At 41.7% G+C, this 57671-nt stretch carries 46 protein-coding genes (1 of these 46 running past the window's edge); 24 read left to right on the top strand and 22 right to left on the bottom strand.

Features of this window, described 5'->3' with window-relative positions; genetic code table 11:
* The 4 genes from speB to ACM5QX_RS10355 all read left to right on the top strand — a co-directional run.
* Positions 1 to 1021: the 3' portion of an agmatinase SpeB gene (speB, locus tag ACM5QX_RS10370; protein ID WP_414753438.1), read on the top strand. 17 nt of this gene lie to the left of the window's left edge; 1021 of the gene's 1038 nt are visible here — the last part of the coding sequence; its start codon lies off the left edge, out of view; the stop codon is at positions 1019 to 1021.
* Positions 1022 to 1546: 525 nt separating this feature from the next.
* Complete coding sequence (locus tag ACM5QX_RS10365; RefSeq protein ID WP_011317024.1) at positions 1547 to 1858, top strand: RNA recognition motif domain-containing protein; 312 nt, start codon at positions 1547 to 1549, stop codon at positions 1856 to 1858.
* Positions 1859 to 2177: 319 nt separating this feature from the next.
* Positions 2178 to 3818, top strand: a complete 1641-nt coding sequence (locus ACM5QX_RS10360; protein ID WP_414753437.1) for a M48 family metalloprotease — start codon at positions 2178 to 2180, stop codon at positions 3816 to 3818.
* 232 nt (positions 3819 to 4050) lie between these two features.
* The gene (locus ACM5QX_RS10355) at positions 4051 to 4830 is read left to right on the top strand and encodes a COP23 domain-containing protein (RefSeq protein WP_414753436.1); all 780 of its coding nucleotides are present in this window, start codon (positions 4051 to 4053) and stop codon (positions 4828 to 4830) included.
* Between the two features lie 331 nt (positions 4831 to 5161).
* Here the strand turns inward: ACM5QX_RS10355 and ACM5QX_RS10350 are convergent, their stop codons facing one another.
* The 7 genes from ACM5QX_RS10350 to ACM5QX_RS10320 form a co-directional block, all read right to left on the bottom strand.
* The gene (locus ACM5QX_RS10350; RefSeq protein WP_414753435.1) at positions 5162 to 5965 is read right to left on the bottom strand and encodes an EndoU domain-containing protein; all 804 of its coding nucleotides are present in this window, start codon (positions 5963 to 5965) and stop codon (positions 5162 to 5164) included.
* Between the two features lie 103 nt (positions 5966 to 6068).
* Positions 6069 to 7064: a ketol-acid reductoisomerase gene (gene ilvC, locus ACM5QX_RS10345; protein ID WP_011317028.1), complete on the bottom strand. Its 996-nt coding sequence runs from the start codon at positions 7062 to 7064 to the stop codon at positions 6069 to 6071.
* Positions 7065 to 7324: 260 nt separating this feature from the next.
* Entirely contained in the window at positions 7325 to 8179 is an 855-nt protein-coding gene (locus ACM5QX_RS10340) for an aldo/keto reductase (RefSeq protein ID WP_414753434.1), read from the bottom strand.
* A 255-nt stretch (positions 8180 to 8434) separates the two neighbouring features.
* On the bottom strand, positions 8435 to 8863 hold the full coding sequence (locus tag ACM5QX_RS10335; protein WP_414753433.1) for a thermonuclease family protein: 429 nt from the start codon (positions 8861 to 8863) through the stop codon (positions 8435 to 8437).
* Positions 8864 to 8927: 64 nt separating this feature from the next.
* Entirely contained in the window at positions 8928 to 9722 is a 795-nt protein-coding gene (locus tag ACM5QX_RS10330) for a Tab2/Atab2 family RNA-binding protein (RefSeq protein WP_414753432.1), read from the bottom strand.
* Between the two features lie 171 nt (positions 9723 to 9893).
* On the bottom strand, positions 9894 to 10232 hold the full coding sequence (locus ACM5QX_RS10325; protein ID WP_010996475.1) for a P-II family nitrogen regulator: 339 nt from the start codon (positions 10230 to 10232) through the stop codon (positions 9894 to 9896).
* A gap of 391 nt (positions 10233 to 10623) precedes the next feature.
* Positions 10624 to 11217, bottom strand: a complete 594-nt coding sequence (locus tag ACM5QX_RS10320; RefSeq protein WP_011317032.1) for a hypothetical protein — start codon at positions 11215 to 11217, stop codon at positions 10624 to 10626.
* 281 nt (positions 11218 to 11498) lie between these two features.
* Between ACM5QX_RS10320 and gloA the strand changes: the two genes are divergently transcribed.
* From gloA to ACM5QX_RS10285, 7 genes are all read left to right on the top strand, one after another.
* Positions 11499 to 11936, top strand: a complete 438-nt coding sequence (gene gloA / locus ACM5QX_RS10315; protein WP_011317033.1) for a lactoylglutathione lyase — start codon at positions 11499 to 11501, stop codon at positions 11934 to 11936.
* A 585-nt stretch (positions 11937 to 12521) separates the two neighbouring features.
* Entirely contained in the window at positions 12522 to 15152 is a 2631-nt protein-coding gene (clpB, locus tag ACM5QX_RS10310) for an ATP-dependent chaperone ClpB (protein ID WP_414753431.1), read from the top strand.
* Between the two features lie 250 nt (positions 15153 to 15402).
* Complete coding sequence (gene htpG, locus ACM5QX_RS10305) at positions 15403 to 17379, top strand: molecular chaperone HtpG (protein WP_414753430.1); 1977 nt, start codon at positions 15403 to 15405, stop codon at positions 17377 to 17379.
* 278 nt (positions 17380 to 17657) lie between these two features.
* Positions 17658 to 17894, top strand: a complete 237-nt coding sequence (rpmB, locus tag ACM5QX_RS10300; protein WP_011317036.1) for a 50S ribosomal protein L28 — start codon at positions 17658 to 17660, stop codon at positions 17892 to 17894.
* Positions 17895 to 19120: 1226 nt separating this feature from the next.
* Positions 19121 to 20314: a pilus assembly protein PilB gene (locus ACM5QX_RS10295; protein ID WP_414753429.1), complete on the top strand. Its 1194-nt coding sequence runs from the start codon at positions 19121 to 19123 to the stop codon at positions 20312 to 20314.
* A 466-nt stretch (positions 20315 to 20780) separates the two neighbouring features.
* Positions 20781 to 21464: a Crp/Fnr family transcriptional regulator gene (locus tag ACM5QX_RS10290; protein ID WP_011317038.1), complete on the top strand. Its 684-nt coding sequence runs from the start codon at positions 20781 to 20783 to the stop codon at positions 21462 to 21464.
* Positions 21465 to 22032: 568 nt separating this feature from the next.
* A complete protein-coding gene (locus tag ACM5QX_RS10285) occupies positions 22033 to 23817 on the top strand; it encodes a M61 family metallopeptidase (protein WP_414753428.1) in 1785 nt (594 codons plus the stop codon).
* 494 nt (positions 23818 to 24311) lie between these two features.
* Here ACM5QX_RS10285 and apcB read toward each other — a convergent pair whose 3' ends face one another.
* On the bottom strand, positions 24312 to 24821 hold the full coding sequence (gene apcB, locus ACM5QX_RS10280; protein ID WP_011317040.1) for an allophycocyanin subunit beta: 510 nt from the start codon (positions 24819 to 24821) through the stop codon (positions 24312 to 24314).
* 359 nt (positions 24822 to 25180) lie between these two features.
* Between apcB and glnA the strand changes: the two genes are divergently transcribed.
* Positions 25181 to 26605, top strand: a complete 1425-nt coding sequence (gene glnA, locus ACM5QX_RS10275; RefSeq protein ID WP_011317041.1) for a type I glutamate--ammonia ligase — start codon at positions 25181 to 25183, stop codon at positions 26603 to 26605.
* A gap of 162 nt (positions 26606 to 26767) precedes the next feature.
* On the opposite strand, the gene ACM5QX_RS10270 is transcribed toward glnA, so the two are convergent.
* Positions 26768 to 26971 carry a hypothetical protein gene (locus ACM5QX_RS10270; RefSeq protein ID WP_010996485.1) on the bottom strand — a complete coding sequence of 68 codons (204 nt, stop codon included), beginning with the start codon at positions 26969 to 26971 and terminating at the stop codon, positions 26768 to 26770.
* Positions 26972 to 27226: 255 nt separating this feature from the next.
* Between ACM5QX_RS10270 and ACM5QX_RS10265 the strand changes: the two genes are divergently transcribed.
* Complete coding sequence (locus ACM5QX_RS10265; RefSeq protein WP_414753427.1) at positions 27227 to 28282, top strand: class I SAM-dependent methyltransferase; 1056 nt, start codon at positions 27227 to 27229, stop codon at positions 28280 to 28282.
* A 426-nt stretch (positions 28283 to 28708) separates the two neighbouring features.
* On the opposite strand, the gene patX is transcribed toward ACM5QX_RS10265, so the two are convergent.
* Both patX and ACM5QX_RS10255 read right to left on the bottom strand, forming a co-directional pair.
* Entirely contained in the window at positions 28709 to 28942 is a 234-nt protein-coding gene (gene patX, locus ACM5QX_RS10260; protein WP_011317043.1) for a heterocyst-inhibiting protein PatX, read from the bottom strand.
* Between the two features lie 85 nt (positions 28943 to 29027).
* A complete protein-coding gene (locus ACM5QX_RS10255) occupies positions 29028 to 30815 on the bottom strand; it encodes an FAD-dependent oxidoreductase (RefSeq protein ID WP_414753426.1) in 1788 nt (595 codons plus the stop codon).
* 205 nt (positions 30816 to 31020) lie between these two features.
* Between ACM5QX_RS10255 and ACM5QX_RS10250 the strand changes: the two genes are divergently transcribed.
* On the top strand, positions 31021 to 32058 hold the full coding sequence (locus ACM5QX_RS10250) for a site-2 protease family protein (protein WP_414753425.1): 1038 nt from the start codon (positions 31021 to 31023) through the stop codon (positions 32056 to 32058).
* A 9-nt stretch (positions 32059 to 32067) separates the two neighbouring features.
* On the opposite strand, the gene ACM5QX_RS10245 is transcribed toward ACM5QX_RS10250, so the two are convergent.
* Positions 32068 to 33522, bottom strand: a complete 1455-nt coding sequence (locus ACM5QX_RS10245) for a protein kinase domain-containing protein (protein WP_414753508.1) — start codon at positions 33520 to 33522, stop codon at positions 32068 to 32070.
* Between the two features lie 227 nt (positions 33523 to 33749).
* Here ACM5QX_RS10245 and ACM5QX_RS10240 point away from each other — a divergent pair, with 227 nt between their 5' ends.
* The 4 genes from ACM5QX_RS10240 to hetR all read left to right on the top strand — a co-directional run bounded on the left by ACM5QX_RS10240 (position 33750) and on the right by hetR (position 41012).
* On the top strand, positions 33750 to 34808 hold the full coding sequence (locus ACM5QX_RS10240; RefSeq protein WP_414753507.1) for a zinc-dependent dehydrogenase: 1059 nt from the start codon (positions 33750 to 33752) through the stop codon (positions 34806 to 34808).
* 77 nt (positions 34809 to 34885) lie between these two features.
* Positions 34886 to 36184: an inorganic phosphate transporter gene (locus ACM5QX_RS10235; protein WP_414753424.1), complete on the top strand. Its 1299-nt coding sequence runs from the start codon at positions 34886 to 34888 to the stop codon at positions 36182 to 36184.
* A gap of 723 nt (positions 36185 to 36907) precedes the next feature.
* Positions 36908 to 39163 (top strand): septal junction formation protein SepJ, encoded by a 2256-nt coding sequence (gene sepJ / locus ACM5QX_RS10230; RefSeq protein WP_414753423.1) that lies wholly within the window; start codon positions 36908 to 36910, stop codon positions 39161 to 39163.
* Between the two features lie 949 nt (positions 39164 to 40112).
* Entirely contained in the window at positions 40113 to 41012 is a 900-nt protein-coding gene (gene hetR, locus ACM5QX_RS10225; RefSeq protein WP_010996495.1) for a heterocyst differentiation master regulator HetR, read from the top strand.
* A gap of 280 nt (positions 41013 to 41292) precedes the next feature.
* Here hetR and ACM5QX_RS10220 read toward each other — a convergent pair whose 3' ends face one another.
* The 5 genes from ACM5QX_RS10220 to ACM5QX_RS10200 form a co-directional block, all read right to left on the bottom strand.
* A complete protein-coding gene (locus tag ACM5QX_RS10220; RefSeq protein WP_414753422.1) occupies positions 41293 to 42516 on the bottom strand; it encodes an LL-diaminopimelate aminotransferase in 1224 nt (407 codons plus the stop codon).
* A 73-nt stretch (positions 42517 to 42589) separates the two neighbouring features.
* Positions 42590 to 42925, bottom strand: coding sequence for a thioredoxin family protein (locus ACM5QX_RS10215; RefSeq protein WP_011317052.1), 336 nt, complete (start codon positions 42923 to 42925; stop codon positions 42590 to 42592).
* A 209-nt stretch (positions 42926 to 43134) separates the two neighbouring features.
* Positions 43135 to 43911 carry a PspA/IM30 family protein gene (locus ACM5QX_RS10210; RefSeq protein ID WP_011317053.1) on the bottom strand — a complete coding sequence of 259 codons (777 nt, stop codon included), beginning with the start codon at positions 43909 to 43911 and terminating at the stop codon, positions 43135 to 43137.
* Between the two features lie 162 nt (positions 43912 to 44073).
* Positions 44074 to 44781 (bottom strand): PspA/IM30 family protein, encoded by a 708-nt coding sequence (locus ACM5QX_RS10205; RefSeq protein WP_414753506.1) that lies wholly within the window; start codon positions 44779 to 44781, stop codon positions 44074 to 44076.
* 237 nt (positions 44782 to 45018) lie between these two features.
* Entirely contained in the window at positions 45019 to 46338 is a 1320-nt protein-coding gene (locus ACM5QX_RS10200; RefSeq protein WP_414753421.1) for a hypothetical protein, read from the bottom strand.
* A 346-nt stretch (positions 46339 to 46684) separates the two neighbouring features.
* Here ACM5QX_RS10200 and ACM5QX_RS10195 point away from each other — a divergent pair, with 346 nt between their 5' ends.
* Positions 46685 to 47242: a DUF721 domain-containing protein gene (locus ACM5QX_RS10195; RefSeq protein WP_414753420.1), complete on the top strand. Its 558-nt coding sequence runs from the start codon at positions 46685 to 46687 to the stop codon at positions 47240 to 47242.
* Positions 47243 to 47613: 371 nt separating this feature from the next.
* Positions 47614 to 47928: a hypothetical protein gene (locus ACM5QX_RS10190; RefSeq protein ID WP_414753419.1), complete on the top strand. Its 315-nt coding sequence runs from the start codon at positions 47614 to 47616 to the stop codon at positions 47926 to 47928.
* 149 nt (positions 47929 to 48077) lie between these two features.
* On the opposite strand, the gene menB is transcribed toward ACM5QX_RS10190, so the two are convergent.
* Positions 48078 to 48911 carry a 1,4-dihydroxy-2-naphthoyl-CoA synthase gene (menB, locus tag ACM5QX_RS10185; protein ID WP_414753418.1) on the bottom strand — a complete coding sequence of 278 codons (834 nt, stop codon included), beginning with the start codon at positions 48909 to 48911 and terminating at the stop codon, positions 48078 to 48080.
* Between the two features lie 118 nt (positions 48912 to 49029).
* On the opposite strand from menB, the gene ACM5QX_RS10180 reads away from it, so the two are divergent.
* Positions 49030 to 49890: an Rpn family recombination-promoting nuclease/putative transposase gene (locus ACM5QX_RS10180; RefSeq protein ID WP_414753417.1), complete on the top strand. Its 861-nt coding sequence runs from the start codon at positions 49030 to 49032 to the stop codon at positions 49888 to 49890.
* Positions 49891 to 49904: 14 nt separating this feature from the next.
* Here ACM5QX_RS10180 and ACM5QX_RS10175 read toward each other — a convergent pair whose 3' ends face one another.
* A complete protein-coding gene (locus ACM5QX_RS10175; RefSeq protein WP_414753416.1) occupies positions 49905 to 51506 on the bottom strand; it encodes a peptide ligase PGM1-related protein in 1602 nt (533 codons plus the stop codon).
* Between the two features lie 574 nt (positions 51507 to 52080).
* On the opposite strand from ACM5QX_RS10175, the gene ACM5QX_RS10170 reads away from it, so the two are divergent.
* Entirely contained in the window at positions 52081 to 53019 is a 939-nt protein-coding gene (locus ACM5QX_RS10170) for a phosphoribulokinase (RefSeq protein WP_414753505.1), read from the top strand.
* 171 nt (positions 53020 to 53190) lie between these two features.
* Positions 53191 to 53922 carry a RadC family protein gene (gene radC / locus ACM5QX_RS10165; RefSeq protein ID WP_414753415.1) on the top strand — a complete coding sequence of 244 codons (732 nt, stop codon included), beginning with the start codon at positions 53191 to 53193 and terminating at the stop codon, positions 53920 to 53922.
* Between the two features lie 49 nt (positions 53923 to 53971).
* On the opposite strand, the gene ACM5QX_RS10160 is transcribed toward radC, so the two are convergent.
* The 3 genes from ACM5QX_RS10160 to ACM5QX_RS10150 all read right to left on the bottom strand — a co-directional run bounded on the left by ACM5QX_RS10160 (position 53972) and on the right by ACM5QX_RS10150 (position 56159).
* Positions 53972 to 55012, bottom strand: coding sequence for a WD40 repeat domain-containing protein (locus ACM5QX_RS10160; protein WP_414753414.1), 1041 nt, complete (start codon positions 55010 to 55012; stop codon positions 53972 to 53974).
* 113 nt (positions 55013 to 55125) lie between these two features.
* Positions 55126 to 55422: a hypothetical protein gene (locus tag ACM5QX_RS10155; protein WP_010996509.1), complete on the bottom strand. Its 297-nt coding sequence runs from the start codon at positions 55420 to 55422 to the stop codon at positions 55126 to 55128.
* 566 nt (positions 55423 to 55988) lie between these two features.
* Positions 55989 to 56159: a chlorophyll a/b-binding protein gene (locus tag ACM5QX_RS10150; RefSeq protein WP_010996510.1), complete on the bottom strand. Its 171-nt coding sequence runs from the start codon at positions 56157 to 56159 to the stop codon at positions 55989 to 55991.
* A 308-nt stretch (positions 56160 to 56467) separates the two neighbouring features.
* On the opposite strand from ACM5QX_RS10150, the gene ald reads away from it, so the two are divergent.
* A complete protein-coding gene (gene ald / locus ACM5QX_RS10145) occupies positions 56468 to 57559 on the top strand; it encodes an alanine dehydrogenase (RefSeq protein ID WP_414753413.1) in 1092 nt (363 codons plus the stop codon).
* The last annotated feature ends 112 nt before the right edge of the window (positions 57560 to 57671 follow it).

Below are 57671 nucleotides of genomic sequence, written 5' to 3'. Positions count from 1 at the left end.
AGACTATAATCCTAGCGGCGTAGGCGAAATCAATGGCAATCTCTTAGGCTTGCCGTGCGATTACGATTCTGCAAATTTAATTGTTTTTGCAGTCCCTTGGGAAGTTACGGTTTCCTATGGTGCAGGTACAGCCAATGGGCCGCAAAGAATTCTGGATGCTTCAGTGCAACTAGATTTATTTGACTTTGATCATCCTGATGGCTGGAAACAAGGAATTTTCTTAGTGGAAATTCCCCAAGAAATTATCGAGAAAAATAATTATTATCGAGATTTAGCAGCACAAATTATTGAACGGCTAGCCCAAGGTAAATTACTCACAGACACACCAGATTTAACACCTGTACTCACAGAAATTAATCAAGCTTCCCAGCAGGTAAATCAATGGCTGTTTACACAATGTCAAGTAGCCATGAATCAAGGTAAGCAAGTAGCAGTTATTGGTGGCGACCACAGTTCACCCTTAGGTTACTTTCAAGCATTAGCAGCGAAATACCCCAATTTTGGCATTCTCCACATTGATGCACACGCAGATTTACGTGACGCTTACGAAGGGTTTGAATTTTCCCATGCGTCAATTATGTTTAATGGGTTGAAACTACCGCAAATTTCTAAACTAGTGCAGGTAGGTTTACGCGACATCAGTCATGATGAAGTGCAAATGATTGATGAATCCCACGGACGCATCGTGGCGTATTACGACCCCATGATTAAACAAAAACTCTATGGTGGAACAAACTGGATCGAATTAAGCCGCGAAATTGTCAATCATTTACCGGAATACGTCCACATTAGTTTTGATGTGGATGGTTTAGATCCGAAACTTTGTCCAAATACAGGTACACCTGTTCCTGGTGGTTTGGAACTGGAACAAGTTTTTTGTCTATTTCGGGAATTGGTCAATAGCGGGAGAAAAATTATTGGCTTCGATGTCTGCGAAGTTGGTGATGCTGAGTGGGATGGTAATGTAGGGGCGAGAGTGGTTTACAAATTAGCAAATTTAATGGATTTATCTCACAAATAATAAGCTGTTATTTTTCCGCAGGCAATGATCAACGCCTGGTCATTGCCTAGACATCAACTTTCAATTCGTATCATCTATCCTGAGTGTAATTTTGAAGATAAAAATTAGGAATACTATCACTAATATTTATTAAATTAAGTGGGAATTTATGACTGTAATATTTGTAAATATAGCTGGGGACTGGGGACTAGGGACTGGGTACTGGGTGAAAAGTCTTGTTGTGTCTAGTTTGTATCATCTATTGATTTCCTAACACTACTGGCAACAGCTATATTAAAAAAATAAAACCTTGAAAGCCTTGTAAGGCAATAGTTTTGGTCTTTAATCTCAATATTATTGTTGCATAGCTTCTCTGATAAACCCATTTCCTCATGCAGGAAATTAACTTCTATGCCATCATAGACAGTGAGAATTAAATCGGTGATAGTCTTTGTTTTTAGTATTAACAGGCTTTTCCTTGTGGTATTTACAGACCTCTCTCCGAAATTTAAATCTCTACACAGCCATGATTTTGGAGAGAAAAGAATGTCAATTTATGTAGGGAACCTCTCTTACGAAGTTACGCAAGAGGATATCAGCAACGTTTTTGCAGAATATGGTTCTGTAAAACGAGTTGTGCTACCTACTGACCGCGAAACAGGTCGCCTGCGTGGTTTTGCTTTTGTGGAAATGGGTTCAGATGCAGAAGAAACAGCCGCCATTGAGGGTCTTGATGGTGCTGAGTGGATGGGTCGTGACCTGAAAGTTAATAAAGCCAAGCCAAAGGAAGACAGAGGTTCCTTTGGTGGTGGAAACCGGGGAGGATACGGCGGTGGCGGTGGTCGTTCCCGTTATTAAGAATTAAAACTAAAAATTTAGCTAAATTCTTGAGGTCAGGCAAGTTGTCTGCCTTTTTTTTCATTTAATCCTGATGGAACACCAAAAAGAAATTATGCCAAATTGACAGTTAGTAGGGTGCGTCAGTGCAGGAAAACCCAGCTATACCAAGAAATTATTTATTCTGACGCACCCCACAGTTTGGGTATTTTTTGATCTGGAAGTCCCTAATAACATCTTTTTAGTAGTTAGTGTAAAGCAATGGCGATCGCTCTAGTCGGATGAGCCAAATTGCTCCTACCCTAAATAAAAGAGCCTTTTGTATTAGGTGGAACTCAGCATGAAGCGCATCAGTAAGTCTCTGCTGCTAACCTTGAATTGGATATTGTTGTCAGTTGGGACAACACTATTAATTCTTCTCACTCAACCGATAGCACCAGTACCAGCCCAGGAACCTCCCGCCCCCACTGAGCAAACAAACACACCCCCGCCGGAAAACCCCAATGATCAAAAGCTCAGAGATGCACTAAAACGCTCATCTCCCTCAGAAACACCACCCCAGCCCACGCCAGAAGCGACAACCAAAGCACCGGAATCGGCGGAACCTCCACTCAGTCCAGAAGAGATTGCCCGTCAACAAAAACTCATAGAAGCCGATAAACTTTATGTAGCGGGACAAATTGCCGAGGCCGAAAAAATTTACCGCGAAGTCAAAACACCCTTTACTCAAACATCTGCATCCAAAGAACGAAAGCCAGCCATCCTGAACCCAACAGAACTTTCACCAGCAGGTAAAGTCTATTGGCGAGAAGCAGAGGCGGGAATAGCCAAGAAATTGCAAACCCGAACTCTAGTACCTCTGCAATTATTAGTGGAACAATACCCCGAATTTATCCCTGGCCATATTCGCTACGCTGAAGTTCTCACCCAATACGATCGCCAAACAGAAGCATTAGACATTTTAGAACGGGCATCATCTCTTTATCCCAATCAACCAGAACTAACTCAAGCCAGGGTTAGCGCCTTGGCTAAATCCAAGAAATGGATGGAAGCATCTTTAGCTGCAAGGCAATTTGCTATCCTCAATCCTAACAATCCCCAAGCACCAGAATTTACTCAATTAGCCGAGAAAAATCTTCAACGCTATCAATCCTACGTTCGAGAGGAAATTAGGGGTAATTTAATTAGTAACGTCATTACAGGCGCTTTGGGTTATGCGGTTACGGGTAGCTTACTGGGGCCGTTTTCTGCCCTTGACTCCACCATTTTGCTACTACAGGGCGAAAAATCTATCGGTGAATCGGTAGCAAAACAGGCGAAAAAACAGCTGCCTTTAATCATAGACGATGATATCTTAGCCTACATCAATGATATTGGGCAGAAACTAGCGAAAGTTGCTGGTAGAAATGAATTTAAATACGAATTTTTTGTGATTCCTGAAGAAGAACTTAATGCCTTTGCCTTACCTGGAGGAAAAATTTTTATTAATGCTGGTGCGATCGCCAAAACCACTTCCGAAGCAGAATTAGCAGGATTAGTTGCACATGAATTATCTCATGTCGTCTTATCCCACGGCTTTCAATTAGTTACCCAAGGCAATCTCATCTCCAACGTTACTCAATATCTACCCTTTGGTGGCACGATTGGGCAACTTTTCGCCATGAATTACAGCCGGGATATGGAAAGACAGGCAGATATTTTGGGTACACGCTTAATTGTTGCTAGCGGCTATGCTGCTGATGGCTTGCGGAATTTAATGGTGACACTAGACAAACAAAAAAAATATGACATTCCCACTTGGTTATCTTCCCACCCAGGCGGTAATGAGCGAGTTAGTTATCTAGAAAACTTAATTTCTCGCAATAGTTATAACCGCTACGCTTATGAAGGTGTACAACGCCATGCAGAAATTAAAGTTAAAGTGAACAAACTCCTCAAACAGAGAAAAGAGGAAGAAGAAAAAAAGCGCACTACGGAATGAACTAAAAGTCAAATTCTTCGTCAACTAAATCAGGAATAAAGTTGCGAGTCATAAATTTCTCGTTGGGGTAGTTTATAGTCCCTAATCTTTTACTAATACCAATTCTCTATGAAGTTGCGCTAAATAAATGATGTAGAGACGTTGCATAGTCTCTACAGTACAGAATAAAGTGCATCTTCATCAAGAAACGGTATAACGACTAATATACTGTGTTGTCACTGGAGGAGCATTCATGTTATCTAAAAGCCGGAAAATCGCTTTATTGGGTAGTTTAGGTTTATCTTTTTTCCTGGGTAATTCCGTCGCATTGGCGCAATTTGATGATGGCGTTGTTGTGCCAACTGTACCATCAGGCTCATCAACACCGACAAATGTACCCTATCCTTATCCAACAGATACATCAACAAATATACCTCCTATCACCAATGGGGATGGCACAGTCAGATTCAGATGCGTGCCGATAAACGGACAGCAAACCGTAGTTTATCAGCCCCAAAGTCAACCAGGGCAATACTTTCCTTGGGCAGCACCCAGAAATTTAGGCGGTGGTTGGGATGCAGCTAGTAGATGTCAGGCGATCGCCAATCGCCTAGAATCCTATCGCCCAGATGGCTTACAAGAACTTCAGGTTTCTGTAGAAAACAACGAAAATATCATTTGTGTGACAACCGACGCAAACCAACGCTGTCGGATTGTCCTCACAGTACCTCGTAACCAAGACCCCTACACAGTACGTAATAACGTTTTCCAAAACCTAGTGACTGCTGATAACGGACAACAAACCACAGCCGTCAATACTTACCGAGGCAATAACGATCTTTACAATTTGGGTAGCACCCTTTTAGGTAATGGCAATAATCGGGTGAGTTCATCCAGACGCGGAATCAACTTGAAGCCCTACCTCGACACCAGAGATGGAGGAACAGCTAGAGGACTGAGAAATGGGGTAGCTATTCGTCGCCAATCTCCCAACCAAGCCCCCGCACGCCTGAATCCTGATCGATTCCGCTAATTTTAGGATTTTCCTACATGGATATCTTGCACCTTCTCAATAAGCAAGTGGTGGGCAATGCCTACCCTACGAAATAATCAGCTTTTTAGCCTGTAATTTTGGCAATAAGAGAGTGGTGCAAAATATTAAATATATGTACATTTGTCATAGAGTGGGCTTTTGGCTCACTCTATTTATTTTTGAACTTTGTAGCTTACTTCCCGTAGGGTATTTTGAATTTTGAATTGTTATACCAATTCTCTATGAAGTTGCACCCAATAAATGATGTAGAGACGTTGCATGCAACGTCTCTACAGTCCAAAATAAAGCACATCTTCATTACAAAACGGCATTACTGTCTACACCTTGCCCCTTGAGGAGTAGCATCAGGATAATAAGTAATAATTGCCTTGTCTTTCCTCACAAAAACTGTAGGAAAAGTTTTACCTGTTTCTTGATCACGGACATTATAAATACAAGCGCCTTCTTTATTTCCCTGTTTTTTAAACGCTTGGGTTGCATCTACAAGCATTTCCTCGGCGTTGCTGAGATAGCCATAACCTTTAATTACATCTGTAACTGTCCGATTTCCTTGTTTAATTACCACACCTAATGTGTAAATCACGCCGGGAACCACTTCTTCCCGCCTTTGATTACTTGGTAAACGTCCGCCAATACCCTGGTTTTGTAACTGTAAATATCTTCCATGAAAATGTAAGCCACCAATATCATTGGCGTTATATATTTCTCCGCAAAAGATATGTTCAAAACCTTTACGTTGAAACCAAATATTAGTTAAGTCTTCTAGGAATTGGGCTTTTTTCTTGCGACCTTGACGCAACTCACCACCGCTAACTTTTTGCAGCTTTTGTAAGACATTGGGATAAGCAGATAGTAATTCTTTAAATTTATTAGGACTGACTTTTGTCCCAATAGCACCACAGGTTTGTAGTAAAGCTTGGTCAAAAGAATTTAATTGCGGTGGTGGTGGTGTGATATCGACTTGTTGTCCTCTGGGGAAATTTACCGGAACAGGGTTATTTTCGTTATCAAAAAAAGGTAAAAGTCCTGGCTGTGCTTGTGCTTGAGTAAGTGGATAAGTTAATAGGAAAACAGCAAATATACTCAGCAGTTGTTGTAACTTATGGTTCGCCATAAATTTAAATTTAGTGTTTCGCTGACAATTTAACACCAAAAAATAAAGACGCAAAGCAGTTCTGATTGCTGTTGCGTCTTTTTTAATGATTTAAAAGAATGTTTTAAACTTTCTTCAACCAGCTAAACATTGCCCGTAAATCTTTACCAACTTCTTCAATTGGGTGTTCAGCTTCTTGACGGCGCATTGCAGTAAATCCGGGTTTACCCGATTGGTTTTCTAGCACAAATTCCCGTGCAAATTGTCCCGATTGAATTTCGCTGAGAACCTTCCGCATTTCGGCTTTGGTTTGTTCGTTGACAATCCGAGGCCCACGGGTGTAATCACCATATTCAGCAGTGTTAGAAATGCTGTCGCGCATTTTGGCTAAACCGCCTTCTACTACCAAGTCAACAATTAATTTAACTTCGTGTAGACATTCAAAATAAGCTAGTTCTGGTTGATAACCTGCTTCTACCAAGGTTTCAAAACCGGCTTTAATTAAAGCACTCAAACCACCGCATAATACAGCTTGTTCACCGAACAAATCGGTTTCAGTTTCTTCGCGGAAAGTTGTTTCCAAAACACCGCCACGAGTGCCACCGATACCTTTAGCATAGGATAGGGCGCGATCGCGTGCTTTTCCACTAGCATCTTGATAAACAGCAAACAGCGCTGGTACACCTTGACCTTGTTCGTAAGTGCGTCGTACCAAATGCCCAGGGCCTTTGGGTGCTACCATAACTACGTCTACGTTCGCAGGTGGTACTACTTGCCCAAAGTGAATATTAAACCCGTGAGCAAAAGCTAAAGTGTTTCCTTCTTGCAGATTTGGTTCGATTTCGTTTTTGTAAACTGTTTTCTGCACTTCATCGGGTAACAAAATCATGATGAAGTCAGCAACGTTAGCAGCATCCGCCACATTTTTTACTGTTAACCCAGCTGCTTGGGCTTTTTCTGCTGACTTACTACCCGGATATAGCCCCACAATCACATTCAAACCACTATCTTTTAAATTTAAAGCGTGGGCATGACCTTGAGAACCATAGCCGATAATTGCAATGGTTTTTCCAGCCAAAAGGTCTAAATTGGCATCTTCGTCATAGTACATCCGGGCCATACAAGCATCTCCTGTCAGCAAGCATCATTTATTGGCAAGTCTTTGATTTTACCCCAAATTGTGTTACCACGGGTACAAGTAGTTTAGTCATTAGTCATTAGCTAAAGATAAAAGGTTTTACCAATTCCCTAAAAGAAAGCAACAGATAGCCTCTTAGGGGCACAAGGCCTTGTAACCTCACAGATGATTGATGTTGTTTCAATGATTTTGAGAATTGGTTTTAAACTATTGACTATGGACTATTGACTATTGACTATTAACTAAATTTTCTGGACTTCTTCGTTAGTTAGTTTGACATTTACAGCGCTGACTGAATCTTCGATGCTGGAAATTTTGCTTGCGCCGGGGATGGGCAAAATTGTGGGAGATTTGGCGCGTAACCATGCCAATACTATCGAGTATACAGATACGCCTTTGGCTTTGGCTAATTGGGCGATCGCCGAAATATCCTGTAAATCTTGATGGCGACGACGACCACCAAAGGGACTCCAAGGTAAAAAGGTCAGTTTTTCTTGTTCACAATATTGTAAAACACCGTCTTTTTCTGGCTGTCTTTCCCAAGGACTATATTGATTCTGCACTGAGACAATATCCACCACATCCCGTGCTTGCTTGATTTGTTCCACAGAAAAATTAGAAACTCCCACAAATCGAATCAAACCTGCTTCCACAGCTTCTTTCACAGGTGCAAGGGATTCTGCGATCGTATATTCTGGGTCTGGAAAATGGTATTGCCAAACATCAATCGGTTTTTCACCACCCAACGCCTCAAAACTGACGCGGATAGTTTGACGCAGATGTTCTGGATTTCCGTTGCGTGTCCAACTTTCGTTGGGACGCATTAAGCCGCCTTTCGTCGCCACAACCACCTGGCTGGTGTCACCTGGATAACTGCTAAGTGCTTTGTGAATTAGTCTTTCATTATGGTGCTTGTCTGACTCATCCTTACAGTAAGAGTCTGCGGTGTCAATAAATGTAACTCCTAAATCTAAAGCACGGTGAATAACTTGAATTGAATCTGATTCTGGTGGTCGATTATATATCGACATTGGCATTCCACCCAAGCCAATGGCGCTGACAAATATACCTGTTTTTCCTAGCTGTGTAGTTTCCATGCTTTTCGCTTGATTTTGATAGCATCACTAACTATCTAATAGCGGGTCAGGAAGGTTTTGACAATTCATCTAGGGTAAGGTAAATCGTCCTCTGTAACCAGGATTAAGGTGATACGCGCCTAAATCAAATATTCTTGCGTCAGTGCTGTCCATAGTCAAGAGTCCAGAGTCAAAGGCTAGCTTGGACTATGGACAACCTGAGTGCGAAATATACAATTTAAATGCGTAACAACTTATACTTATTTATCTTGATCTCTATTTAGTAATTGCTGGGTTTAACTGTTGCCATAGTCCCAGGCGTTTATTTTTAGCATTGGCTTCAGCGATGAGGTATTGTGTTTTTGTCTCTTCGCAAACTTCGAGAGATGCTTGATCAACCACAGCATTACCCTCTGCTACTAAACGCAGATTGATAGAGCGATTATCTACATAAACTTCGCCAAAAGCAATATCTTTACTATCCGGTCTGATAATTCTAACCACAACAGGGGTGCGGGATGGTAGTAATTGTTGGAGTTTCTGTTTAGCCGCTAGATGATACTTTTGTTTAGCTGTCTTGGGTATATCAATACAGGCTAGTCTGACTGTAGCCGTTTGCCCAGTATCATTTTTAACTGTGATAGTTTTGCCGTCTACTACACCTACGATGGTAGCCAGTAATAAAATTAGCTCAAGTAAAGCCATGATTTTTTGTACATCAATACTTTGATGGAGCGATTTTTCATCTATTTGGGTGAGGTAGCCAAGATTATATTGCTTGCAACAACCAAAAGCCAGTGTAAGTCATACCTGAATCATCAGGCTGTACTAATAAAAAATGTAATCCCCGACTTTGTTTTTGGCGTTGTTCATAAACTTTTGCAGCCGCCTTTACTTCTGCATCTTCAAAAGTAACTAAAATCCATCTATCCACCAAACCAGCTTCCAGTATCAAACCATCAGGCGCACCGGCAATATAATTCAAGGCTACTGGGCGGGTTTGGGCAATCCATCTAGCTAGATTTAGCGATCGCCTACCACCATAAATTACCACACCAGGAATCGCCACTGTTGATGCCAAGCCTAAATTAATTGGTTTGAGGGGTTCTGGTAAAGATAAAATGGGAATTGGGCGATCGCTAAACAAATCAACGATGTCACCCGCTTGGATGCTAGCAAAGCGCCACTCATCACCCCATAAGTTATCTGGTAAAGGTGTTGGTGGTGGCTTGTCTACTGCTATGGAATATTGCTTTTCTTGTAACCATTGTTTCAAAGCTGGGGTTTGGCGTTGAGGTTCGACATTAATCCCCAAATTGCGTCCAGCCGTCTCTATCAAACTCAAAGACTGGGGGCGAAAAACTTGGATAATATCTGGTAGCTTTTCACCTGCTGCTAATTGAATTTGAGTAGTCAACCAACTGGAATTAGCTTCTGACTGGGGACAAATCGCCGTATACTCGAAACCACGATTTACATCACAAATTAATAACTCCCACAAGATTTTTCCGTCTAAATCTTGCTGAGGACTGCGATAAAAATCTGCTTGCCAAACCAGAGTCATGATCTACTCTCTTACTCAACGGCTGTAATCACGCCTGCTTTTCAGTATTACCATAAAATTCTTAACTTTATGTTTTGAGTAAAAAATTTCTGTAGAGACAGCGATTGAACGCGTCTCTACCAAGACTCAGCACGAGCAGAACGCTCTGCTAACACTAACAATAATCGCTACTTACACGGCTTCTGTATTCTTCTCTCCAGTACGAATCCGAATTACTTGTTCTACGGGTGAGATGAAGATTTTACCATCACCGATTTCGCCTGTACGAGCAGCAGCAATGATTTTGTCAACAACCATATCAACTTGGTTATCTTCAACTACAATCTCCACCTTCAGTTTTTGCAGAAACTCCACAGTATACTCAGAGCCGCGATAGCGTTCTGTCTGTCCTTTCTGCCGTCCAAAACCCCGGACTTCAGAAACAGTCATACCCACAATACCAGCATTGACTAAAGCGATTTTCACTTCGTCTAGCTTAAATGGGCGGATAATAGCTTCTACTTTTTTCATTGCATTGACTCCTAATTTCTAGTAGGTTCGTTTATATATCTAACCAGATCCAATGTCTGACACTTTCACATTCGCCTTATTTTAAAGACACTTATGAGAATTGCAACTTTTTTTAACCGTATCTGCTCTGTATGAGTGGTTTAGGAATCGGGGTTGAGTTGGGCATATCAAAATGCTATTTTCCGCAAAAACTTGCGATGTAGTCCGTGTAACTTTTACCAACGATTAAATAAAAGCAGCGATTCAAAAACTAATTTTAGATATTTAGCACAAATAAGAACAAACCAAAACGGCAGTGAGAATAACGAATATACAGCATCGTAGAAACCAAATCTTAGATAAGAATCTGATGACACAAATTTCCTCTACTTCTACCTCTTGACTCCTCGCACTAACGACTTTGGTGTTCAAATAAAGGGCGGACAATTAAATACCCAGCACCAAAAGCACTCAGCATAATTAATAGGATACAGACAGCCAACCACCAACTGTTAAGTTCTTTAGCCTTTGCTTTTGAAGCAGACAGAGGTTGGTAGACCATTTCCTGCTCTGGTATCAAAACCGTATCTGGCGTAGGAGAGATAATTTGTGTGATAGGTACAGAAAACTCAGCGCGACGGTTCTTGCTGTTTGGTGCTTCAGGAACGACTGGTTGTCGTGAACGCACCGCTTGTGGGCGTGGTTGTGCCTGTATAGATGGGTCAATAGTCGGTTTTTCTATCTCAGGATGAAAACCTGAGACTTTATAATCTACCACTTTTTGCAGATGTAAAAAAGACTGCACGACCTGACTAATTTCATGTCGCAGTATTTGATTTTCTTGCGCTAATTGTTGATTTTTTGCTGTCAGCGCATCTAACTTGTCTTGTGTTGCTTTTAATTCAGCAGCCAATTCCCGATATACGTACAGGGGTACGGAGGAGGAATAGCTTGGAGAATTTGGTTTTGGCTGATTACTGTTAACCGAACCTGTGGTTGTTCGCATCGGTTGTTTGGTATCAAAAATGAATTAATCCGAGTATCAGAGATGGTATCAAAAGATAATCGCTTCTGAAACTAGCCCAAGAATAATAGAAAAATGCTCGGAGTGCAAAGATATCTAAATTTACACCTTTGGTCAATGGGTAATAGTAGGGATGTTGTATACAACTTCTGTACATTATTTTTGCCCCCTGCTCCCTTGCCTCTGCTCCTCCCTAATCCCCAATCCCTCTGTACAATGTTGGCAGAAATCAATATTTTACAGAAAACAACCTTAAGGTGATTATGCGTTTACTACATACAATGCTACGGGTGGGTAACCTGGAAGAGTCCTTGAAATTCTACTGTGATGTCCTGGGCATGAAGTTACTACGGAGAAAGGATTACCCAGGAGGAGAATTTACCCTAGCTTTTATTGGCTACGGTGATGAGAGCGATAACACAGTTATAGAACTAACCTACAATTGGGGAGTTGATAAGTACGAATTAGGTAATGCTTACGGTCATATTGCCCTTGGTGTAGATGATATTTATGCCACCTGTGAGTCTATAAAAAATCAGGGCGGTAAGGTGGTTAGGGAACCAGGGCCGATGAAGCATGGCTCGACTGTGATTGCTTTCGTCGAAGACCCAGATGGATACAAGATAGAACTAATCCAGTTGAGTAATCAAAGCGAGACAGTCAAACAAGATTCATCAGAACAGTTAGTGAAACAGGGTTAGAGAGTAGAGGGTGATGAGTACTCAGTGGGGAGTCAATAAAATTACCTCTTATTTTTTCCCTACTCCCTCATCTCCCCCTCTCTACCAAACTAAATATTTTTCCCAACACCATATTTCAAAGTAAGCTTGTGGCGGTGGTTTCGTTTTAAATTAGGAAATAGGTGGTGGATTGATAACTCCAATTTTGTTTGCCCGACTGCTACCGTATAAGTAGGCGGATAAGTATTGTGAGTATTGAAATTATTGTTTGGGGAGGGGAATCTAGAACTCAATCTGTGAGGAGTAACAAAAATTAAGTGTAAAGCTTTTGAGTCTAATGAGCTTTATTGAAGAATACCTCTAGATATAGCAAACATCTAACTTAATGCGCGTCTAAATTGCATAACCACTAATCAGGGCTGTTAGCTGTTAAGTGTCAACAGTCAACACCCCCCACGATGGATTGTGCAACTTAAAAGCAGAATAGCTTAATCTAAATTCCCGCAATAGCTAATAAATTAGCCTTGAATCTCTTTGAATTGTCTTGGTCACTCAATTTATATACCCAAAATAAAAGTTTGGAATATTACATTAAAAATCGTAAAGATGCAGCCTACAGATCCTAATAAATTTACTGATAAAGCCTGGGAAGTAATTGTCAAATCTCAGGATATAGTTCGGGCATATCAACAACAACAGCTAGACGTTGAACATTTAATTCTGGCTCTGATAGAAGATCCTACTAGTTTAGCCGTGCGGATTTTGGGTCGTGCAGAAATTGATCCGATTCGCTTACAACAGCAATTAGAAGCTTTTACCCAGCGTCAACCGAAAGTAGGCAAAAGTGACCAACTTTACCTCGGTCGCAGTTTGGATGTTATGCTCGATCGCGCCGAGGAAATTCGGGAGCGAATGAAGGATGGCTACATCTCTGTAGAACATATACTTTTAGCTTTTGTGGATGATGAACGTGTTGGTAGGAAGGTACTCAAAGGCTTTAGTGTAGACAGTGCCAAGATAGAAGCGAGTATCAAGGCTGTTCGTGGTAGCCAAAAAGTGACAGACCAAAATCCAGAATCCCGTTATGAAGCCTTACAGAAATTTGGTAGGGATTTGACAGAACAGGCCAAATCTGGAAAATTAGACCCAGTAATTGGGCGAGATGATGAAATTCGCCGGGTAATTCAGGTGTTATCTCGTCGGAGTAAAAATAATCCCGTTTTGATTGGTGAACCTGGGGTAGGTAAGACAGCGATCGCCGAAGCTTTGGCACAGCGTATAGTTAATGGAGATGTCCCGGAATCTCTAAAAAACCGTCAATTAATCTCTTTAGATATTGGGAGTTTGATTGCTGGGGCAAAATATCGCGGTGAATTTGAAGACCGATTAAAAGCCGTCCTCCGGGAAGTTACTGAATCTAACGGTAATATTGTTTTATTTATTGATGAACTACACACCGTCGTCGGTACTGGTTCTAACCAACAAGGGGCAATGGATGCGGGTAACTTGCTCAAACCCATGCTGGCAAGGGGCGAACTGCGTTGTATTGGGGCGACTACCTTAGATGAGTTTCGCAAATTTATCGAAAAAGATGCAGCTTTAGAACGGCGTTTTCAACAGGTGTACGTAGATCAACCAAGTGTAGAAAATACAATTTCTATTCTGCGCGGGTTGAAGGAGCGCTACGAAGTCCACCACAATGTGAAAATCTCTGACTCTGCACTGGTAGCCGCAGCAACTTTATCAGCCCGGTACATTGCTGACCGCTTCCTCCCAGATAAAGCCATTGATTTAGTCGATGAAGCCGCCGCCCAATTAAAAATGGAGATTACCTCCAAACCAGCAGACTTGGAAGCCATTGACCGCCGTTTGATGCAGTTAGAAATGGAAAAACTGTCTTTGGCGGGAGAGGAGAAAGTTGCAGCACCCACCAAGGAACGTTTGGAGCGAATTGAGTTAGAAATCACCAATTTAACCGAAAAGCAGCAGGATTTAAACAACCAATGGCAAGGTGAAAAGCAAGTATTAGAAGCAATTAGTCTGTTAAAAAAAGAAGAAGACGCTTTAAGGGTGCAGATTGAGCAAGCAGAACGGGCTTACGATTTGAATAAAGCGGCGCAGTTGAAGTATGGCAAACTGGAAGGAGTACAGCGCGATCGCGAAGCTAAAGAAGCGAAATTATTAGAATTACAAAGCCAAGGTTCTACCTTGTTGCGTGAACAAGTCACCGAAGCTGACATCGCCGAAATTGTTGCCAAGTGGACAGGTATCCCCGTAAATCGCCTGTTGGAATCAGAACGGCAAAAACTCCTACAACTCGAAAGCCATTTACACCAACGGGTTATCGGCCAACAGGAAGCGGTGGAAGCAGTCTCCGCCGCTATTCGCCGCGCCCGCGCCGGGATGAAAGACCCCAATCGCCCCATCGGCTCATTCTTATTCATGGGGCCGACAGGTGTAGGTAAAACCGAACTCGCCCGTGCTTTAGCCCAGTTTCTCTTTGACTCGGATGATGCTTTAGTGCGCTTAGATATGTCCGAGTATATGGAAAAACACTCAGTCTCTCGCCTAGTTGGTGCGCCTCCTGGTTATGTAGGCTACGAAGAAGGTGGGCAACTTTCGGAAGCCGTGCGCCGCCATCCCTATTCTGTGGTTTTATTGGATGAAGTGGAGAAAGCCCACCCCGATGTGTTTAATATTTTATTGCAAGTGTTGGATGATGGCAGAATTACTGATTCTCAAGGTAGAACAGTAGATTTTCGCAACACCGTCATTGTCATGACCAGTAACATCGGTAGCGAACATATCTTAGATGTGTCTGGTGACGATACCAAGTATGACACAATGCAGAATCGGGTCATGGATGCCTTGCGATCACACTTCCGCCCCGAATTTCTCAACCGCGTTGATGATACAATCCTCTTCCATGCCCTCAGTCGTAGCGAAATGAGCCACATCATCCGTATTCAACTCAAACGGGTGGAAAGTCTCCTGAGAGAACAAAAAATCTCCTTTGAAATCTCCGCCGCCGCCTGTGATTTCTTAGTAGAAAAAGGCTATGACCCAGTTTACGGCGCACGCCCCCTCAAACGAGCCATTCAGCGAGAAATCGAAAACCCCCTCGCCACCAAGATATTAGAAAACACCTTTATCTCCGGCGACACCATTTACATAGACCAAGGTGAAAATGGTTTAAGTTTTACTAATAAAGCACCAGTAAAAGTTGCCATTCCCTAAAACAAAACATCCTCAAAAATTCTCCCTCTGCGCTAACCTCCGCGCCCCTCTGCGTTTAAATAACAGGTAGGGAAATCCGAATCACCGCTTGGGGGCAAACAATCCAGGTAAAAAGCCGCGATCGCTTAAACTATACGTTGAAAATCTTCATTGGTATCACGCTCTTTTATATCCTGGGCATCTACCCATGATCGTAAAAGGCTAAGATTTCTTGACTAAACAAATAGTTTCAGATACTAAAATCAAAATCATGCTAGAGCAAGGCACCATCAGTATTCATACTGAGAATATTTTCCCAATTATCAAAAAATCTCTCTACTCAGACCATCAAATTTTCCTGCGGGAATTAGTATCTAACGCCGTAGATGCCATCCAAAAGCTGAAAATGGTATCTCGTGCTGGAGAATATGCGGGAGAAGTTGAAGAACCAGAAATTCAACTCGCCATCGACAAAGATAAAAAAACCCTGTCCATCACCGATAACGGTATCGGTATGACAGCAGAGGAAGTCAAAAAATATATTAATCAGGTCGCTTTTTCTAGTGCAGAAGAGTTTATTCATAAATATGAGGGAAAATCAGACCAGCCAATCATCGGTCACTTTGGTCTGGGCTTCTATTCCTCCTTTATGGTGGCGCAAAAAGTAGAAATTGATACTCTGTCCTATCAAGAAGGGGCGCAAGCTGTTCACTGGAGTTGTGACGGTTCCCCAGCATTCACCTTAGACGAGTCACCCCGCACCACTCGCGGTACTACCATCACGTTGACTCTGTTACCCGATGAAGAAGAATATTTAGAATCTGCGCGGGTGAAAAACCTGGTCAAAACTTATTGCGACTTCATGCCAGTACCCATCAAACTGGATGGTGAAGTATTAAACAAGCAAAAAGCACCGTGGCGGGAGTCTCCCAGTAACCTGACGAAAGAAGATTATTTAGAATTTTACCGCTATCTCTATCCTTTTCAAGAAGAACCCTTACTGTGGGTGCATTTGAATACTGACTATCCCTTTATTATCAACGGGATTCTCTACTTTCCCAAGATGCGCCCCGATGTAGACGTTACCAAGGGACAAATCAAACTATTTTGCAATCAAGTTTTCGTCAGCGATAACTGCGAAGAAATTATTCCCCAGTTTCTCGTACCCATGCGGGGTGTAATCGATAGTACGGATATTCCCCTTAATGTATCACGTAGTGCCTTACAAGGCGATCGCACTGTCCGCAAAATCGGCGATTATATAGCCAAAAAAGTAGGCGACAGACTCAAAGAACTGTACCGCGATGACCGTGAACAATACATCAGCGCCTGGAAAGATTTAAGCACCTTTGTCAAATTTGGTGTTCTCAACGACGAGAAATTCAAAAAGCAAGTTGAAGACATCATTATTTTCCGCACCACCTTTAAATCAGCACCACCAGCCGAAACACCAGCCGTTGAAGTACAGTCCCAAGAAGGTGATGTTTGGCAAGATGTCACCCCTACTTCCGACTCCCCCACACCAGGCTTACCATACACAACCCTGAAAGAATACTTAGAACGCAACAAAGAACGCCACGAAAATCGCGTCTTCTACAGTACCGATGAAGCAACCCAAGCCACGTATATCGAACTACACAAAAACCAAGGCTTGGAAGTGCTGTTCCTCGACTCCTTCATCGACACCCACTTTATCAACTTCCTAGAGCGGGAATATCAAGATGTCAAATTTACACGGGTAGACTCTGACTTAGATAATACCTTACTCGAACAAGACAAAACTGGAGAAATTGTTGACCCCACAACAAATAAAACCAAGAGTGAGGTAATCAAAGAGTTATTTGAGAAATCCCTGAATAAACCTAAAGTCAATATTCGCACAGAAGCGCTCAAGTCTGATGATCCTCAAGGTACACCACCGGCGATCGTTCTTTTACCAGAATTTCTGCGCCGCATGAGGGAAATGACCGCCATGATGCAGCAGCAAAATACCGAGTTTCCCGAAGACCACATTTTACTAGTGAATACAGCCCATCCCCTAATTCAAAACTTGGTAAATCTCAACCAAGGCGCAATTATCCAAGGCGACGGACAATCATCAACAAATCCCCTAGTAAACTTAATCTGCCAACACGTTTATGATTTGGCGCTGATGTCTCAAAAAGGGTTTGACGCAGACGGAATGAAATCTTTTGTGGAACGTTCCAATGAAGTACTCACTAAGCTGACACAACAAACCAAAAATTAGCAACTCATCTTGTAAGCATTACTGCTAGGGTGTTTTAGAGTGCGTTACGGACTTTAGTCCTAGCGCACTAAACGTCTATGATGGCTTAGAATAAAGCAGCATTAGACACACTACACAAATTTATTTTGAATTTTGCGGCAATTCTTACGTGGAGGTTTCCTTCACCCACGCCTTCCAAGACGAATTTGGAATTTTGAATTGATGTAACCCCAATATTCGTCCCAGAGCTTCTAAAATAGAAAGGCTGTACTTAAATAGTAATCTGGAGATACAACATAATGTCTCGTCGATGTGACCTTACTGGTAAAAAGGCAAATAACGCTTTTGCTGTTTCCCACTCCCACCGTCGCACCAAACGCTTACAACAAGCAAACCTGCAAAGCAAGCGCGTTTGGTGGCCAAGCGGCAACCGTTGGGTCAAACTAAAGCTATCTACCAAAGCCATTAAAACCTTAGAAGTCAAAGGTTTAGAAGCAATGGCAAAAGAAGCTGGGATTAACCTCAACCATTACTAAACTTCTCATAATAGGTTGGGAATTCGCTAATTTTATTTTCTGGTTAATTTCCGTATCTTCAGAAAATACCTAATTAAAATTGCCCTTGGTGCCACATCTTCTGCCTCAAAGACCTATGTGGGTAAATCATAAACCCACATAGTCTTAAGATTATGAAGTATCAATTTAGCCTCAATGCCCTTGCTTACCAGTAAGCTAATGCGCGTCTAAATTGCATAAATACTAACAAGGGCTGTTAACTGTCAACGCTCAACGGTCAACAGCCCTTACGATGGATCTGGCAATTTAAAAGCAAAATAGCTCATCAACATCAGTCTATAGATTACCTGATCACCATTGCAACCAAAGTTTTGCCAATTTATAACCATGTAAATCAAACCTCTACAATCACCCAGAGGCTTATCAACAGATTTACAAAACGTAATTCGTGGCAACCTTAAATCTTTAACAGAGGACTGTTGGACGATACACGAAAAAGCGCTCATAGTTTTACTTACCAAGCGCTTATCGTGTAAGTTTATACCATCTTGCTTATCATATGTAACATTTGAAATTGCAGTAAGCCTTTCAGGAGAAGCATTAGAGCAATTCACTGTAACAAACGTTTAAGTTTAGAGGTATCACTCCTTGCACTCATACAGAATATCTTTTTTCGGATAAAAATAAGCGGTTGATGAGTACCAGTTTCTAAACTGACCCTAGCCAAAAATGCTTTATTGTGCATAGTGTGAAACAAACTAATCGAAATTGTTAGAAAAGCCGAGGCGAGTATTTTTTACTCAGAACTCGCCAAAAAATTTTTGTGGCATTTTGGCAACTAAGACTGTGTTGTAGCAGTTTAAATAAGATCACAAGAGGGTCATGGGATAGTAGAACTTCAGCTAAGGGATAAATGTTACCTAAAATAACCCTTAGGATGCCCACCCTATCGCCAGTTGTCGATTAGGTGCTGTAGATTAACGCTACATAGATAGAAAGTAAAATCTCAGCACTGAATCACCGCTTCACTACAACTGGCTAAAAATCCACCAGATAACATATAAGTGTCCATGTCGATTTGATACTGGCGAAAATTCAATACAATTGAAGATTTGCACTCAAGACTTACTAAGTCAAAATTTTTGAACAGTGAATGTGGCTGTAATCCACTGAACTCAGTATATTTATTTACTGCCAAGTGCCGAAGAGCAAAATAGAATATAAAGAAACACTAAGCAAGCAAACCTATGTGGTCTTCACAGGGCAAACCAGCTGACACCGGAGCCAATGGACAACAATTGCTCAACACAACTCCAACTAATTGGGAGCAGGAGTCCGAACGAGAGCAAATATTCCAGCTAATTGATAGCATCTTGCCCTTTGAGGTTTGCCTCTACTACCAGATTTTGCCTTTAAGGTACCAAAATGACCGCTTATCACTAGGTATGGTAAATCTAGGAGATAGCGCCGCATTTGATTATGTAAATCGCATCGTTTCATATATTAACAGCACAATTGAAACTCAAGAAATCGCTGCTGACATTCATCGCGCAATACTTTCCGCTTACCTCAGCTATAAAAATACATCCACTCCAGAGGTAAAACCAGCAGAAAAACCGGAAGCAGACGAGATTTTAGCCGAGAGCGTAAACACCACGCTTAATCTACCTAACGCCACAACCCCCTCACCGGAAGTTCAGCAGTTACATAAACCGTCTGAGTCATCAATAAATGTTTCTGTGCCTTCCGACTCAGAGAAGGATTCTCAAACTAAAAATGATTCTTCACAAGTCATTGTTCAACAAGAATTGCCAATGCCTCGGCTGAGTGATGTAACTGTTTTACAAGTACAAGCTCCAGAACTATTCAGCCCTATTGAATCACTACTCAATTTACCCTCTAGGAAACTATTGGAGGAATTGCTGGGACGAGTTTTAGGTGGGGGGATTGGTCGCTTATATCTGGAAAGACAACCATATAAAGGGAGAATTATTTGGAGTGACAATGGAGTCTTACAGTCTGTATTGGAAAATTTACCCCTCTCTGTTTTTCAAGGCGTACTTAATGAATTAAAACGTTTTGCAGGGTTTCCTCTTAGTACACTCGCAGAACCACAACAGATAGAGAAGGAATGCCAATACCAAAACAATAGTTTATTATTACGCATACGTGTCATGCCAGGAATAAATGGCGAAGAGGCCACACTGCAAGTACTAAGGGGGGCAGCTCTAAAATTTTATCAGCAGCAGCAATTAGATCGTCTGAGTCGAGATGCTATAGGAATTTCTCAACAACTCAGCTATAAGTTGCATGAATTACATCAACGATTACTGTTGAATCCTCACCTCAAAGCCGAGCAATCAGAGGCTTTGTCTACCCTTACTCGAATAGTTGAAAGCTTAGGCCAAAAAGTCACAATACTGACGGCAAATAATCAATGACTATCAGACGGAGAATCATCGTGCTGTCAGTAAAACCTCTGATTTCGATCTTTACCATAATTGTTATGTTGTAATGACCAACCAGACTATCTTTTACAGAGCTTCTGGTTAACAGTTGGCTAATTAGACATTGATAATGTTTGTGGGAGTTGGTCATCAGGAATGGTAAATAGCAATTACCCTTCAGACTTTCCTATGAGACGCTCCGCCAACCAGCAGTGTCTCTTCAAGAACGTTATGAGCGCTCAGTTAACTTCAGAAATTCACGGCGGAAATCTATAGTTATTATTACTTATGACCAAAACGAAATTACTATGGCGGCTTGTTTAATATAGATTCTGTGTTCTGAGAAATGACTTTTAAACTCCCACTAATTTCTTTCTCATCTATTGCTATATTTCGACGTTAAAACTTATAGTAGATGGCTTAATTCTCAAATAACAAGTTCATTTTTAGTAGATATTTCATGCAAACTGAGGTTTTTAGTGATATTTTCCCCTTATTGAGTACAGCCACTCCACAAACCTTAGAATGGCTACTCAATATTGCAATTGATCATGAATATCCCACTGGCAGAGCGGTTTTAATGGAAGATGCCTGGGGTAATGCCGTTTATTTCGTTGTCTCTGGATGGGTAAAAGTCCGGCGTACCTGCGGGGATGATTCTGTAGCTTTAGCAATTTTAGGAAGGGGTGATTTTTTTGGAGAAATGGCGATTTTAGATGAATCTCCCCGCTCAACAGATGTAATTGCTCTTTCACCAGTTAAGTTACTCAGTATTTCTAGAGAACGTTTTATTCAAATTTTATTTAAAGACCCGCAATTGCATCATAGAATGCTGCAATTAATGGTGCGACGATTACGACAAATTAACCAACGTTTACAAATCCGTTCTTCACCACCTGCTGTGAAATTAGCCCATACCTTAGTTAGTTTGGGTGAGAGCTATGGTCAAGAATCAGAACAAGGTAGGGAAATTTTTAATATTCCTTTTAAGGACTTAGCAGAAGTTACAGAAATCGGTGTTGAAGAAACTAGCAAAATTATGGATAAATTGCACGATAAAGGGTGGATAAAAATTGACAGTGCTAATAATATTATCTATTTGATCAATTTCAAACAACTGCTGAATTTAGCTGGAAAAGTCTAATAAAAACATTGTTGTTCAAACTGTTTTTTATAGTTTGTCCTCAGCACTAAAACACCTGATATTAGAGAACTAACGTCTTCATGTAAGCATATTAAACGAACAATACAAGCGTATTTATACTTGTAAATGTGGTTTAATGGATACTATGTTATTTTGACATACTGATATAACTAAGGTGCAAAAAGGGTTTAGGTATTGGATCTTAGAAAAAAGTATTCCGGCTTCTGCTTACTGAATTATTATGTAAATATTAAATTTTGAGTATACGTTAACGAAGTTTAACGTAACATAATTGAATGTCATGTTTATTTGATAAATAACCTCTGAAAAATGTATTTTTAATGCTGTAGCAAGTCTGCGCTAAAAGCGTAAAGTCCAGCAATTGCAAGCTATAGAGACTTTTCTTTTAGTACACTGAGTAATGTTGCCCGTGTCATAGCTCATAGCATTAATGCACCTCTAAATACTGAGTCTGCATTGCTTAACTATTGACTATTGACCAGTAACTATTAACTATTAACTATGTATGGATTGACTTTTGACTCAGAACTATCACTCTTAACTACAGATGACTGAAGCGACAGCACCTCGTATCGATATTGGCGTTCAGGACACCGTGCCGACGATTAATTATTTGGTGGCAATGCCCCAACCAGAGACGCATCTATTTGAGGTGAGTTTGCAAATCGTAAACTATTCATCACCAATTCTTGACTTAAGAATGCCGGTGTGGACACCAGGATCATATTTGGTGCGAGAGTACGCCAAGAATTTACAAGATTTTACTGCTTTTGCAGGAGATAAGATTTTACCTTGGCGGAAAATCAGTAAAAACCACTGGCAAATCAATAAAGGTGATGTGTCAGAAGTAACGGTGCGTTACCGCATTTTTGCAAACGAACTATCAGTGCGGACAAATCATTTAGATGCTACCCACGGTTATTTCAATGGGGCAGCATTGTTTTTTAGACTACCAGGATGGGAAAACTTACCAATTTGTGTGACTGTCATACCACCGTATCCCCAATGGCGGGTAACTACTCCTTTACCTACAATTGGTGAGCAATCTAATACTTTTTATGCTGCTGATTTTGATACCCTTGTAGATAGTCCTTTTGAGATTGGTGAACACCAGTTATATCAGTTTGAGGTGTTAGGAAAACCTCATGAATTGGCAATCTGGGGACAAGGAAATTGTCAAGTACAGCAGCTGATTAGCGATACCCAAAAAATTATCCAGGTAGAAGCGCAGATGTTTGGCGGATTGCCTTATGAGCGATACGTCTTTTTGCTGCATTTATTTGCTCAAGCATACGGTGGTTTGGAGCATAAAAATAGCTGCTCTTTGATTTATCAGCGTTTTGGCTTTCGCTCCCAAGATAAGTATGAACGCTTTATTCAATTACTAGCTCATGAGTTCTTCCATCTATGGAATGTTAAGCGAATTCGTCCCCAAGCCTTAGAGGTATTTAACTACGACCAAGAAAATTACACACCATCTCTGTGGTTCTGCGAAGGAACTACCAGTTATTACGATCTACTAATTCCTTTACGAGCAGGCATTTATGATGCTAAGACTTATTTAAATTATTGGAGTAAAGAGATCAGCAGGTTACTTACGACACCAGGGCGGAAAGTACAAACACTTTCTGAGTCGAGTTTCGATGCTTGGATTAAACTTTATCGCCCAGATACAAATACTGGTAATTCGCAAGTCTCCTATTATTTGAAGGGGGAAATGATATCTTTGCTACTAGATTTGCTGATTAGAGCGCGGTATCGTAATCAGCGATCGCTTGATGATGTGATGCGTCAAATGTGGCAAAAATTTGGTCAAGCTGAAATTGGCTATACTCCAGAAGAATTACAGGTGGTGATCGAATCAGTTGCTGGAGTCGATTTGACTGATTTCTTCGCACGCTATATTGATGGCACAGAAGAATTGCCCTTCAATCAGTACTTAGAACCGTTTGGCTTGCATTTGGTAGCAGAGAGAGAAGAAGAACCTTACTTAGGGGTGAAAGTAAACACGGAAAATGGTCGGGAGATGATCAAATTTGTCGAGGCTGGTTCGCCTGCGCAAATGGCAGGAATTGACGCAGGTGATGAGTTGTTGGCTATTGCAGGCATCAAAATCACAGCCCATCAATTGAGCGATCGCCTTAAAGACTATCAAGCCAATGATACTATCCAGGTAACAGTTTTTCACCAAGATGAGCTGCGTACCTATCCTGTAACGCTAGGAACACCACGTCCTACCAAGTATCAGCTACTGGCGATACAGAATCCTAACGCGACGCAGCAAGAAAACTTTGCTGCTTGGTTGGGTGCTGCCATCTCTACTGTTAGTTGATAACCACAGACGAATAACTCTTTTGTGTTCCCTGTAGTTCACAGTCAGGTGCGGAAAGAAACAACCTATACAAGTGAGGGAGATTAGTCAAGTTATGGCAGATAACTCTCCCTCATCCCCTTTACAGATTCATTTTAAATTTCATTAATGGAAATATTATTTATAACTTTTTACTAAACTTTACACAATTTAATTTACGTAAAATCTAGAGTAAATTTTTATGTTTAATTTATAGCTGTTGATAGTTGACTGTTGACAGACCGGGAAGCCTTTTATTGTCAGGGTTTTATTTTAGCTAGAGCTATATCTTTGTTTACCTAAATTTATACTCAAAAGATATTACGTAATACTTAAAAAAGTAAACGCACCTTGTCAATACAGCCAAAGTGCGTTGTTTGAAATCAGTTTCTTGATATTGAAAATCAACCAGACAACGAAAACTAGACAAAAAACAGATTGTAAATCATACCTCCTGCCTTTTGCCCCCTGCCTTCTTAAACATCCCGCTCGCTTAATTCACGAGTAATGTGGTCAAATGGCTCCTCAACAAAAGCAGCGTTGGCAATACCTGTACTTGCAACTTGTTCCTTGACCAAATCCTTGAGAATTTGTACACCGCGAACTGTAGGGCCAATGGGTACACCCAAAGAATTGTACGTTTCCCGCAAGCCTTGCAGCACCCGCTCATCTAAAACATTGGTATTACCAGCAACCAGCGCATAAGTAGCGTAGCGCAAGTAGTAATCCATATCCCGTAAACAAGCCGCTAGACGACGAGTTGTGTAGGCATTCCCACCAGGGCGAATTAACTCTGGCAGCTCTTCAAACAACTTAGAACCTGCTTGCTTGACCAGTGCAGCTGCGTTGGAGTTAATCGCGGCGGCTGCTTGGACACGAGCCGTACCACTGTCAAAATAATCTTTGAGGGTATCGATCGCATTTCGGTCAAAATACCGACCAGCTACGTCATAATTCTTAATTAAGCTTGTTACTGCATCGCGCATTCCTTCTTCTCCCAATCTTTGCTATCTATGGTTTGATATTAATTTGGTTGCACTACGCACCAGTAAATTTTTGTGCTATTAAAAATAGATTCGGCACAAAAACAATCTATCTGTTACTTAAGGATTTTATGCCAAAGTTGACCCCTATGAGATTAACTTTCTCCCTTTTGTGCAGATGTCGAAAGAAAGGTTAATATTACCTGTAATCCAGACGTTCTGTAACAAAGACTACAAAACCATCTAATGTTTAGAATCTAGGATATTTCAGGTGTGTCATCAACTTTGTTCCGCTCAGTAGGGTTTAGATGCTTTGGCAGATTCTGGTTTGAATTTAAGAAATTGGCAGAGAAGGAGTAACAATGACAACCTCACAAGAAGTCTTGAAGAGAATTCAAGATGAAAAAATTGAGCTGATTGACCTCAAGTTCATCGACACCGTAGGTACTTGGCAACACCTCACCTTGTATCAAAACCAAATCGATGAAAGCTCCTTCACCGATGGCGTACCTTTTGACGGTTCCAGCATCCGGGGTTGGAAAGCAATCAACGAGTCAGACATGACAATGGTTCTCGATCCTAACACTGCTTGGATCGACCCATTCATGGAAGTACCAACCCTAAGTATTGTTTGTAGCATCAAAGAACCACGTACAGGAGAATGGTACAACCGTTGTCCACGGGTTATTGCTCAAAAAGCAGTTGATTACTTGGTTGCCACAGGCATTGGTGATACAGCATTCTTTGGCCCTGAAGCTGAATTTTTTATCTTCGATAGCGCCCGCTTTGCCCAAACCGCTAACGAAGGTTACTACTTCCTCGACTCCGTAGAGGGTGCTTGGAATTCTGGTAAAGAAGGTACAGCAGATAAACCCAACTTGGCTTACAAACCACGTTTTAAAGAGGGTTATTTCCCTGTTTCGCCCACAGATTCTTTCCAAGACATCCGGACAGAAATGCTGTTGACGATGGCTAAATTAGGCGTACCCATCGAAAAACATCACCACGAAGTTGCTACTGGTGGTCAGTGTGAACTCGGTTTTCGCTTCGGTAAGTTAATCGAAGCTGCTGACTGGCTGATGATTTACAAATATGTCATCAAGAACGTTGCCAAAAAATATGGCAAAACAGTCACCTTTATGCCAAAACCAATTTTTGGTGATAACGGTTCTGGTATGCACTGTCACCAATCTATCTGGAAGGATGGTAAACCCCTCTTTGCAGGTGATCAATATGCTGGCTTAAGTGAAATGGGACTGTACTACATTGGTGGTCTTCTCAAGCACGCCCCAGCACTTTTAGCAATCACCAACCCCAGCACCAACTCCTACAAGCGTCTAGTTCCTGGTTATGAAGCGCCAGTTAACTTGGCTTACTCCCAAGGAAACCGTTCTGCTTCCATCCGCATTCCTCTGTCTGGCACTAACCCCAAAGCCAAGCGTTTAGAGTTCCGTTGTCCAGATGCTACCTCTAACCCCTACTTGGCATTTGCTGCCATGCTGTGCGCTGGTATCGATGGTATCAAGAACAAAATTCATCCTGGTGAGCCATTAGATAAAAATATCTATGAACTTTCTCCAGAAGAATTGGCAAAAGTTCCTTCCACACCTGGTTCTTTAGAACTAGCATTGGAAGCGCTAGAAAACGACCACGCTTTCTTAACAGATACAGGCGTATTCACCGAAGACTTTATCCAAAACTGGATTGACTACAAACTCGCTAACGAAGTTAAACAGATGCAACTGCGTCCTCATCCTTATGAGTTCTCTATCTATTACGACGTTTAATTAACACCTGTTAGCAATTTATATCTGAGAGTCAAAATCTTGCCACCCTTATGGGTGGTTTTTTGTCTTCTGTAAAAATTATGTATAAGTACATTAGGGGAAGTAACTCATCGTTGAAATTACTTCCTCTAATAACAACCATGACTTAAACATGAGTAAAACTTAGCTCATCGAAGCATTACTACGACCATAAATCGTGCGGGTGGTGGGATCGATCTTTCCTTGAGTTGGGTTCCAATAGTGGGACAGTTCTTCAGCAGGAAGACCGAGTTCTTGTGCGGAACGCATCAGCATGGATTGTTGACGATTCTTCACTTGCTGATATTGGCGCATCATAATTGCACGAGATTTTTCTTGAATAGACATACCACAGTCCTCCTAGTGATATTAATTGGATTTGACCCTTTACATAATTAATATAGCGAAAATTCTGTATCTTATGCTACGAAATTGGGTATCTGTTACAATTTTTAATATTGTTGCGATTATTAATTGCGCTTCTACCTATTTAAATGCAGCTATGACGGATTGCTTGAAGTACTTTTTCCGCAAGTAAACGAACTATTCGTTACAATTGTTTACATAAAATTTTTAAAAGTAATGGATTCCTAAGCAATCGTCATGTCTAATAATTTGACTAAGCTGACTTACCAAACTCTTCAACAGGGTAAAAATTACTTTGGCCTGGCTCACAAAACATTAAGCGCACAGTTAAGAGACATAGTTTATCCCACATTGAGGCAGACTAAACCGATACCCAGGGAGGTTATAACCAAACTGCAAGATAGATTCAATCAATTACTAGAAATAGATTGGCTGGAGGCTGAAAAAGGGGTGTATCCAGCAAGCTTGCTATTTGATAATCCTTGGGAAGATTTTTTCCGTTACTATCCCCTTGTATGGCTAGACTTACCGCAAATCTGGGAAAGAGTTCAACAAAAAAAATACCAAGATTTTTCTTCGGGTATAGAGACAGAAGGTTATCCTAGCTACTACGTACAGAATTTTCATCACCAAAGTGATGGCTATTTGAGCGATTTGTCAGCCAATTTATATGATTTACAGGTAGAAATCCTTTTTGGTGGAACAGCTGACCCCATGCGGCGGCGTATTCTGTCTCCTCTCAAGGATGGGCTAAAAGTATTTGATTCTGTATCACCAAGACAGATTCGCATTTTAGACGTAGCTTGTGGGACTGGGAGGACTTTGAAGCTGATTCGAGCGATTCTACCGCAAGCATCACTATTTGGTGTAGATTTATCGCCAGCTTATTTACGTAAGGCTAATGAATTACTCTCCCAAATTTCTGGGGAACTACCACAGCTTTTACAAGCAAATGCGGAAGAATTGCCTTACGTAGATAATTATTTTCATGCTGTGACTTCTGTTTTCCTGTTCCATGAATTACCTGCTACTGTGCGTCAAACAGTAATTGAGCAATGTTTCCGGGTGACAAAGCCAGGAGGAGTTTTTATTATCTGTGATTCTATTCAGATGAGTGATTCACCAGAAATGGCGGTGCTAATGGATAATTTCCCAGAAACTTTCCATGAGCCATACTATAAGCATTACAGTACTGATAACTTAGTAGAACGCCTAGAAAAAGTAGGGTTTGAAAATATTGAGGTGCAAGTCCACTTTATGAGCAAGTATTTTATTGCTCATAAACCATTTTAGAGCAATGAAGCATAGTAGCAGATTGCTATCTGGTTGATTTGCTATGTGAATAGAGTCCAAAAACTTGTCACACAATTACGGGATGGTCGAGGTTGCAGGATAAAAACCATCATAGTCAACTCTAGGCCATCTCACAGGTAGGTAAAGCTGATGGAAATTGTAGATAGATGCCCTGTATTTGAATTCTTAACCTGAATGGTACTCCGTGAATCAAAGCAAAGATGACATCTTGCCTCAAGAGTAGTGATGCTGACAATTCAGGTGATGAATTACATTGGATTTGCCATCCCAGTATATAACTGCTGTACTTGTGCTAAAGAGGCTATTAAAAGTGTTGAAAAGTTTTTGTATTTGCTAATGCAAGACAAATACTCATTGTTCTACTAGACATAAAACCGTGATGGGTAAAGCCCCGACGTAGACGCGCTATACAGTAATCTGGACATGAATGGGGGATTCTATAAGACTTCTACGTCCAGTACCGCGATGTGGTTGGGGTTTTTCTGGTTGATTACGTTTGGGTTTAGATTTTAGTGAGATCATATTTTGTGAATTAGAGGAAGAAAAAGCGAAATTGTGATTAGCTATTCCCAGGTAATCAGAAACTAGGGAACCAAGTACTAGACTCGAAATTAAAACTGGAACAGCAGCACGCATCATAAAAGTCTCTTTGTAAATTCTCTTATCTATTGCTACTGAGTTTTATATAACGAGTCCGGAAAAATCTAAAAAAAAGTAGTGCTTTTTACTGAAAACCTATAAAAGTGTGCATTGTTTCAATATGTTCTACTAACAACCAATGACCGGAAGGGTTTAGACGACCCCAAACCGTCAAATGTTGCTTATCTGTCAAGGCTTGTAGCTGTTCATTGATATGCGATCGCAAAGTTACAAGCTGGCAAGTTTGTCCTAGATTAGCAGCCGGAGAAGCGATCTCGAATCTGTAATCCTGCTGATTTAAAACCTGAAAAATGCCTGTGAAGGAATCAGTTCCCCGTGTAAGTACTGGTTTGGCTTCTGAGTGATAGTACTGATACACAGAATCTGGGCAATTGCCGCTATCTGGATAGAGTTGAGGCTCCTTTAGGTAATACATTTGCCATTGCAACCATTCCGGATGACTGGGTAATAAATTAAATAAAGGTATGAGAGCTACAGGAGAGCGATTATCTTGTAATAATGCCTCTTGTAATGCTTTTACAGGTAAATCTCTTGGTTGACAGCCTAAATCTGCACACATAGCCGCCGCCATCCCCGCCGCTTGACCGATACCCAAAACTACAGGTTGTAATCTGGTCGCCCCATTAGCAATATGGGAAACAGAAATATTCTTTTCACAAACTAACAAACCATCTGTTGTGGCTGGAACCAGACAACGGTAGGGAATCGTAAAAGGTGTTCCCGTCCAACGTCCTCCCCAACGGATGGATTTAGGTTGTAGTGGCAAGTCAAACCCAGGATAGTGATGGTCATTGGCGTAGTTACCAATAGCGATGGTATCTGCAAACAAAGACGCTACCTTACCACCAGGAACTGGCAAAATATCCTGTTCTCGAATAGTAGTTAGCCCCACCAAGCGCCGACTTTCTCGATAGTATGGGTGTAACGCAAACGCCGATGAAGCATGAGGAAACACTTGCTCTGCCAAACCATAACGCCGACCAAGCTGATTTTGGATAAAATGAGCAAAATTTTGGCTATGCCAACGAGATTCTTGGAAAAAATCACCCTTAGCTGCTGCTGATTCTATGATCCGTCCTACTCCTTCGCCGTAGTCATTACCACAAATCGGCCAGTTAATCATGAAAAGATTTCCTGGCAAACGTCCATAATTTAAGAATTGCTCTGCACCATAATTTTCCCAAGCTCCAGCAAACAGCGCCGCATCATAATTAGGTGCAGGGGGAATTTCTGGCGCAACTGGTTCCCCAAAGTCCTGCATCACTACTACCCAAGTAGGCGATTGCACAGGATATCTTGCTGTTAGCTCATTAAAGCTACTTGGGGCGCTTGGTTCTTCCCATTCAGATTGCAACTCCCAGCCCCAACGGTAAGGGATATCTGCTAAAGCTAGTAAATCTCCTAACTCTGTACCGTCAATAGTAATCTTGGCTTGTACTATAAAGTCTGCGAACCTGACACCAGTGATGGAATTTCCTTGTTGCAAAACTTCCAGAGGTATTTGTCCAGAAATCCAGTGCAGATTTGGTAGTTCCTGTACCCAATCAGCAAAAATTTCTGCCCCAATACGGGGATCATAACTAAAAAAACTCACCCAACTATTATCTAATCCCCCTGGTTGTCGCTGTTGTAATTCTTGTAAAAAAGCACCCCATAATCCCGTCTGAAACGCCATTAATTCATTACCATCTGGTGCAGATACCCCAGCTGCAGTTAACATTCCTCCTAGCCAAGGAAACTCACTTACCAAAATAGTTTTTGCACCTCTACGGGCTGCTTGAATGGCAGCCGCCACACCTCCGGTTCCCCCACCAACAACTAAAACATCAGTTAAATAAGTTTGATTAACCATAAGTAGAAATTTACGTATTTGTAATCAGGATACATATAAATTGAGCTTGTTTTACAAGTATTTGATGATTTGTTATACCTGTATTAACTCATGATGAAATAATTAACTTATTATCTGAAAATTCGTATTTATACTGTGAAAAAAACTTTTTTTAAGGATGATAATATTAATTGAAATACCCCAATATTTTTAATTACCAATTAAAATGTCATTATTGTTGATTTTCTTATGGCTATATATCTCAATTTTTTGTCATGAAATGGGGCATTTTATCGTATCTAAAATGGTGGGATTTCAGCCCTATCTAGTCATAGTTGGTAGTGGTAAGAAATTATTGAATTTTCATTTTCTCAATTCTGTAATTGAGTTTAGAATTATCCCCAGTGGTGGCGTTACTTACACTTCTAATTTAAAGCTGGAGAAAGTAAAACACAAGCTAGCTGTGATGTATTTAGCTGGGCCTTTAGTAAACTGTTGTTTTTGTTTATTGTTTAGTCTAGTTTATACTTACTATATTGCCTATCTTCAATTCCCTGGTTATTTAAGTATTATAGGATCTTTAGTATATGTAGAATTTTTTCTATTTGCTGGGAATCTGTTACCAATGGATATCGATTCGTATGGTAAAGTGATATCAAATGATGGTAAAGCATTTATTGACGCTTTAACTAAAACTGAGCAGCAATTTATTCAAAAACTTTTAGGCTTAGATAGATATACAAACACGCAACATTCATCAGGGGATTTATTTAACAATAGTCTGATAACATTACAAATATTGTATAAGGCTCAGGCGGAATTTAATAAACACAATTTTTCGCAAGTGATTGATTTATTAGAACCAATTTTAGATTATCCGGATATTCTTACAAGAGATAAGCTTTATATTATTGATATATTAGCCTCTATAGTTATTAATCACGGAGACAAAAAATATCTAGATAAAGCTAATAATTGGTCGGTGCAAGCGATGGAATTAGCGAGTGATATCAAGACTATTCAAGGAACTAGGGGAGCTATTCTGGTTGAGTTAGGTAGATATAATGAAGGTAAAGAAATGCTTTTACCTTTAACAGCAGCAGGTAATGAGGCAATTGATATAGCAGTTAGTTGTTGCTACATCGCTAAAGCGGATTATTATTTAGGTAATGATGATCAGGTCAAAGATTGGTTAAATAAGGCTGAACAAATTAATGCTGCTCATCTAATTTTGATGAGAATTAAGCAAGAAATTAATTATTAAGATTAAAAATCACACATTTTTGAGATTTTTTAATAACAAAACTAATACTGCACCGGAAATAACTCCGCCTACCCAACCAAATAGGGTATTAACTAAAATCCACCAACCAGCTTGTTTAACATATAGCTTGAGGATAAACCATTGGATACTTCCCACTATCGGCCCGATCCACAGTAAGGAATATTCAGGATAATCGCCACACACGAGAACAGAAATACAAACGCCTAGTGTAGTTCCTAATACCCACTGCTTTTCCGATACAGGAATTAACCGCCGTAAAACTAATACCTGCATGAAGCCGATGGTCAATGCTATTGTGATGGCTACGGCTTGGCTACTGAGAATTGTACCAAGTGGCTCGAAAATTTCATAAGCGATCGCCCCCACAATGCCGCCACCAACTAAACCAACGACATTAACTAGCACCCATTGTAAATAGAAACCTATACCTACTGGCGATTTGGCCGTGATAGGAGGAGGGGAAGCTATCAACTTCTGTGGGATTTCTTGACGATACTGGGCTGGGACTGCGGGTGGTGGAGAATATAGAGGAGGTTCAGCAACTTGCGGGGTATTACCATGATTTTTTACAGGTAAAGTCGGCTTAGATTCAGGTGATGGAGATGTTTGCGTTGGTGCATAAGCATTTCCCAAGTTCTGCACCGCCGCTAAAGCCTCGACTGCTGACTGGTAGCGTTGGCGAAAGTCATAACGTACCATCCGATCTAATACATCTGCTAAACTTGGGCTTACCTGGACTAATTCACGCCAAATAATTTCTGCCGTTTGGATATCTTCTTGCAACTGATGAGGCATCAACCCTGTTAAAGCTTGAATACCAATCATTCCCACGGCATAGACATCACTGCTTAATCGAGGACTACCACGACTTTGTTCACTAGGCATATAGCCAGCAGTACCAATACTCACGGTCATTTTAGTTACACCTTCACCATTCACCACCTGAGTACCGATCTGTTTTACTGCCCCAAAGTCAATTAGCACAACTTTGCCATCAATTTTACGGCGAATCAGATTAGGTGGTTTGATATCCCTGTGAATGACGTTATTTTGATGAACAAAAGCTAAGGGTTGGAGGATATTTTTTAACAGAGCGATAGTATAAGGCTCACTCAATCGCTTTCCTGGAGTCAGTTCATCACTAAGAGGATGTCCATCAATGAACTGTTGAACCAGAAAAAACTCTTGATGTTCTTCAAAGTGTGCCAGTAGTTGGGGAATTTGGTCGTGGGTTCCTAATTTATGTAATAACTCTGCTTCCGATGCAAATAAACGCCTAGCGACTTGTAAAGTCATGGGATCATTGGCCATCGGTTGGAGTTGCTTGACGACACAAAGGTTATTGTACAGTTTAATGTCTTCGGCGATGTAAGTTTTACCGAAACCACCAGCACCTAAGACTTGAGTGATTTTATAGCGTCCGTCTAATAACTGACCCAACATACAGGCGATTACCTCCGGTAGTGCGTAGCCCATCGCACAGAAGATTGTCTGTATTTTAACCTCACTATTACATATGCCAAGCAATGAGTTTTACAGAACTACTGGACTTGCTAGGTAGAGAAGTACCAGATTTTGTGCGTAATGTTTTGTCTGATAAATCTGAAACCTTGTAGCTGAACTTGGACGACTAATGTTAAATCTAGTAACGTTGAGCAGTGGAAACCAACGTGAAAGCACAGGTATTTCGAGGTGTAAATCAACTCTCTTATGAAGAGATCCCCCTACCGACGCTGGAACCAGATGAAGTGCTGGTACAGGTGCAAGTAGTCGGTTTATGTCAGTCAGATATTAAAAAAATTCGTTATCCACTTTATGAACCGCCGCGTATATTTGGTCATGAAACAGCCGGGAATATAGCCGCAGTGGGTTCGCAAGTACAAGGTTGGCAAGTAGGACAACGGGTAGCAGTTATGCACCACATTCCTTGTATGCGCTGTGCATATTGTATGAATGAAAATTTTTCCATGTGTGATGTTTATAAAAACATCTCCACCACAGCCGGATTTAATGCCAGTGGCGGTGGCTTTGCAGAGTATGTTAAGGTTCCTGGTCATATTGTAGAGAATGGCGGCTTAATTCCGATTCCTGACGGGATCAGCTTTGAAGAAGCAAGTTTTGTTGAACCAACCAACTGCTGTTTAAAAGCAGTTAAAAAAGCCCAGATTGCCCCAGGACAGACTGTTCTAGTAACTGGTGCAGGGCCGATTGGTTTAATGTTTGTGATGTTGGTGAAATATTTCGGAGCAAAAGCGATCGCCACCGACTTGCTACCATCAAGAATAGAAAAAGCCCTCAATGTCGGCGCAGAAGCCGCATTTGATGCCCGTGATCCCGATTTACCTGCGAAAATTCACGCCCTCACCAATGGACTAGGTGTAGATGTCACCTTACTGGCTGTCCCCAGTGAAAAGGCTTTCTTTCAAGCCCTAGAATGTACGAGAAAAGGCGGCAAAATTTTATTTTTCGCTGAATTTCCTGATGAATTGGAAATTCCCATTAACCCAAATATTCTCTACCGTCGAGAAATCGACCTGATGGGCAGTTACAGTTCATCCTATCGCCTCCAAAATCTCTCGGCTGATATCGTTTTCAATCGCCGTATTGACGTGCAAGCATTAATTAGCGATCGCTATCCCCTAAAAGATTTATCAGCCGCAGTAGATCAAGCGATCGCCCCCACACCAGAAACTTATAAAATTCTGATTTATCCGAAAATTGGGGATTAGGGACTGGGGACTGGGGACTGGGGATTTTTCCCTCTGTCCCATGTCTGTGTTGTTCTATCTTTTGCCCCTTTGTCAATATGGAAATACCAATCACATTACTTTTAGTTGCCCTACTAGCCTTTTATGTAGCTGGGAATCTAGGGGCTAACGATGTCGCTAATGCAATGGGAACCTCTGTCGGTTCCAAAGCAATAACTCTCAAGCAAGCAATAATTATCGCTGGGGTGTTGGAGTTTACTGGCGCTGTCTTGTTTGGACATGAAGTAACAGAAACCCTAGCAACGAAGGTTGCAAACCCTAACTTATTTGCAGCCACACCCCAAGTTTTAGTGATTGGGATGATGACCGTCCTTATTTCCTGTGGTGTATGGTTGCAAATAGCCACCTCCCGTGGTTTACCTGTATCTTCTTCTCATGCAGTTGTAGGTGCGATCGCCGGATTTAGTTGGGTGGCTTTGGGAGTAAATGCCATTGATTGGTCATCCATTGGACTAATTACTATCGGTTGGATTTTCACCCCAGTGATTAGTGGAGCGATCGCCGCTTTATTCTATAGTCAAATTAAACACTGGATTTTAGAACAACCAAACCAAATATCCCAACTAAAAGAGTGGATTCCCTGGTTAAGTGCAGTTCTTCTAGGAGTATTTGGTGTAATTGTCCTCCCTTCTCTCACTCAACCCCTAACCAATTTCTTCGTCAACCAATTCGGTGTCAACATCCCCCCCCACGATATCCCAATCATCACAGGTGCATTCGCCGCAGTAGCACTAACGCTAATCAGTTGGCGACAGCTAGAAGAGGCAGGGGGCAGGGGGCAGGGAGCAGGGGGAAAAATCCCCAATCCCCAATCCCCAGCCCCCAATCCCATCGAAAGTATATTCGCCCGCTTCCAAGTCCTGAGTGCTTGCTTTGTCGCCTTTGCACATGGTTCTAATGATGTGGGCAATGCGATCGCTCCTTTGGCGGCGATCGTTTATATCAATCAAACAGGTCAAGTCCCTAGTGATGGGATCACCGTTCCCTTGTGGATTTTAGTTCTGGGTGGTGTGGGGATTGTTGGTGGTTTAGCTGTTTGGGGTGAAAAAGTTATTGCCACAATCGGCGAAAAAATTATTGCCTTACAACCCAGTAGTGGATTTTGTGCGGAACTAGCAACCGCCACCACTATCTTACTTGCATCCCGCATGGGTTTACCTGTCTCCACATCTCACGCCCTTGTGGGTGGCGTAGTGGGTATAGGACTAGTGCAGAGTCTCAATTCAGTTAAATTCCAAACTCTCCAAGGTATTGCTACCGCTTGGCTAGTGACAGTACCCGTAAGTGCAGTCCTGAGTGCTGCCATCTTTAGCATTGCTCGGATTTTCTCTTTTTAATGGAAAATGTTCAGAGATATGAGTTAAATATCGGAATCCGATTTGATTATGGAAAATATCTAAGTATCTGTAGCCTACTACAACCATGATAAGGTGGGCATTGCCCACCCTACTACGTATATTTCAGAAATTAAATATTTAGTCTCATATACTAAGCTTTATTTCTTAAACTTGAGATCCAGACAAAATATCGAATATCTGCTAGAAGTATTTTGGCAAAATGGCAGGTAATTTATTAAAATGTTGTCTAGGGAATAACTTTAATTTTGGCAAAACGCGCAGCATAAGCCCCATATCGAAGATATAAACTGTTATTACAGCTACATTCTGCATAAGTCTACATATAAATATTACAACTGCACCCGCTTTTTTGTTGCCAAGTATCCAATTGCAGAACTTGATAAATTACTGTTGCCACAAAAATAACAAGTATTTATATTTAGTGAGTTGTTTTCTTGAGACAAAATCTCACTCGGATATAAAGACTGAAATCGGGCTGATGCAATGCAGCCTATGAGATTGAAGGAAACGTGTTTTAGTAAGCTGTGAGTCACATTATATGCTTTGCCAACCTTGGGTTGGTCATGACAAAATGACGTTGATATCCGTAAGTCCTGTTAAGATTCTTGAGTTTATCTGAAAAAATACAGGAAATTAGAGTGAGCGCCACGCAAATTTACAGGCAGTAGCTGTATCGTCAAGGTGTATAGAGGTTAGAAGCTAATGGGGCGATTTGAGAAGCGACCAGACAACGACCCGCGAGTCCGAGGCGAGTTATCCAGGGCAGCAGAAACAGCTCTATGGGCTGTTGTGGAAGATTTAGAAAGTCTACAGCAGAATGTCCTCAGATCATTTCAGGAAGAAATCAAAAAACTACAGACAGAAAAAGACCGTCTAACAGATGAAGTTCAGCAGCTAATTGAAGAAAAAGAACATTTACAAGAGGTACGGCGGATTACAGAGCAGCAAGTATTAATCCGTCAATTGTCAGAAGCTTTAGCCAAGCACATCTGTTCTCAACTGCAATCATCACTAGCGAAAATAGCCAACCAAACCGAGAGCCAAATAGCTGCTCTCAAGTCAGCCCAAAGCATCGGCCCTGCTATCGAGAGCAACGAGCAGGTAGAAAAAATGCTGGGTAGTCTAGACGATAACTTAACGATCGCCTTTAATTCTCTCCAACAAGAACTCAAAAACTACCAAAGTAATCTCTCCCAGCAGTTGTCCCGAATGTATAACCAGCAGCAGCAAGGAGAAACAATTGTCGAAGAGTTGATTGATCGTCTACGTGGGGAACTGACAAGAGCTATCCAAGAAACATCACCAGCAAAAGCCCAGTTATCCCCGCCAACGGTGTTGCAGCCTCCAGAACTACAACCCCCTAGCCCTCCGGCGGTAGTGAATTTATCACCACCTACGGTATTGCAATTTCCCGAACAACAATCGCCCAATCCTTTACAAGTATCTACACCAGTAGAGGAAACTAGCACTACCAAGCCATCGGTGAGTATTACTCCTCCTGAGAAATCAACACCAGTACCAATAGTTCCACCACCCCAGGAAACACGCCCTGAACCACAGTCTGTGATCCCCAAAGTGTCACCAGACAGCGAGACGAAATTACAATCAACTCAGGAAAAAGCTGCTGAACCCAGTTCTGTAATTAATAGAGAATTATCTGCGAGTGCGGCTAAATCTCCACCAACTCCAGAAAAACCTCCTGAGCCAATTTCTACAAGTAAAACGAAGTTCTCACCCTCCTCAGGAAAACCTCCTGAGCCAGTTTCTACAAGCAAAACTAAGTTCTCACCCTCCTCAGAAAAACCCCCTGAGCCAGTTTCTGTACTCAGTCCAGATTCATCGGCAGGTAAAGCCTCATCTCCTCCACCTGCATCGGTAGTTAGACGGGGATCAACACCTTCTTCATCAAGATCACGTAAATCATCAAACCTATCCCCAGTCCAGGTAGGTTTCTTGTTGGTTGTGTTGTCCACCGTGATGACAGCGTTATACAACGTAGTTCTGAAGGGGATGTTTTATAAAACTTCTCAACTCTCCGCCATGCTGGAAGTCGCGGGGTTAATCTCGCCGACGTTGGGAAATATTATGTTAATTCTGACTTTGCGGTTGATGGTGGTTGTACCACTAATGATACTTTTAGCACCTATGATGTATCCGCAAGTGTGGCAGGATCTGCAAAACCTGAAGCAATCATTAGGCAATAACCAGTCTGGAAGTCGTTCTCAGCCACAGAGAGTAGTCCAGTTAATGTTTGCTAGTGGCTGCTTTTTGTTTTTATCGCAAGTTCTGATTTATCTGGCCATTGGTCAAGTTCCCACCGGAGTGGCGATCGCCCTTTTCTTTATCTATCCACTGATTAACGGGGTGTTATCCTGGCTCCTGTTCCGCGATCGCCCCGGTGTATTCCGCGCTAGTGCGATCGGCTCTATTTTCTGTGGTGAGGTGTTAGTTTTTGCGGGAGCAACCAGCACTGGTATAGGAACTACTCCCCTTGGTAGCATCACGGCAATTCTCGCTGGTGCAGCCTTTGCTTGTTACCTGATACTGACGCGCGTATGTGCTGCTAAAGTCCATCCAGTATCTTTGTCTTTGATTAACTTCGTCACCATGTTGGGTTTGAGTTTTATCTTCTTGATGATACCGTTACCGGAAAACTGGAGCTTAGTTGTTGACCCTTCTAAGTTACTGGAAATTGTGTTAAGTGCTTTTATTTTGGGTGCTTTAACTCTATTGAGCTATGTATTCAGCCATATTGGGATCAATAAATTGGGTGGGTTGCGGTCAGCTATTATTAGTGCAAGCGTACCTATTTTGACAGTAATTTTTGCTGGTTTGGTACTTCAAGAAACTTTAAACATTGCCCAGATATTCGGAGTTTTATTTGTAACTTTTGGGGCAATTGCTTTTGGTATTGGCAAAATACAAAATCCCAACAAACCTTCCAATGCAGAAGGTTAAACCCTCATTACAAAGGACTTATAACTAAAACAAATGTTTAGTTACTTAGGTATCAGGAAGAGAATCATTAATGACTCTGGACTTCTGACTCAGTAGTCATAACCGCTTAATGTCAACAAACCTTGATTTTTCTGCGGAAAAACCACTGGTTATTCATCAATTCTTGAAATTTTTAGCAAAAGAAAAGTTAAGAGTAGATTAATTCATGCAATTTTAATAATATGACAGATAAATATAGAATATTATGTTGTGAGGAAATAAAAGGTATTGCTAAGTTGGAATTAGCTGTCTTATTTAGCGTCTATAATTTTCCCTCCAGCCAACGACCTACACTGCCATAAGAACAAAAAAATTTGTCAGCATCTCGGCAGGTAAGAACGCTCCATTTATTCAATGGGCGTTAGTGAGTTTGGCGTATTCGGCAGGTGACTTTTTTCAAAAAATCACTCCCTGTTATTTCTGGAAATAATCGGTCAGCATCTGGGTGAAATTATCCAGGAATAGAGTAGTCACCTCAAGGAGAGATTGTGCGATTATGGTCTCCCATAATTGGCCGCTGTGTTGCTATATCCCAAATCCGGGTGCAGCCAAAAAGTGTTAAAAGTAGCAAACTTATTGACGCTATTAAAGAGCAGATAAGTTCCGGATAACAGGGAAAGTCCTTGTAGGTTACTTATTAGAACCATAAAGTTCGCCAGTAATTGACAAATGTTATAAATGAGGAAATTCTGGCAGTTATTTTGTGATTTTTCGGTAAGATACAAGCAGTCTAGTAACAACACTGTTGCTAGTTATATGCCATAAATTACGGAGGAATGAGCATCTCGACCATGAATCTACTTTTATTTAAAACATCATAAACATTTTGGTGTCACAATCTCACCCCCCTATGGGTGTATACCAACTACTTTTTTTAGACTAATAAGCGTGCTATTCAACTATTTGTAATATGAGTAACGACATCGATCTGATCAAGCGTCTTGGCCCCAGTGCAATGGATCAGATCATGCTATATCTGGCTTTTAGCGCCATGAGGACGAGCGGGCATAGGCATGGAGCATTCTTAGATGCAGCAGCAACGGCGGCTAAGTGCGCCATTTACATGACTTATCTAGAGCAGGGACAAAACCTCCGGATGACCGGACATTTGCACCACCTAGAGCCAAAACGGGTCAAAATCATCGTAGAGGAAGTGAGACAAGCCCTTATGGAGGGCAAACTGCTCAAGACCTTAGGTTCTCAGGAACCTCGGTATTTGATTCAGTTTCCCTACGTGTGGATGGAACAGTACCCTTGGATACCTGGGCGATCGCGCATTCCCGGTACAAGCCTCACAAGCGAAGAAAAAAGACAAATTGAGCATAAGCTACCTAGCAATCTTCCCGACGCTCAGTTAGTTACTTCCTTTGAGTTTTTGGAGTTGATCGAATTTCTCCATAAGCGATCGCAAGAAGATTTGCCCCCAGAACACCGCATGGAGTTAAGCGAAGCCCTAGCAGAGCATATCAAGCGTCGTCTGCTCTACTCTGGTACGGTGACAAGAATTGATTCTCCTTGGGGAATGCCCTTCTATGCCTTGACTCGTCCCTTCTATGCCCCAGCAGACGACCAAGAACGGACTTATATTATGGTGGAAGATACCGCTCGGTATTTCCGCATGATGAAAGACTGGGCAGAAAAGCGACCAAACGCTATGCGAGCCTTAGAAGAACTAGATGTGCCACCAGAGCGCTGGGATGAAGCAATGCAGGAATTGGATGAAATTATCCGTACCTGGGCTGATAAATATCACCAAGTAGGTGGTATCCCCATGATTCTGCAAATGGTGTTTGGTAGAAAAGAAGATTAAGCACCCAGAGCAAATAAAAGTACTAGTCATGTTTCATTGAGAAACTTATGCTAGTGATGACAAATGACTCGGCAAATTAAATTAAATACTTGGCATGGCAGATGACACAGCAGCGATGGGCGGTTTTAACTGCTAAAAATTCAGGATTTAATCCCTGATGTAGCAAGAATTAAGCCAACGCGACAAGAGTCGTTTCGGGGAAGTTAAAAGCAGCCTATCGCGTGCGGATGTCCCTTGTGTCAAAATCTTAGTTTAAGTAATAAGTTTTGATGACGCTAGATTAGAGAAAATTACTAATTCGTTCAACGGCAGTTCTTAATATAGATGGTTCATGGACTAGGGCAAAGCGCACATATCCTTCACCAGATTTGCCAAAGCCAGCACCAGGAGAAGCCGCTACACCGGTTTGTTTGACTAACTGTGTACAAAATTCTATGGAATTTTGACTCCACGAGGATGGTAATTTTGCCCAGATATACATAGTGGCTTTGGGAGTGGGAACATACCAACCGATGTGGTGTAGAGCATGAATAAAAGCATCACGACGTTGGCGAAATGTTAACACAGCAGCTTCTACACCTGCTTGCGGACCAGTCAGAGCGGCGATCGCTCCATTTAAAATTCCCCGATATTGATTAAAATCAACGGCTGCTTTGATTTGGCGTAAAGCCTGAATCATCTGGGCATTACCAATGGCATAGCCAATGCGAAAACCGCCCATATTGTAGGACTTAGAAAGAGTGAAAAATTCAATAGAAACACTTTTATCTGGGTCAGCTTGGAGAATTGAAGGTACTAGGGATCGGTGATTAGGGATTGGGGATTGGGGAAGATTTATATTCAAGTTCCCAGCATCCTCAAACACCATATCCACATAGGGAAAATCATGCACCAATGCAATGTTATGTTCCTGACAAAAAGCCACAGCTTCCTTAAAGAAAGATAAAGGTGCGATCGCTGCTGTGGGATTGTGAGGATAGCTTAATACCATCATCCGCGACCGAGCCAAGACATCCGTCGGGATATCAGTAAGTACAGGTAAAAAATCGTTTTCTGCCTTTAATGGCATTGGGTAAATTTGCCCACTAGCTAAGTAAACTCCCCCAGCGTGGGAAGGGTAGCCGGGATCAAGCAGTAAAGCAAAATCCCCAGGATTGAGTAATGCCAAAGGTAAATGAGCAGTCCCTTCCTGGGAACCAATTAAAGGCAGTACTTCTGTTTCGGGATCGACTTTGACCCCAAATTTTTGTTCATACCAGTTAGCTGCGGCTTGGCGAAAATCCCTTGTCCCATTAAAAAGCAAGTAGCCGTGGGTACTGGGATCATATAAAGATTTAGCGATCGCTTCAATCACATGAGCTTCAGCTGGCAAATCCGAAGATCCCAAAGATAAATCAATTAACTCTTTTCCTGCTGCTAACGCCAAGGCCTTAGCCTTATCCATATCAGCAAAGACATTAGATTGCAGAGGTTGTAAACGCTGTGAGAATTGCATATTAGTCATTAGTCATTAGTCAGTAGTCAATAGTCAATAGTCAATGGTCGTTACTTATAGACTATGGACTATGGACTATGGACTAATTATTATTTAAATGCGTATCTAGGAAACTGAGCAATTTATCTTTACTAATCACTCCTTCGGTAGAGTCTAATAGCTGTTCTCCTTTTACTAATCTGAGGGCTGGTACGCCTTCTACCTTGTATTTTTTGACAGTTGTGGGATTAGGATCAATTTCCAGTTTGACAACTTTCAAGCGATCGCTGTAGGTATTAGCCGCTAAATTAATCAGTGGTGACATCAACTGGCACGGCCCGCACCAAGAAGCCCAGAAATAAACTAATACAGGCTGCTCGGCTTTCAACACTTCGCTTTCAAACTCAGCATCAGTTATGGTGATTACACCCTTACTCATTGCAGTCTCCATTAGTTGGCATCGATACAAAGTTGGCACACAAATTACTGTATCTCAATCTGGGAGTTAGTTGCTAGAGACGCGATTAATCGCGTCTGTACAGTTGTTAGAAACGCGATTAATCGCGTCTGTACAGTTGTCTGACAATGATTAAAAATCCCACAACCAAGAGGCGTGGGACTAACTAAAAATTTGTTAGGCAGCAAACCTTACAACTGATCCAATTGTTTGCGTAGGGCATCCAATTCAGAGTCAACAACCTCTTTGGATTTAGGTGCAGTGGATTGCTGTTCCTGTTGTTGTGGGGGTAGTAGGTTTTGCTCAGGTGCAGGAGCTAAGGAGGCTTTCAACGCTGCCAATTCATCATCAACATCGCTGCTAGATTCTAAACGGGCAAATTGGGTTTCTAAGTCTGCTCCAGCTAACTCTGCTGCTGATTGGGCGCGGGCTTCCTGCATCAGCACTTTTTCTTCCATGCGCTCAAAGGCAGCCATAGCACTGCTGCTATTCATACCACGTACCATCCCTTCCAGTTGCTCTTGGGCTTTGGCAGTGGTAATCCGCGCCTTGAGCATTTCTTTCTTGGTTTTGGCTTCAGAAATCTTGCTTTCTAGCTGGATTAAATTGCGCTTGAGTGTTTCAACTTGAGTACTTTGTTGATCTAGGCTAGTTTTTAGGGCTGTGCTGGTTTCGGTATAAGTCTTTTTCCGCTCTAGGGCTTGTCTGGCTAGGTTTTCGTCACCTTTCTGCAATGCTAATTGGGCATTGCGTTGCCACTTATTAATTTCATTTTGGGCATCAGTATATTGTTTCTCTGTACGTTTTTGGGCGGCGATCGCCTGAGCCACCCCTTGACGTAGCTGTACCAAGTCTTCCTGCATTTCGAGGATGGCTTGCTCCAGCATCTTTTCTGGATCTTCGGCCTTATTGACTAAATCGTTGAGGTTAGCACTGACTACTCGCTTAATGCGATCAAATAATCCCATAACTTTGTTTTTCCTTTTGGAGTTTACGCGCTTGGTTGATTAGTTCGCTTTTTTACTATTTAATAGCTTCCACTTTCAATGTAATCTTTCCGGTTGGCTTCAGTCAGTCCCGACACCCGTTAATAGTTAAGATATATCCTAGAGTTGGTAATTAACTAAATTTTAATAGTTTTCGCCTTGGGGTAGTTGCTGCTGAGGGGTATTTTCTCCCTCGCTTAAAGCTTGTGTTTTCATTGCTGCTAGTTGACTATCAACATCATTAGCCGCTTCTAGAGAATCGAATTGTTTTTGCAAGTCGTCACTACCCATTTGAGTGATGAGTTCTGATTTTGCTTCTATTTGCAAAACTTTTTCCTCCATCCGCTCAAAAGCATTCAAGCTGCTAGTGGCTGAACCTCCACTTAACATTTCTTGAAGTTTGTAAGACGCTTCTGCTGAACGAGCGCGAGCGATATACATATCTTTTTTAGTCTTCGCCTCGGCAATTTTTAACTCTAGTGACCGCATATCTTTTTTCAGTCTATCTACTATCTCGATTTGCTCCCCTATTTGACTTGAGAAGGTCTTAGCCGCATCTACATAAGACTGGCGCTTGGTCAAGGCTTCTCTCGCCAGAGGTTCATTCCCTTGTTGTAGTGCTAGTTGAGCGCGGCGATACCATTCTTCTGCGGTGGACTGGGCAGATGCGGCTTGGCGTTCAGTACGTTTTTGGGTGGCGATCGCCTGTGCTACTCCCTGTCGCAATCGCAGTAAGTTCTCCTGCATTTCCATGACAGCTTGTTCCAGAATTTTTTCTGGATCTTCTTTGCTGGCTACCACACTATTGAAGTTGGCACTAATCACCCTTTGGATACGCTTAATCAATTCCATTTCGGCTCTCCATTCACTTTTGCCAATCAACCCCAACAAGGAAACTTCTGCATAGCCTACGGTAAAACTTGCGCCAACAAAATTCAAGATTTTGCAGAAGCGTGCAAGCACAGTTGGTAGGCAAGCTAGAGACCTCACATTTGAGTTTTGCTGGCGTTAGCACGAAAAAATGCCCCACACCTCATATCCAGTATTTTTTGTCCCCTGTTCCCTAATCGTATCGTAAATTTTTGCAACTTATGGCTGCTGTAGGCGTGCTTTAATCCCCTTAGTCTGTAGCTGTTTTAACCTTTGTTCTGCTTCTTCTTTTGTTTTGACCGTAGCTAGATAGATTAATGTGCTGTTTCTTGACAAGTAAGCATCGGGAACTACTTGGCGTGCGGCAGTCAGGGCATTAGCTCCTTGATTGTCTATCACTATATGGTACAGTCCATCTGTTGACGGTTTGATTTGGTTGCTAGCTGGGGGCAGAGTTGCTGTTCCTTGGGGTAAGGGTTGTAAGCGGGGAGTTGATGAGGCATCTAAGGCAGGTAAAGGTGGTGCCTCTGGTAAGGGGTTAGTAGTAGGAGGTATCACTGGCTGCTGGAGAGGAAGAGTGTTAGCGGGGGCGATGGGTGTTGGTTGTACTTTAGGTTGTAAGCCAACTACGTCAATAGGATTTCTCAACTCTGGAAACTCTCTAGCAGTTAAGTCGGGATACTTAGGAATGGAAGTAAGTTCTGGTTGCGATTGACTTGGGGGATTATTGGCAACTTCTGGCGGATTTTCGGTAGTAGGAGAAGGATCACCGTTAAATAATCTACTGAAATTTAGCTGGGGTAAGGTTTTGGGATTAAAAACGACGTACCCTAAAGTTAGGCTTGCTACTAATAACAGCAACATGGAACCGATGCCTAAAGGAGATAACAGGCTATCGCTAGAGTTGTTTGGTTGGCTATTTTCTGACTGTTCATCTGTGAGACTCCGCAGTAGTGCTTCACTGGATTCTAAATAGTCATTGGGCTGGGCAGGAGTATCATCGGCTAAGAGTTTTTCGCTTTGACTACCTTGAGCGATCGCCGGTACGATACTGCTAGTGTCGGTGGAGTTAGCTGGAGGTAAAGGAATTTGTGTATTGCCTTCAGGTGTAGTTTGTAGTGGATCGTTATTTGGTGTTTCCGTCTTGGCGACAGTTGTAGGAGTATAAGGATTTAGACGTGCAGGTGAAGATAGATTTTCCCCACTAGGTGTTGGGTTTTTGTCGTGAACAGGTGACTTGATAATAATTGAGGCTGTTTTCTCCTCAGGGCTTGCGGCCAGGGATAAAGGTTTTGCCTGGGATTTACTTTCTACTGTCAATGGCTGAGTATGTGCCATTGTGGCATTCTTATCGGTCAACTCTTGAGGATAATTCTGAGCATAACTATTCACACGAGATGGACTGTTTGCCCTTATCCCCATACGTGTGCGCCGATAACGAGCTAATTCTTGTTCTAACTGCACTTCCAAACTCGCTAGTGCCGCAACTAATGCTGGTTTTAGCCCAGTACTAGAATCTATTGGGGGTTTTTGACTCATTGCCTATGTACCTCATTTCGTCAGGGGGGAGTGGGGAATTAACAATTCAAAATTTATCTGGAAAATTTGAGCCAGTTACGTGACCTTCGCGTAACATCTCTGTCAGGAAAGGCAGTCTGGTCTTCTCGATGAGATATCAGTTGTGTACCAATGTTAAAGAAAATTGTCTATTAGTATAGATCCCAGAACTAATACCAATTTGAAAAAAGAATGCGACAGATATAAAGCCCCAAATGCTTGTCCTGTCTTGATTCTTAATTTTGAATTTTGTACTCCTGCGGAGAACTCGTAGGATATTTTGAATTTTGAATTGGTATAAGCTTAATTCTGGCTGTTATTTGGCAAGATGTCTTTTAAATCCGTTAACGATATTTTAGGTGTTCTGGAAAAGCAGGCGAAATGGCAACAACAACCATTTCAGCAAGTATGCCAGTTTTGGGCAGAAGTTGTAGGCAGTACCATTGCAGCCCAAACTCAACCTTTATCACTACAGCGTGATGTGTTACGCGTAGCAACTTCTAGCGCCGCTTGGGCGCAAAATTTGACATTTAGCCGTCAAACGTTACTTTTAAAGTTAAATCAAAAGTTATCTACCCCTATTGTAGATTTGCGTTTTTCTACTGCTGGTTGGCAACGCCATCCACAAAAGGAAAAACCCCGATCAACAGGGTTACATAGCCAACATCCCAGTTATTTGGGTGATGTCAATGAAGACCAGGGTCAAGTAGCAGCAGTTAATCAAGATGTGAATCAGGTTTTTGATCATTGGGCGAAGACAAGGCAGAGGCGATCGCAGAATTTACCCCTTTGTCCTCAATGTCAATGTCCTACACCACCAGGTGAACTCCAGCGTTGGGGGGTTTGTGGGTTTTGTAGCGTTAAGCAGTTGCCCAAAAATATGTAATTATTTTATGTATAAAAGTGCTGTTTTTTTATAAGATTGAAATTTGTTGTTAATGCCACTTTTTACTACAAATCACCTAATAACTTTACTGAGATACGAGTTGCTACATCTTAATTAAAAAAAATTTATACGTCTAAAGTTTTATCTTTACCGTTGATCCCCAATAAGTTATTGGCAATAATTTATATGTAACCACTATAAGTAACATTGAAAAATATAACATAAATCTAAAAACATAATAAAGTTTATTTTGCCGTTAAACGGGTTATAACCTAGATATAATCACGGGTTATGGGATCAATACGTATTTCTATCTAGAAGGAAAATATAGAGACGAAATCAGCCATAAACGGCACTAAAGATGAAACCAAATGAAACCCATTAATTCTTTGACATCTGCCTGTCGATATTGTCGCCATTACAAGCCAGAGGGTCGCCGAGGCGGGATGTGCCAACAGCTGGGAGCGCCTGTGCAAGCCTGTTGGAAAGCTTGCTCTTTAGCGCTACCACCTTTTGCTCCTACTTGGGAAACGTTGGAAGATGCTTGGAGTTTACCTGATGCCACACCAGTATTAGTAGAATCTGAACCTTTGGTGTGTAATGTAGAAAATGCTGTTTTTGCTGTAACTCAGGAGAAAACTGCCTCTACTTCTGAACAAGCAAAAGCTGAGACAGTACTTATTTAACCATTCATATATTACCTGACTGTGTTTGCAGTCTGCGTAGAATTTAGATTTGTCTTTTAAGATTTATAGTTGGGGACTGGAGATTAGGAGTTGGGGACTGGTGATTAATTAATTTTTCCAATACCCAATACCTAATCTTTAATACTCAATCACGGTAGCCAAGGAAAGTCTCGAAAATTTGGTGGACGTTTTTCTAAAAAAGCTTGTTTACCTTCAGCACCTTCTTCTGTCATGTAATAAAGTAAGGTGGCATTACCAGCTAGTTCTTGTAAACCTGCTTGTCCATCACAATCAGCATTAAATGCTGCTTTGAGACAGCGAATGGCAATAGGGCTTTTTTCTAGAATTTCTCCAGCCCATTTAATTCCTTCTGCTTCTAGTTGCTCTATCGGCACAACGCAATTGACTAAACCCATTTCTAAAGCTTGTTGGGCATCATATTGACGACAGAGAAACCAAATTTCTCGTGCTTTTTTCTGTCCAACAATGCGCGCAAGATAGCTAGCGCCAAAACCACCATCAAAACTGCCCACTTTCGGGCCAGTCTGACCAAAAATAGCATTATCAGCAGCAATGGTAAGGTCACAAATCAAGTGTAGGACGTGTCCACCACCGATCGCATATCCAGCAACCAAAGCAATTACCACCTTTGGCATGGAACGAATCAGGCGTTGTAAATCCAGCACATTTAAGCGAGGAATGCCAGCATCATCCACATAGCCAGCTTGCCCTCGCACGCTTTGGTCTCCACCAGAACAGAAGGCATATTTGCCATCAGTATGGGGGCCAGCACCAGTAAATAGAACTACGCCAATATTAGTATCTTCACGAGCATCACAAAACGCATCATACAGTTCAAAAACAGTTTTGGGGCGAAAAGCATTGCGTTTGTGCGGACGGTTGATGGTAATTTTAGCAATGCCATCAGCTTTGTGATAAAGGATGTCTTCGTAGGTTTTGGTAGATTGCCAGTCGATTTGCATGAGAATTATGGCTGTTGTGCTTGAGAATTTTATCGCAGAGGTGGGGAGTTGCGATGGGCTACGCCCCGCCGACGGCGATCGCTAATATTTAGCACCCCAAGCTTATACAATTAAGTTTATGCGACGTGACTCCATCTTTTACAAATTATTCAAGCAATTTCCCGGTTTGCTGTTTGAATTACTAGACCAACCACCCCCACAAGCTGATGGGTATCAGTTTGAATCGGTCGAGGTTAAAGAAACAGCATTTCGGATTGATGGCGTGTTCCTACCCCCCACCAATGCAGCTTCTCAGGTTGTGTTCTTTGCTGAAGTTCAGTTTCAAAAGGACGAAGACCTATATCATCGCTTTTTTAGCGAATTGTTTTTGTTTCTCTATCGCCATACCATTCGTTACGATGACTGGTTTGGGGTCATAATTTATGCCTCGCGCAGCCTGGAACCTTCAAATACAACAATCCATAGAGCATTATTAGAAAGTGGTCAAGTACGACGGGTATATCTTGATGAGTTAGGGGATTTGCAACAACAACCCTTGGGATTAGGCTTGATGCTGCTGACGACCATTCCGGAAACAGAAGCAGTAGAATCAGCCAGGTTTTTGCTGGAGCAAGCACAGCAACAAGAAGTAGACATCCTGTCGTCACGAGCGATAATAGATTTAGTGACAACAATTATGGTCTACAAATTTGCTACCTTAAGTCGAGAGGAAATTGAAGCGATGCTGGGACTAAAGTTGGAAGAAACAAGAGTTTATAGAGAAGCGAAACAAGAAGGAAGAGGCGAGGGACGGGAACAAGAGGCGCGATCGCTGATTCTCCGACAATTAAACAAACGAGTAGGTGCAATTCCCGACGAACAGCAACGCCAGATTGAGGTTTTATCTCTAGAACAGTTAGAGGCTTTAGCTGAGGCGCTGTTAGATTTCTCAACTATCGCCGATTTGCTGGGGTGGTTGCAAAATCAAGCTACAAGATAATTGGGAATTACAAATTAACTATATCCATCCCAGGAATTGGAGAAGGTGTAATCAGAAAACAGGGGAAACTGTTTATTATTGGCGCGGGTTTCTTCGTCCAAAACTTTGACGACTTTGTTATATATATCTTCGGCTTGTTGGGGAGAATCACCAATGCTAGTTAGCCCCAATTTGCCAAACTGGGAAAGACAACCCATCAGATGAAACACCGTCCCAGTTTCCGTACAGCTATCGAAGTGCAATCTATGATGGGCGATGATATCCATTAAATCGTTGGGTAGCAATCCACGATAGCGGTCTTTTTGCAGGTTGTCTGTAGCAATGTAATACTTGGGGCGACCTTGCTGACTATAGAATAAACCAGTAGATAGTTCATAACGACCGTTAGTCAGTAATTTTAAGGTCATAAAAGGATGGGTTGTCCCACCTTTGCGGAGGTTAATTTCAATTGCTTGAATATCCCATTGACCGTTACCTTGGTCAACGGTGATAAAATCTACCCCAAATCTTTCTAAAGCTCCTTTTTCTGCCAGTTTTCTACCGACTTGTAAACCTAACTGTTGTAATTGCAAGCGATAGCGTTCATCAGCCGGGAAGCGACAACCTAAATAAATTTGACCATCTGGGCCGCCCAGAATTTGGTCGTGAGTCGAGAGAATTTCTACTTCACCTGTGGGGGTGATCCGTCCTTGGACACTAGGCGATCGCTTGTTTTCTCCTTCCACAAATGCTTCGACAATCGCCCCTAATTCGGTAATTCGCCCCGAAAAGTTCTGCCAATTTTCTTGCTTGGCTTGAAAACGCAGAGAAGAAAAGCTATCACCAATTGCTGCTACCCTTTCTGCTGTAGATGCTTGTCCTGGTGCAACATTCATAATTGGTTGCAAGTCTAGCAGGGCGTTTCCTTCTCCAGAAATACCCTCATTTAATTTGACTACCATCCGTTTTAATGAAGGTTGGCGTTCCCACAAATCACTAGCCGCTACTGCTAAATCTTGATAGTGCCAAACTAGTCCACTCCCATCAGGATGAGGTACACCGCTTTCTGTAAAGATTTGCCGACTACCGCTTTTTGTCCCCCAAATCTGCAAATCTGGAGCAGCAGCATACAATGGTACATTTAATTTGAGTGATAATTCTGCTTCTAAATCTGTCGAGTTGTAGCAAATTATAAAGGATTTTTCTAACCTTAAGGCTTGCCGAATTCTTTCCATTAAGCGGGGACGTTCTAAGATTTTTCGACTTAGAGGTTGAGGAGAAGAATCATAAGTCGAAAGCAGTAGCAAGCGATTACGCGCATGAGAAAATGGGATACCCGGCAGTAGTTGCAAGTAATAATCAATAATGCTGGGATGCAATGGAATTGATGTTACATAAATCAATCTTGTACGGGGATTTCGTAACCGCATCAAAGCAAAAAGTAATCTTTCTTCATAATGTTCGCAACCTTCAACTTTTTGAATTTCGCGTTGGTCAATACTTAAGGAAGGAATAACGATAATATCCGCTTCACCAGTATCAAATTGCTCGATAGTTTTCCAGCGATCGCGTAAAGTACATTGCAGACTACGAAACTGATCAACTGATTCTAATTCTGTATGATTTAGCGTTACCATAGTCCCTGCCCCCATTTGCTCCCCAATACTGTCTGATTATTCTTATATATCCCAAAGAAAGTCATATATAGCTGTTATGCAATAGTTCTTGACTGTATCTACTGCCGTCATAGTAGTTATGATTGACCTTGATTGGCTATGCCTCAAAAGTAAGAAAATTTCTGATACTTAGCCAGTATTTTACATATTTAAGAATGCAGGAGCCAGTATCCAGAACCCAGGAAAATCATTGAGTCATCATCAATCTGATTTGATTAAAAGCATGAAGCTGGAATATCAAAGACTTAATTTATTCTGACTTAGGGATTATCGATGCTCAAGTATGGCAATAAGAATATCAAAATAGTATCTATGCTGACTTCTAGATGTTAAATACTTGATTACAACATAAAGTTCCTAAATACTACTGGAATTTAGGTGCAATTGTGCAAGCAATTAAGAATTATCCTCTTTCTAAATGTATAGAGATGTTGCACAAATGTGTGCAATTAAATGACTTGACACAATCCCTTCTAAAATAAAAAAACATTCTCTGAAAATTTATTACTATAGTTACTTGTATCGGGGGGATATGATGAGCCGTCCAATAATTCTTGGTATTGTTGGTGATAGTGCTGCTGGTAAAACTACACTAACTAGGGGCATTGCTCAGGTACTGGGGCCAGAAAATGTTACACTCATCTGCACAGATGATTACCATCGGTATGATCGACAACAACGTGCAGAAATAGGAATTACCGCTCTTCACCCCGATTGTAACCATTTAGATATTATGCAGCAGCATCTATCGCTGCTACGCACAGGACAACCAATTCTTAAACCAGTTTATAGTCATAAAACCGGAAGTTTTGAGCCGCCCCAATATATAAAACCCAATAAATTCGTCATTATCGAGGGATTACTTGGTTATTCTACTCGCGCCGCCCGTGAATGTTACGATGTGAAAGTTTACCTCGCCCCTCCAGAGAACCTCCGCGCTAAATGGAAAGTGAAACGCGACACACAAAAGCGTGGCTACACTCCCGAACAAGTCTTAGCAGAATTAGAGAAGCGCGAACCAGATTCAGAACAATTTATTCGTCCCCAACGGCAATGGTCTGATATTGTTGTCAGTTTCTATCCACCTCATGAGGATGGAGATGAAACCAACGGACATCTCAACGTGCGTTTAGTATTGCGTCCTACCATTCCTCACCCAGATTTTACTCCCATTATTAATTTGACGAATGGTAATTCTGTGTCAGCTATTCGCCTGGGCTTGGACAGAGATATGAGTAAACCAGTTGATGTGTTAGAAGTTGACGGTCACGCCACTTTAGAACAGGTAAATAAATTAGAGCATATTCTTTGTTCTGATATGCCTTACTTGAGTAGTGTATGCGATCGCGAAAGTAACCCAGAATTAGGCAAGATTGCTGGGACAACTGGCGAAACACTACAAAGTTACCCCCTAGCCCTGACTCAGTTAATCATCACCTACCATATGCTCAAGGCAACGCAAATTTATCAGTAAAAATCTTTTATTTTCATGCTTGACTGTTCACAGTTAGTTGGCAGTCAACAACTTTAAAATACACAAAGAAAAAACAAAAATTAAAGATTTTCTCAAGCTAGGGTAATTGTGAACGTAAACAAGGGATAACTAAAGATAGTTGCATCTACAGTAACTATCTTTAGTTATCCTATGACTTACTGCCTGAGAATTGCCGATATACCCACAAATGAGCGTCCCCGTGAACGGTTAATGACACACGGGCCAAAAGTTTTAGCCACAGCCGAATTAATCGCAATTCTTTTAGGCACTGGCCAAGGGCCTGGCAAACTCTCAGCCGTTGGTTTAGGGCAATATCTGTTGCAGGAGTTGGGTAAAAATCAGCGTGACCCATTGGCAGTTTTGCGAGAAGTTACTCCGGCTGAGTTAATGCAAATCCCCGGAATTGGCCCAGCAAAGGCCACAAGTATATTAGCGGCGGTTGAATTGGGTAAACGCACCTTTCAATTCCGTCCTTTAGATAAAACACCAATTGATAGTCCCGTGGCTGCGGTGGCGGCGCTGAGTCAAGATTTGATGTGGCAGAATCAAGAACGCTTTGCCGTATTGTTATTAGATGTCAAAAATCGCTTACTGGGAACACAGGTAATTACCATTGGCACAGCTACAGAAACTTTAGCTTCTCCACGGGAAATTTTTCGGGAAATCATCCGCCAAGGCGCAACACGCACTATCATTGCCCATAATCACCCTTCAGGTAACGTGGAACCCAGCCCAGAAGATATAGAATTGACGCGCCAATTATTAGCAGGAGCGCAACTTTTAGGGATTCCCTTGTTAGATCATTTGATTTTGGGCAATGGTAATTATCAGAGTTTACGGGAAATTACCACCTTGTGGAATGACTATCCTCAAGGTGATTAAATCCAAAAATAAAATAGATGTCGTGAGGATGTTTTTGAAGTTTAAATTATTACTTACGAACTGTAACTGGTGGATTACCCCAAATACTAACTATGCCGTCAAATCCTCCACTGGCAAGAGTTTTACCATCTGGACTAAAAGCGATCGCACTTACCCAATCACTATGACCAATCAGTGTATTTAATAACTCACCAGTCGATAAATCCCAGAGTTTAATCCCATCTCTACCAGCACTAGCCAAAGTTTTACCATCGCGGTTAATAGCGATCGCATTTACCCAATTATTATGACCTGTGAGAGTGCGGCTGAGTTGTTCGGATGGGATATTCCAAACTTTAATAGTGCGATCGCTACTGCAACTAATTAAATTTTGTCCATCTGGTGTAAAGACAATATCTGTAACTGTACCAGAATGAGCTGTAAACTCCCGAATTAATTTACCTGTACTTAAATTCCACAGTTTAATTACACCTTTTGTGTCACCGCTAGCCAGAGTTTGACCGTCAGAACTCATGGCCAGGGTATCAATTCTATTATCAAAGCGCACTAAGGTAGATAATGGGCGTTGTTGGAGCAAATCCCACACCCGAATCCCATCTAAAGCACCACTAACAAGAACCTTACCATCTGAAGATACAGCTAAGGACATGACACTAGCAGTATGTCCTACAAAAGAGCGTGTAAATTGATTATTTTTAAGATTCCACAGATTAATAATATTGTCACTGCCAGAACTGGCTAAAGTTTGTCCATCAGGGGAAATCACCAAAGATTCCACCGCATTTTTTTGCGCTTTGTTGATGGTTCCTACTCTTTTACCAGTTGTTGAGTTCCACAGCCGAATAATGCCATCATTGTAAGCCCCTCCACTGAAGATAGTCCGACTATCTGGGCTAAAAGTTAAAGATTTTACCCTCCCTGAATGGGCGTTGAGGCTATATAGGAGTCTAGGATTGGTAAATCCTGTTGTTGGTTCTGGGTTGGGTGTAACTTGCACCGTATCCGCCGCATTTACCCTTAGCCCTTGCCCTAGATTCACGGGCAGAGCCACAACCCCCATAAATAGTAATATCAAGTATGGCCGTACCATGAAGTACGTCCCTCCTGTTCCCTTGCTCCTCACTGTTTTTCCTCACCTGGCTTAAATACACCTAATCAAATACTAGTCAAGTGCAGACTCAACACTTATTAACTCAGTATTCCCTAATACGGTGGTTTTTTCTTCTGCACACTCAGCATCGGCAGAGTCGGACTAGACGAGCGAGGGGGCAAGTAATGTTGTACTACAGGCTCTTCTATAACAGGAGAGCGCTGCTGACTACTACGCCACAACTTAAAAGCGAGGCTGACACCTGCTGTTCCCAAACCAACAGCAAATAATGACCAGCTATCATCTAACCCACCAATTAGCGCATCTACCACACCCATTGTGATTAACACACTAATAACTGGTTCCTTTCTGTAGGCTGACTTCAAAAAACGAGGTAATACAACGTTCATCACAGCTTGGTTTGTCCAGATAACCTTTTGTGTAAATTTACCAAGAATACCTTACCGGAGAATTACTATCCTGAATAAAAGGCATCTTTAAGTAAAGATTATAATTTTTTCAGTGGGGTTTCCGTGTAGTAATTCACTCCCTTACATGAAGACTTGGCAAGTTTTAAGATATTACTAACACTCTTCGGTGTGCCTCATAGTTATATCAGGCAAGTTGTGTGAGGTAGTTCACTATAAGTTAATAAAGTCAAAACCAGCTAGATACTCCAGCTGGCTCTAACTCTGCTAATTACTAGCTTACAACTTTAACATTGGTTTCAGTCGGGTAGGAGGCAAGGGACTTCCAACTAAAAAAATATCCAATCGCTTTGGTGAGTAGAGAGAAGTCTGAGCTTAGGTTTCCTCCGCTCAGAACTTCGGGGGGAAGCAGGGAGAGAAAGAATCTTCTCATCTTCTTTGCTATCAATATTGGATAATTTATTTTCTGGAAGTCCCTAAGAGATAGGGGGTAGAGAGAGGAAAAAATTCTTGCTCTCCACTCACGACTCAGAACTCCCCACTCCACATTACTTAAGTCCGAGCCAGGACAAGACACCTTGATTGGTGGCATATTCAATGACTACCATCAAAAGAAAACCAATCATTGCAGCGCGACCATTCAAGCGTTCTGCATATTCATTGAAGCCAAATTTTGGCTCTTCTAGCTTGGGTGTAACTGTTGGCTGTGTTTGGGACATTTTGAAAAACCTCTTTTCGGCAAACGGGACTTAATAACGAATTTTGAGCTAATTGCAAGGCGAAAACGCCAAGGTTAAGTCGAAAAATCCAGTAGCTCCTATTTCGGAAGCCACGCAATGATTTTTTAACAAATTGTAATTAATCTTTATATATTGTAGAAGCACTGGGGCAATAGTCAAGGGTAAGAGTTTGCGGCTTAGATATTGGGATTGGGCAAACTAATGTTGTAGATAGATATCCACAATACGGAAGTGTCAGTCTGATACTGGCAGGCTAAATTAAACAAAAAATTTATCAGAGGCGTTAAATGGAAATCGGTGTTCCTAAAGAAACTAAAGATCAAGAATTTCGGGTGGGCTTAAGTCCTTCTAGCGTGCGGGTATTGAAGGAAAATGGTCATAGTATCTTTGTTCAGACTCAAGCTGGTAGCGGTGCTGGGTTTACAGATGATGAATATCGCAGTGTAGGAGCGGATATTGTCCCTACAGCAGAGGCAGTTTGGAGTCGAGAGTTAGTAGTCAAAGTTAAAGAACCACTGACGAGTGAGTACAACTTTTTACAAAAAGGGCAGATATTGTTTACTTATCTGCATTTAGCAGCCGATCGCAAATTAACAGAGCATTTAATTGATTGTGGCATTTGTGCGATCGCTTACGAAACCGTAGAACAACCAGGCACTAACAGACTACCGCTACTGACCCCCATGAGCATTATTGCCGGTCGGTTAGCAGTACAATTTGGCGCACGCTATTTAGAACGTCAACAAGGTGGTAGAGGTGTACTGCTGGGTGGTGTCCCTGGAGTTAAACCAGGAAAAGTAGTGATTCTCGGCGGTGGTGTAGTTGGTACGGAAGCTGCCAGAATTGCTGTAGGTATGGGTGCAGCCGTACAAATATTAGATGTAAATGTTGAACGTTTATCTTATTTAGAAACTTTGTTTGGTTCTAGAGTTGAATTACTTTACAGCAGTTCTGCCCATATCGAAGCCGCAGTTAAAGAAGCAGATTTACTTGTTGGTGCTGTTTTGGTACTAGGACGCAGAGCGCCAATTCTAGTATCTCGTGAATTAGTTAAACAAATGCACCCAGGTTCAGTAATAGTTGATGTGGCTGTAGACCAAGGTGGTTGTGTGGAAACACTACACGCTACATCCCATACTAACCCAATCTACATTGAAGAGGGCGTAGTGCATTATGGCGTTCCTAATATGCCAGGTGCAGTACCTTGGACAGCCACTCAAGCACTTAACAACAGTACATTACCTTACGTTGTACAGTTGGCAAATCAAGGACTCAAAGCGCTGGAAGTGAATCAAGCACTGGCCAAGGGTTTAAATGTGCAGAATCATCGCCTTGTACACCCAGCTGTACAAGAGGTTTTTCCTGATTTAGTCAGTTAATTTTAGGGTAATTGGTAATTGGTAATTGAGAATAAATTTCTTGCCATTACCCATTACTAATTTACGCCTAATGTGAATTAAGAAAAAAGGCGGGAGAAGTAAGAAGATGAAA

The sequence above is a fragment of the Anabaena sp. CCY 9910 genome, assembly GCF_963920875.1.
Classification (GTDB): Bacteria; Cyanobacteriota; Cyanobacteriia; order Cyanobacteriales; family Nostocaceae; genus Trichormus; species Trichormus variabilis.
The sequence above is the reverse complement of the archived record's forward strand: the minus strand, read 5'-3'. Positions and strand labels throughout refer to the sequence as shown.

What these genes read in the sequence shown, in the direction of transcription:
- clpB (WP_414753431.1), top strand. Translation starts at nt 12,522, where the DNA reads ATGCAGCCTACAGATCCTAATAAATTTACTGATAAAGCCTGGGAAGTA.
- htpG (WP_414753430.1), top strand. Translation starts at nt 15,403, where the DNA reads ATGCTAGAGCAAGGCACCATCAGTATTCATACTGAGAATATTTTCCCA.
- ACM5QX_RS10235 (WP_414753424.1), top strand. Translation starts at nt 34,886, where the DNA reads ATGGAAATACCAATCACATTACTTTTAGTTGCCCTACTAGCCTTTTAT.
- menB (WP_414753418.1), bottom strand. Translation starts at nt 48,911, where the DNA reads ATGCAAATCGACTGGCAATCTACCAAAACCTACGAAGACATCCTTTAT.
- ACM5QX_RS10190 (WP_414753419.1), top strand. Translation starts at nt 47,614, where the DNA reads ATGAAACCCATTAATTCTTTGACATCTGCCTGTCGATATTGTCGCCAT.
- ACM5QX_RS10330 (WP_414753432.1), bottom strand. Translation starts at nt 9,722, where the DNA reads ATGACTCTGGTTTGGCAAGCAGATTTTTATCGCAGTCCTCAGCAAGAT.
- ACM5QX_RS10210 (WP_011317053.1), bottom strand. Translation starts at nt 43,911, where the DNA reads ATGGGATTATTTGATCGCATTAAGCGAGTAGTCAGTGCTAACCTCAAC.
- patX (WP_011317043.1), bottom strand. Translation starts at nt 28,942, where the DNA reads ATGATGCGTGCTGCTGTTCCAGTTTTAATTTCGAGTCTAGTACTTGGT.
- ACM5QX_RS10170 (WP_414753505.1), top strand. Translation starts at nt 52,081, where the DNA reads ATGAGCCGTCCAATAATTCTTGGTATTGTTGGTGATAGTGCTGCTGGT.
- ald (WP_414753413.1), top strand. Translation starts at nt 56,468, where the DNA reads ATGGAAATCGGTGTTCCTAAAGAAACTAAAGATCAAGAATTTCGGGTG.
- ACM5QX_RS10245 (WP_414753508.1), bottom strand. Translation starts at nt 33,522, where the DNA reads ATGTTGGGTCAGTTATTAGACGGACGCTATAAAATCACTCAAGTCTTA.
- apcB (WP_011317040.1), bottom strand. Translation starts at nt 24,821, where the DNA reads ATGCGCGATGCAGTAACAAGCTTAATTAAGAATTATGACGTAGCTGGT.
- ACM5QX_RS10325 (WP_010996475.1), bottom strand. Translation starts at nt 10,232, where the DNA reads ATGAAAAAAGTAGAAGCTATTATCCGCCCATTTAAGCTAGACGAAGTG.
- ACM5QX_RS10220 (WP_414753422.1), bottom strand. Translation starts at nt 42,516, where the DNA reads ATGACTAATATGCAATTCTCACAGCGTTTACAACCTCTGCAATCTAAT.
- glnA (WP_011317041.1), top strand. Translation starts at nt 25,181, where the DNA reads ATGACAACCTCACAAGAAGTCTTGAAGAGAATTCAAGATGAAAAAATT.
- ACM5QX_RS10340 (WP_414753434.1), bottom strand. Translation starts at nt 8,179, where the DNA reads ATGGAAACTACACAGCTAGGAAAAACAGGTATATTTGTCAGCGCCATT.
- ACM5QX_RS10215 (WP_011317052.1), bottom strand. Translation starts at nt 42,925, where the DNA reads ATGAGTAAGGGTGTAATCACCATAACTGATGCTGAGTTTGAAAGCGAA.
- ACM5QX_RS10290 (WP_011317038.1), top strand. Translation starts at nt 20,781, where the DNA reads ATGCAAACTGAGGTTTTTAGTGATATTTTCCCCTTATTGAGTACAGCC.
- hetR (WP_010996495.1), top strand. Translation starts at nt 40,113, where the DNA reads ATGAGTAACGACATCGATCTGATCAAGCGTCTTGGCCCCAGTGCAATG.
- ACM5QX_RS10365 (WP_011317024.1), top strand. Translation starts at nt 1,547, where the DNA reads ATGTCAATTTATGTAGGGAACCTCTCTTACGAAGTTACGCAAGAGGAT.
- ACM5QX_RS10175 (WP_414753416.1), bottom strand. Translation starts at nt 51,506, where the DNA reads ATGGTAACGCTAAATCATACAGAATTAGAATCAGTTGATCAGTTTCGT.
- ACM5QX_RS10250 (WP_414753425.1), top strand. Translation starts at nt 31,021, where the DNA reads ATGTCATTATTGTTGATTTTCTTATGGCTATATATCTCAATTTTTTGT.
- ACM5QX_RS10285 (WP_414753428.1), top strand. Translation starts at nt 22,033, where the DNA reads ATGACTGAAGCGACAGCACCTCGTATCGATATTGGCGTTCAGGACACC.
- ilvC (WP_011317028.1), bottom strand. Translation starts at nt 7,064, where the DNA reads ATGGCCCGGATGTACTATGACGAAGATGCCAATTTAGACCTTTTGGCT.
- ACM5QX_RS10335 (WP_414753433.1), bottom strand. Translation starts at nt 8,863, where the DNA reads ATGGCTTTACTTGAGCTAATTTTATTACTGGCTACCATCGTAGGTGTA.
- gloA (WP_011317033.1), top strand. Translation starts at nt 11,499, where the DNA reads ATGCGTTTACTACATACAATGCTACGGGTGGGTAACCTGGAAGAGTCC.
- rpmB (WP_011317036.1), top strand. Translation starts at nt 17,658, where the DNA reads ATGTCTCGTCGATGTGACCTTACTGGTAAAAAGGCAAATAACGCTTTT.
- ACM5QX_RS10295 (WP_414753429.1), top strand. Translation starts at nt 19,121, where the DNA reads ATGTGGTCTTCACAGGGCAAACCAGCTGACACCGGAGCCAATGGACAA.
- ACM5QX_RS10265 (WP_414753427.1), top strand. Translation starts at nt 27,227, where the DNA reads ATGTCTAATAATTTGACTAAGCTGACTTACCAAACTCTTCAACAGGGT.
- ACM5QX_RS10270 (WP_010996485.1), bottom strand. Translation starts at nt 26,971, where the DNA reads ATGTCTATTCAAGAAAAATCTCGTGCAATTATGATGCGCCAATATCAG.
- ACM5QX_RS10205 (WP_414753506.1), bottom strand. Translation starts at nt 44,781, where the DNA reads ATGGAATTGATTAAGCGTATCCAAAGGGTGATTAGTGCCAACTTCAAT.
- ACM5QX_RS10255 (WP_414753426.1), bottom strand. Translation starts at nt 30,815, where the DNA reads ATGGTTAATCAAACTTATTTAACTGATGTTTTAGTTGTTGGTGGGGGA.
- ACM5QX_RS10350 (WP_414753435.1), bottom strand. Translation starts at nt 5,965, where the DNA reads ATGGCGAACCATAAGTTACAACAACTGCTGAGTATATTTGCTGTTTTC.
- ACM5QX_RS10320 (WP_011317032.1), bottom strand. Translation starts at nt 11,217, where the DNA reads ATGCGAACAACCACAGGTTCGGTTAACAGTAATCAGCCAAAACCAAAT.
- ACM5QX_RS10160 (WP_414753414.1), bottom strand. Translation starts at nt 55,012, where the DNA reads ATGGTACGGCCATACTTGATATTACTATTTATGGGGGTTGTGGCTCTG.
- ACM5QX_RS10195 (WP_414753420.1), top strand. Translation starts at nt 46,685, where the DNA reads ATGTCTTTTAAATCCGTTAACGATATTTTAGGTGTTCTGGAAAAGCAG.
- sepJ (WP_414753423.1), top strand. Translation starts at nt 36,908, where the DNA reads ATGGGGCGATTTGAGAAGCGACCAGACAACGACCCGCGAGTCCGAGGC.
- ACM5QX_RS10180 (WP_414753417.1), top strand. Translation starts at nt 49,030, where the DNA reads ATGCGACGTGACTCCATCTTTTACAAATTATTCAAGCAATTTCCCGGT.
- ACM5QX_RS10200 (WP_414753421.1), bottom strand. Translation starts at nt 46,338, where the DNA reads ATGAGTCAAAAACCCCCAATAGATTCTAGTACTGGGCTAAAACCAGCA.
- ACM5QX_RS10150 (WP_010996510.1), bottom strand. Translation starts at nt 56,159, where the DNA reads ATGTCCCAAACACAGCCAACAGTTACACCCAAGCTAGAAGAGCCAAAA.
- ACM5QX_RS10360 (WP_414753437.1), top strand. Translation starts at nt 2,178, where the DNA reads ATGAAGCGCATCAGTAAGTCTCTGCTGCTAACCTTGAATTGGATATTG.
- ACM5QX_RS10355 (WP_414753436.1), top strand. Translation starts at nt 4,051, where the DNA reads ATGTTATCTAAAAGCCGGAAAATCGCTTTATTGGGTAGTTTAGGTTTA.
- radC (WP_414753415.1), top strand. Translation starts at nt 53,191, where the DNA reads ATGACTTACTGCCTGAGAATTGCCGATATACCCACAAATGAGCGTCCC.
- ACM5QX_RS10155 (WP_010996509.1), bottom strand. Translation starts at nt 55,422, where the DNA reads ATGAACGTTGTATTACCTCGTTTTTTGAAGTCAGCCTACAGAAAGGAA.